This is a genomic window from Frateuria edaphi, from assembly GCF_021117405.1.
Taxonomy (GTDB): domain Bacteria; phylum Pseudomonadota; class Gammaproteobacteria; order Xanthomonadales; family Rhodanobacteraceae; genus Frateuria_A; species Frateuria_A edaphi.
Window position 1 is genome coordinate 3,141,119 of the sequence record NZ_CP088251.1, and the last position, 56,234, is coordinate 3,197,352.

The window sequence follows — 56,234 nt, forward strand, 5'->3', positions numbered from 1 at the left end:
GCTCGAAGCAGTGGCTCAGGATGCGCGCCACCTCCTGCTGCGCTGGTCGATGCCGCCCGGCTACTACCTTTACCGCGACCAGACCCGGCTGCAGCTGCGTGACGCCAAGGGCGTGGAGCTCACGCCGCAATGGCCGGCCGGCACGCGCAAGGATGATCCGCACTTCGGCAGCGTCACCGTCTACTTCAACGAACTGGACCTGCCGGTCACCGTCGCGGGTGACATCGGCGGCCGCACGCGCCTGGCGCTGGAAGCCAGCTTCCAGGGCTGCCAGGACGGCGGCCTGTGCTATCCGATGATGACGCGCGCGCTGGACGTCGAGCTCGGCGGCGCGCAACCCGCGACCGGCATGCCCACGGCCACCACGCCCGAGGCTCCGCCGGCCGCCGCCGGGCAAGGCCCGCTGCAAACCAGCCTGTGGCTAGCGCTGCTGCTTGCCCTTGGCGGCGGCCTGGTGCTCAACCTCATGCCGTGCGTGCTGCCGGTGCTGTCGATCAAGGCCGTCGGCCTGCTGGAGAGCGGCGAGAGCCCGGCCCGCGCGCGGGCCCATGCGATCGCCTACACCGCCGGCGTACTGGTGAGCTTCGTGGCACTGGGCCTGGGCATCCTCGCCCTGCGCTCGGCTGGCCATGCGTTGGGCTGGGGCACGCAGTTGCAGCAACCGCTGCTGGTCGGCGTGCTGGCGCTGGTCATGCTGGCGGTGGGCTTGTCGATGTCCGGGCTGGTGCAATTCGGCGCCTCGCTGGGCAATACCGGCGCCGGGCTCGCCTCGCGCGGCGGCATGGCCGGCGACTTCTTCACGGGCGTGCTGGCCGTGGTGGTGGCCAGTCCCTGCACGGCGCCGTTCATGGGCAGCGCACTGGCCTTTGCCTTCGCCGCGCCGGCCGCATACGCACTGCTGGTGTTCGTGGCGCTCGGTCTTGGCCTGGCGCTGCCGTTCCTGGCAGTCGGCTTCGTGCCCGCACTCGCGCGGCGGCTGCCACGGCCGGGTCGCTGGATGGAAACGCTCAAGCAGCTGCTCGCCTTCCCGATGTACCTCACGGCCGCCTGGCTGGCCTGGGTGCTCGCCAACCAGCGCGGCGCCGACGCGGTGGGCCTGCTGCTGGTCGCGGCAGTATTCCTGGCGCTAAGCCTGTGGTGGTTCGAGCGCAGCCGCGGTCGCGCCGGCCTGGTGCGCGCGCCGGTGCTGCTGGCGCTGCTGGCCACCGCGGTGCCGCTGTACGCGCTGGCCCGGCTGCCGCCGCCGGTGCGCGCGGCGCAGGCCGACACCGGCGTGGTTGCCTACAGTCCGCAAAAGCTCGCCGAGCTGCGCGCCGCGGGCACCCCGGTGTTCGTCGACATGACCGCCGACTGGTGTGTCACCTGCAAGGCCAACGAGCACACGGTGCTGGACACGGCCGCCTTCCGCGCGCTGCTGCAGCGCACCGGCGCGGTCTACATGAGGGGCGACTGGACCGACGTGAACCCCACCATTGCCGCCTTCCTGGAGCACTACCACTCGCCCGGCGTGCCGCTGTACGTGGTGTTCCCGCGCGGTGGCGGCGAAGGGCTCAAGCTGCCGACGGTGCTCACTTCCGGGCTGGTCGAACAAGCCCTGACCGAGGCGGCGCGCTGACATGATGACCCGCGCGAGCTGGCTGATCCTCGCCCTGGCGGTGCTCGCCGCCGCCGCCGGCGGCTGGCTGCAGCACGCTTCGCGCGAACGGCGCGGGGCGGACCTGGGCGGCCAGCCGGCCCCGGCCCTGCAACTGCCCGACCTGGACGGGCGCACGCATACCCTCGCCGACTTCACCGGTCGCCGCGTGCTGGTCAATTTCTGGGCCAGCTGGTGCGGCCCGTGCCTGAAAGAGATGCCGGCGCTGGCCGCGGCGCAGGCCCGCTTCGGCGGCGATCATCCGGTCGTGGTGGGCATCGCCATGGATACGCCGGAGAACGTGCGCGCCTACCTCGAGGCGTACCCGGTCAACTACCCGATCCTGATCGGCCGACTGGAGGACCCCGACAGCGCGCGCCAGCTGGGCGATCACGCCAGCGTGCTGCCTTACAGCGTGCTGCTCGATGCCGACGGCACGGTGCTGGCCAGCCATGCCGGCGTGCTGGATGCGGCGACGCTCGAGCGGTGGCTGGGCAAGCCAAACCCGTAGCAACGCGCGCTGTGCGCGACCGGGCGGTTCGATGCGTCAGGTAGCCGGCGGTCGCGCACAGGTGCGTTCCCGCAAAGGCTGGCGCACATACGGCCACGCACGGTTCGTGCGCCAGTTCTCCTTCAAACATCGCCGATCTGCGCCGAACTGGACAACATAAGTCGGGGCGCGCACACTTCGCTCCCTTGCCGGACCGCTCCGGCTGGCTGCCAAGGTGCCGCGTGGCGAAACTGCTGGTCCTGCACGGGCCCAACCTCAACCTGCTGGGCTCGCGCGAGCCGGAGGTCTACGGGCGTGACACGCTCGCGGACGTCGACGCGCGGCTCGCACAGCAGGCGCGGGTGGCCGGGCATGAACTGGAGAGTTACCAGTCCAACGCCGAGCACGCCCTGGTCGAGCGCGTGCAACAGGCGCGCTCGGAGGGAGTCGACTGGATCCTGATCAACCCGGCCGCGTTCACCCACACCAGCATCGCGCTGCGGGACGCCCTGGCGGCGGTGGCGATCCCGTTCATCGAGGTGCACCTGTCCAACGTGCACGCACGCGAACCGTTCCGCCGGCACTCCTACCTGTCGGACCTGGCGGTGGGCGTGATCTGCGGCTTCGGTGCGAACAGTTACTCGCTTGCGCTCGAGGCCGCCCTTCAGCGGCTCGCGCCGGCCTGATTTTTTTCTTTAAAGACCCGACCGGCCGCCCGCGCGGCCCCGAACAAGAAGGCACTCCCATGGATCTGCGCAAGATCAAGAAGCTGATCGACCTGCTCGAGGAATCCAACCTCGCGGAACTGGAAATCAAGGAAGGCGAGGAAGTCGTGCGCCTCTCGCGCGTGCCGACCGGCGGCATGGCCGTCGCCGCTCCGGTGGCACTGCAGGCGGCACCGGTCGCCGCTCCCGCGCCGGCCGCCGCACCCGTTGCCGCGGACGCCGCGCCCGCCGCCAACGCGCTGCCCGACGGCCACGTCGTGAAGGCGCCGATGGTAGGCACCTTCTATGCCTCGGCCACCCCGGGCGCGGCCGCCTTCGTCAAGGTCGGCCAGCAGGTCAAGGCTGGCGAGACGCTGGGCATCATCGAGGCGATGAAGATGTTCAACCAGATCGAGGCCGACGTCGCCGGCACCGTGCAGGCGATCCTCGTCGAGAACGGGCAGCCGGTCGAATTCGACCAGCCGATGTTCGTGATTGCCTGATCCGGCGGGACTTATCCGATGCTAGAAAAAGTCGTTATTGCCAACCGCGGCGAGATCGCGCTGCGCGTACTGCGCGCGTGCCACAGCCTCGGCATCAAGACGGTCGCGGTGCATTCCACCGCCGATCGCAACCTCAAGCACGTGGGCCTGGCGGACGAGGCGATCTGCATCGGCCCGGCGCCCTCGGTCGACAGCTACCTCAACATCCCGCGCATCATCGCGGCGGCCGAGATCACCGACGCGCAGGCGATCCATCCCGGTTACGGCTTCCTTTCCGAGCGTGCCGATTTCGCCGAACAGGTGGAGCAGTCCGGCTTCATCTTCATCGGCCCGACCGCCGACGTGATCCGCCTGATGGGCGACAAGGTCGAGGCGATCAAGGCGATGAAGGCCGCCGGCGTGCCGTGCGTGCCGGGCTCCGGTGGCCCGCTGGGCGACAACACCGACGAGAACATCCGCATCGCGCGCGAGATCGGTTACCCGGTGATCATCAAGGCCGCCGGCGGCGGCGGCGGCCGCGGCATGCGCGTGGTGCGCACCGAGGCGCACCTGGCCAACGCGATCACCATGACCAAGCAGGAGGCCAAGGCGGCCTTCGGCAACGACATGGTGTACATGGAAAAATTCCTGGAGAACCCGCGCCACGTGGAGATCCAGGTGCTGGCCGACGGCCAGGGCAACGCGATCCACCTGGGCGAGCGCGACTGCTCGATGCAGCGCCGCCACCAGAAGGTGGTCGAGGAAGCGCCGGCGCCGGGCATCACGCCGGAACTGCGTGCGCAGATCGGCAAGGTCTGCGTGGAAGCCTGCCTGCGCATCGGCTACCGCGGCGCCGGCACGTTCGAGTTCCTGTTCGAGAACGGCCGCTTCTACTTCATCGAAATGAATACCCGCATCCAGGTCGAACACCCGGTGACCGAGTTCATCACCGGCATCGACCTGGTGCGCGAGCAGTTGCTGATCGCCGGCGGCGAGAAGCTCTCGATCCGGCAGGAAGACGTGCAGATCCGCGGCCATGCCATCGAGTGCCGCATCAACGCCGAGGATCCGGACACGTTCATGCCCAGCCCCGGCACGGTCAAGCGCTTCGAGGCGCCCGGCGGCCCGGGCGTGCGCGTGGACACGCACCTGTACGACGGCTACCGCATCCCGCCCAACTACGATTCGATGATCGGCAAGCTGATCGTCTACGGCCCCGACCGCGACACCGCGATCTGCCGCATGCGCCTGGCCCTGGCCGAGACGGTGATCGAAGGCGTCAAGTGCAACGTCCCGCTGCAGCAGCGCATCATGGCCGACGCCGGCTTCCAGCACGGCGGCCAGAACATCCATTACCTGGAAAAGCGGATGGCCGAACAGAAGGAACCGAAGGCCAGCGGCGAGTAATCCACGCGAGCGTCACGGAACCAGCGACCTCGCAACCGCAGCGTCATTCCCGCGGAAGCGGGAATCCATTTCGACCCTTGCCACATCGAAGCAGGATGGATTCCCGCCTTTGCGGGAATGACGCCGTGGTGTGTTGAAGGTAACCAGCAAGAACACCCTCATGCCCTTCCTCGAACTCGCCCTCACCCTCCGCGCCGAGCAGCAGCCGCGCGTGGAGGAAGCCCTGGAAGACCTCGGCGCCCTGTCGATCACCCTGCGCGATGCCGATGCCGAAACGCCCGACGAGAAGGCGATCTTCGAGCCGGGCGTGGGCGAGCTGCCGTTGTGGCCCACGCTCACGCTGGACGCGCTGTTCGAGGCCGGCACCGACCGCCGCGGCCTGGTCGAGGCGCTGGGCGAACTGCTGCCGTGGCTCGAACCCGACCAGCTAGCCTTCCGCGACGTCGCGGACGAGGACTGGGAACGCGCATGGATGGACCAGTTCAAGCCGATGCCGTTCGGTCGGCGGCTGTGGATCTACCCGTGGAACATCGAGCCGCCCGCCGACCAGGACATCGTGGTCGTGCGTCTGGACCCCGGCCTGGCCTTCGGCAGTGGCACCCATCCGACCACCGCGCTGTGCCTGGAGTGGCTCGACCACCTCGATCTGGCCGGCAAGCAGGTCATCGACTACGGCTGCGGCTCGGGCATCCTCGCCATCGCCGCGCTCAAGCTCGGCGCTGCCGCCGCGACCGGCGTCGACAATGACCCGCAGGCGCTGACCGCCTCCAACGACAACGCCGAGCGTAATGGCGTGGCCGACCGGCTCGCCGTGTTCCTGCCCGGCGAGGAACCGAAGGCGCCGGCCGACGTCTTCGTCGCCAACATCCTGGCCGGCCCGCTCGCCGAGCTCGCCCCCACGTTCGCCGCCGCCTGCAAGAGCGGCGCGCCCTTCGCCATCTCCGGCATCCTGGCCGGCCAGCAGGACGAACTGCTGGCGCGCTACGCCGAATGGTTCGACGACCTGCGCGTGGACGCGCGCGAGGACTGGATCCGCATCAGCGGCCACCGCCGCTGAGCCGCAATCTCCTGTAGGAGCGCTGCAGCCCACGCGCAACGTGCGCCCACGCACACGCTCCACTCCGACAAACGCCGGCTTTCCCTTTACTCTTGCCGGCATGTACACCCAGTGCCCCGACTGCCGCACGGTCTTCTCGCTCGACGCGAGCGTGCTGGCGCATGCGCGCGGGGCGGTGATCTGCGGCAATTGCGAAACGCTGTTCGACGCACTGGACACGCTCGCCGACCAGTTGCCGCCCGAACCCTTCCGGCAGCTCCCGGGCACCACGCGCTCCGAAGAAGCGCCCAAGCTCGACGTGGCGATCTACCGTCCGCGCGAGGACGTGCCCGTGGCCGCCGTCGAACCGGCGCCGGCGGCGCCCGCGTTCACCCCGCGCTTCGTCAACGATCGGCGCGCCCCGCGCCAGCGCCCGCGACGCTGGCCGTGGCTGCTGACCTGCACGCTGCTGGCGCTGTTGCTGGCGGCGCAGGTGGCCTGGGCCAAGCGCGACGTGTTGATCGCAAACCCGTCCATCGGCGCGTGGTTGCGCCAGGCCTGCGCCTCGCTGGGCTGCCGGCTGCCGCTGGTTCGCGACGTGCATCGCCTGCACCTGGTCGCGCGCGACGTGCAGGCGCATCCCAGCGTGCCCGGCGCGTTGATGATCAGCGCCACCGTCCGCAACGACGCACCGTTCGCGCAGCCCTACCCGGTGGTTTCGCTCACGCTCTCCGACGCCGATGGCCACCGCGTGGCGATGCGCCGCCTGCACCCGTCCGAATACCTGGACGATGACGCGGTGCTGCGCGCAGGCCTGGCGCCTGGCGCCAGCGCTGCGCTGTTGATCGAGGTCGCCGACCCCGGCAATCGCGCGGTCGCATTCGAATTCGGTTTCGAATGAAACGAAAAGCCACGGGCGCCAGCACTTAATTTTATCGGCCGTCGCCGGTACACTCGCCCCTTCGCGCATGCGCTCATCGCATGCCAAGCGCGCCATGCCGGCGAGATCCACCACCACCCTTGCAGCGGCCCACGCAGCCGCCGCGTCGCTCGTGAGGTATTGCCTGTGAACGCCGTCCGATTGCCTGTCAACGAGGCCATCCGGGAGCCCCAGTCGTCGCAGAGCGCGCTGGGCGAGTGCGTCAGCCGTACCGTGCGCCGTTACCTGGCCGACATCGGCGATACCGAATGCGACGAAGGCCTGCACGCACTGGTGATCCGCGAAGTCGAAGGACCGCTGCTGCGCGAAGTGCTGGCGTTCCACGATGGCAACCAGAGCCGCGCCGCGGCCGTGCTGGGCATCAACCGCGCCACGCTGCGCAAGAAGCTGGCCGCGCACGGCCTGCTGTAGTTCCCTTGTTCCCTGTGGGAGCCCACATGTGGGGCGTCGCCGTGGGGGAATCGCGCAAAGGGTATCGCCCGCAAGTGGTCTTACACGAAGACCCGTTCGTGTGCTTTTGGACGTTTGGCCGTCCAAAACGACACGCCATCCCGGCCGCGTTATAATCGGCGGCTTCCCCTACCCTGGAAGCCGCCATGCCCGCCGTCACCCCGATCCGCCGCGCCCTGCTCAGCGTCTCCGACAAGACCGGGCTGATCGACCTCGGCCGGCGTCTCGCCGCGAAGGGCGTGCAACTGCTTTCCACCGGGGGCAGCGCCAAGGCGCTGCGGGACGCCGGCATCGCGGTGACCGATGTCAGCGAGCTGACCGGCTTCCCCGAGATCATGGACGGCCGCGTCAAGACGCTGCACCCGAAGGTGCATGGCGGCTTGCTCGGCCGGCGCGGCACCGACGACGCGGTGATGGCCGAACTCGGCATCGCGCCGATCGACCTGCTGGTGCTCAACCTCTATCCGTTCGAGCAGACCGTCGCCAAGCCCGGTTGCACGCTGGAACAGGCGATCGAGAACATCGACATCGGCGGGCCGGCGATGCTGCGCTCGGCGGCGAAGAACTGGGCCGACGTGGCCGTGCTGACCGCGCCGGAACAGTACGAGGACGCGCTCGCCGAGATCGAGCGCGACGGCGGCCTCTCACGCGCCAGCCGCTTCAAGCTGGCGGTGGCCGCGTTCAACCGCGTTTCCGACTACGACGGCGCGATCAGCGACTATCTCTCGGGCCTCAAGCTCAACGAGGCGCACGACGCCATTGCCGGTCATGAAACCTTCGGCGGCCAGGCCAACGGCCGCTTCGTCAAGCTCATGGACCTGCGCTATGGCGAGAATCCGCACCAGAGCGCCGCGTTCTACCGCGACCTGTATCCGGCACCGGGCACGCTCGCGACTTTCCGCCAGTTGCAGGGGAAGGAACTGTCGTTCAACAACATTGCCGACGCCGATGCTGCGTGGGAGTGCGTGCGCAGCTTCGTCAAGCCGGCCTGCGTGATCGTCAAGCACGCCAACCCGTGCGGCGTGGCGGTGAGCCTGGACGGCATCGGCAAGGCCTACGACCTTGCGTTCCAGACCGATCCCACTTCGGCCTTCGGCGGCATCATCGCGTTCAACCGCCCGGTCGACGGCGCCACCGCACGCGCCATCGTCGAGCGCCAGTTCGTTGAGGTGGTGCTGGCGCCGGGTTATGCCGAGGAGGCACTGAAGGCGTTCGCCAGGAAGGGCAACGTGCGCGTGCTGGAAATCCCGCCCCCCGCGGACGGCGACCTGCGCGCCCCGCACCCGGGCGTGAACGTCAAGCGCGTGGGCTCCGGCCTTCTGATCCAGACGGCCGACACCGGCATGATCGGCGCCGCCGACCTCAAGGTGGTCACGAAGCGTGCGCCCACGCCCGAGCAGATCGACGACCTGATCTTTGCGTGGAAGGTCGCCAAGTTCGTCAAGTCCAACGCCATCGTCTACGCGAAGCACCGCCAGACCATCGGCATCGGCGCCGGCCAGATGAGCCGCGTGTACAGCGCGAAGATCGCCGGCATCAAGGCGGCCGACGAGAAGCTCGAAGTGCGCGGATCGGTGATGGCGTCGGACGCCTTCTTCCCGTTCCGCGACGGCATCGACGCTGCGGCCGAGGCGGGCATCGCGGCGGTGATCCAGCCCGGCGGCTCGATGCGCGATGCCGAGGTCATCGCTGCGGCGGACGAGCACGACATGGCAATGGTGTTCACCGGCATGCGGCACTTCCGCCACTAAAGTCCGGAACCCTTTTCCCGCCAAAAAAAGTTTCTGGGTGGGGGTCCGGACGGAGCGCGTTCCGCGGCGAGATCGAACCCTCATCCCCTCGCTGCGCGCACTCCCCGCGCACGCGGAAGGGACTATACGAAGCGCCGCACCAGCCGTCGCCACTCCTGCTCGGGAGCATCGTTGCAGAACGGCAGCCCGGCCCGCCCGTACCAGTAGCGGGCATTGTCCAGGTCGCCTTCGAGCCGGTGCACGTGCGCGTGGATCGCGGCGGCGCCGGGGTCATCCAGCAACTGCACCAGATGGTGCGCACGCTCGGGCTCGCCGTGGCCCAGCCACCACAGCGCCTGCAGATGGTCGGACAGGCCGGCGGGCGGCATCCCGCCGGCAAGCGACGCTTCGAACCGGGCCTGATCCATACGGTCGCCGATTGTGCGCCCTCACGGCGCCTTGTGGTGTCGATTGCGAGGCTTGCCCGGTTACGCGGAGGCCAAGCCATGACCTACGAGCTTTACTACTGGACCGGCATCCAGGGGCGCGGCGAGTTCGTCCGCCTCGCGCTGGAAGATGCCGGTGCGGACTACATCGACGTCGCCCGCCATCGCGGCGATGCGGTGATGGATCCCTTCCTCAGCGGCGGGAGCACCGAAGATGCGCTGCCCTTCGCCCCACCCTTCCTGCGCGCCGGCCACCTGCTGATCGCGCAGACCGCCGCCATCCTGGGCTACCTGGGCCAGCACCTGCGGCTGGTGCCCGAGGGCGAGGCGCGGCGCATCTACGCCAACCAGCTGCAGCTGACCATCACCGACCTGGTGGCCGAGATCCACGACAGCCACCATCCCATCGCCGCCAGCCTCTATTACGAGGACCAGCGGCGCGAAGCCCAGCGCCGCGCCGCCGACCTGCGCAAGCACCGGCTGCCGAAGTACCTGGGCTATTTCGAGCAGGTGCTGGCGCGTTCGGATGGCCGCCACGCACTGGGTGAACATTCGTATGTCGACCTGTCGCTGTTCCAGCTGATCGCCGGTCTGGACTACGCATTCCCCAACGCCATGCGCGGCCTGCGCAAGGACCTGCCGCGCCTGTGCGCGCTGGCCCAAGAGATTGCGCAACGCCCGCGCATCGCCGCCTACCTTGCCTCGCCGCGACGCCCGCCGTTCAACGAGCAGGGCATCTTCCGCCACTATCCCGAGCTGGATGACCAAGCTTGAGGGCCTGGCGGGCTGAAGCCCGCCATCCTCAGAACAACGCGATGACGACTGCACCGGCGACGATCAGCCCGCCACCGACCAGCACCGGCAGGCTGGGTCTCTCGCCCAGGAACACCAGCCCCAGCACGATCACCATTGCCACGCTGAGCTTGTCGATCGGCGCGACCTTGCTCACCGGTCCGAGTTGCAGCGCGCGGTAGTAGCAAAGCCACGAAAGGCCGGTGGCCACGCCCGAGAGGACCAGGAACATCCAGCTGTGCCAGGGCAGTCCCGCCGGACGCGCCCACTCGCCGCGCAGGCTCAGGATGCCGGCGGTGACGGCGAGGATCACCAGCGTGCGGATGAAGGTGGCCAGGTTTGAGTTGATCCCGGCGACGCCGAGCTTGCCGAACAGCGCGGTGAGGGCGGCGAAGAACGCCGAGCCCAGCGCGAACAGCAGCCAGCTCTGGCGCAGGTCCATGGCCGGGTCAGTCGCCCGTGGAGGACGCCGGCGCGGGCTTGGACTTGCCCCACTCCAGGATCTTGTACATCACCGGGCGCGTGGGCTTCTGGCCGTGCTCGTCGACCAGCCGGCCGCTCGGGTCGACCATGTAGGTCTGCGCGATGCCGTTCGGCGGCGTGACCACCACCATGTAGAGCTGGCCGTTGCGACGGTACTCCTGCACCACGTTCTCGCCCTGCTGGTGCACGCTGACCTCGGGCATCGGCTCGCCGGACCGGATCGGCGCGGGCTTGCGCGGCAGCAGCGAGGTACTGCCCGGCGCCGGGGTCGCGGCCGGCTTCTGGGGCGGCGCCGGCACGGTCGCCTTGACGCCCGGATCGTTCATCCCCGGCGGCGGCGGCACGTTCACCGGCGGCGGCGTGGTCTGGGCAAAAGCAGGCGCGGCCAGGAGCGCGGGGACGAGGACGAGCGCGGCGGAAAGCTTCATGGCTTCGGGTCCGGGGAAATGTGCCGCGAGCATAGCAGCGGCCCTGGCGCGGCCCGGTGAACCGCGACCTCATGGCACGCATGCGAGAATGGGCGGATGGCACAGCTCATCCTGATCGACGGCTCCTCCTACCTCTACCGCGCCTTCCATGCGCTGCCGCCGCTGACCAACGCGCGCGGCGAAGCGACCGGCGCACTGTTCGGCGTGGTCAACATGCTGCGCGCGACGCTGAAAGCGCAGCCGGAGTACCTGGCCTTCGTCTGCGACGCGCCCGGGCGCACGTTCCGCGACGAGATCTATGCCGAATACAAGGCCAACCGCGCGGCGATGCCGGACGACCTGCGCGCGCAGGTCGAACCGATGATGGCGATCGTTGGCGCGCTGGGTTTCCCGATCCTGTGCGTCCCCGGCGTGGAGGCCGACGACGTGATCGGCACGCTGGCGCTGGCGGCCGCGGCGCAGGGCATCGACGTGACGATCTCCACCGGCGACAAGGACCTGGCCCAGCTGGTCGGCCCGCACGTGAAGCTGGTCAACACGATGACCAGCACCACGCTGGATATCGCCGGCGTCACCGACAAGTTCGGCGTGCCGCCGGAGCGCATCGTCGATTTCCTCAGCCTCACCGGCGACAGCATCGACAACGTGCCCGGCGTGACCAAGTGCGGCCCGAAGACCGCGGCCAAGTGGCTGGCCGAGTACGGCTCGCTGGACGGCGTGATCGCCAACGCCGACAAGATCGGGGGCAAGATCGGCGAGTACCTGCGCGAAGCGCTGCCCAAGCTGCCGCTGTCGCGTGAGCTGGTCACCATCCGCACCGATCTCGAACTCGAGCACGGCCCGACCGACCTCACCCTGCGCGATCGCGAAACGGCCACGTTGCGCGAGCTGTTCACCCGCTACGAATTCAAGGCCGCACTCAGGGAACTGGATGCCGAAACGCTCGGCGAACCGGGTCCCGCGCCCGCCCCGCAGGCCGCTCCCGCGCCGGCCACGCCGCCGCCGGCTGCCGCGAAACCCGGCGACTACGAGCTGGTCACCTCGCCCGAACGCTTCGAGCACTGGCTGCACAAGCTGCGCGAGGCGCCGCTGATCGCCTTCGACACCGAAACCAGCGACATCGACGCCATGCGTGCCGAGCTGATCGGCCTGTCCTTCGCGGTGGAGTCCGGCAAGGCCTGCTACATCCCGGTCGCGCACGACTATCCCGGCGCGCCCTGGCAACTGGATCGCGACCAGGTGCTGCATGCGGTCAAGCCGCTGTTCGAGGATCCGGCGCGGCCGAAGCTCGGCCAGCACGCGAAGTACGACATCAACGTGCTGTCGCACTACGGCATCGGCGTGCAGGGGCTGAAGCACGATTCGATGCTGGCCTCCTACATCTGGAACGCCACCGCCACGCGCCACGACATGGACTCGCTGGCCAGCCGCTACCTCCACTACCAGACGATCAAATACGAGGACGTCGCCGGCAAGGGCGCCAAGCAGATCCCGTTTTCGCAGGTCGACCTGGACACTGCCTGCCGCTACGCCGCCGAGGACGCCGACATCACCCTGCGGCTGCACGAGGCGCTGCAGCCGATGCTCGATACCGTGCCGGCGCTTAAGCGTGTCTACGAGGAAATCGAGGTGCCGCTGGCGCCGATCCTCGCCGGCATGGAACGCAAGGGCGTGCTGATCGACGTCGACGAACTGCGCAAGCAGAGCCAGGAACTGGGCAAGCGCATGCACGAGCTGCAGCAGCAGGCCTACGCGGAGGCCGGCTGCGCGTTCAGCCTGGACTCGCCCAAGCAGCTGCAGGCGATCCTGTTCGACCAGCTCGGCCTGCGCGCGAAGCTCAAGACCCCCAAGGGCCAGCCCTCGACCAACGAGGAGGCACTGGAGGCGATCGCCGACGACCATGCGCTGCCGCGGCTGATCCTCGATTACCGCGGCCTGGCCAAGCTGCGTTCGACCTATACCGACAAGCTGGCGCAGATGGTCAACCCACGCACCGGCCGCGTGCACACCTGCTACCACCAGGCCGCGGTGGCGACCGGGCGCATTTCCTCTTCCGATCCGAACCTGCAGAACATCCCGGTGCGTACCGACGAGGGCCGGCGCATCCGTGCCGCCTTCATCGCGCCGCCGGGCTGGCTGGTGATGGCGGCCGACTACTCCCAGATCGAGCTGCGCATCATGGCGCACCTGTCCGGCGACGAAGCGTTGCTGCGCGCCTTCAAGAGCGGCGGCGACGTGCACCGCGCCACCGCCGCCGAAGTGTTCGGTGTCGCACCGGAGGACATCACGCTCAACCAGCGTCGCGCGGCCAAGGCGATCAACTTCGGCCTGATGTACGGCATGAGCGCGTTCGGCCTGGCGCGGCAGCTGGGCATCGACCGCGGCGAGGCGAGCGACTACATGGCGCGCTACTTCTCGCGCTTCGCCGGCGTGCGCGCCTTCATGGACGCCACCCGCGAGCAGGCCCATCGCGACGGCTACGTGGAAACCATCTTCGGGCGGCGGCTGTACCTGGAAAACCTCAAGGCCCGCAACCAGGCGCTGCGTTCCGGCGCCGAGCGGGCCGCCGTGAACGCGCCGATGCAGGGGAGCGCGGCGGACATCATCAAGCGCGCGATGATCGCCATGGGTTCCTATCTCTGCGACCGCACCGATGCGCACATGCTGATGCAGGTGCACGACGAACTGGTGTTCGAGGTGCAGGAAGACGCCGTGGACACGATGCGCCAGGCCGTGATCGAGCACATGTCGGGCGCCGCCGAGCTGGCCGTGCCGCTGGTGGTGGACGTGGGCGTCGGGGCGAACTGGGAGCAGGCGCACTAGCGCACTGCTTTCGAACTCACCCCAGCCCTCTGTCCACACGGAAGCGGGAGCAGGATCTTGCGAATGAACGAACCCTGACCTGTTCCGGCTCTCGCGGGCGGGCTCCTTGAAACTTTCCTACCCCGGACGCATCCAATGTTCCGGATGCACGCAACGGCATCCGCCGGCCCGTCCACCTCCCTGAGCGGGCCACCAGGATGCGAACCTCTCCCCTGGGCTTCGCATCCATCCCCGGCCCCGAAGGTTCCCCCTAGCCTTCGGGGCTTTTTTTCGCCCGTTCACGGCCGCGCCCGCTAAGATCGGTCCGAACTCAACCGAGGAGGGCGGCTCATGCGTGCAGGACTCATCATCGTCGGCATCATCCTGTTGGTCGCGGGCATCTGGGTGACCTTGGGCAACGGCAGCTACTCGCAGACCGATACCGTGGCCCAGCTGGGGCCGGCCAAGATCTCGGCCACGCACGAGAAAGCGGTGCCGCAGTGGGTGGGCATCGCGGGCATCGTGGTCGGTGGCCTGCTCACCATCGGCGGTTTCGTCAAGAAAAGGTAAGGCCGTGGCGCGCCGCGTTCGCGCGGCGCGCCTGGCAGGCGCCGGTACAATGGGTCGATGGATGTTTCGTACCTGATCGACTCGTTGAACGACGCGCAGCGTGAAGCCGTCTGCGCCCCGCCCGGCCACTACCTGGTGCTGGCCGGCGCCGGCTCCGGCAAGACCCGCGTATTGACCCACCGCATCGGCTGGCTGACCCAGGTCGAGCGCGTGCCGCCGTGGGCCATCCTGGCCGTCACCTTCACCAACAAGGCCGCCGGCGAGATGCGCGCGCGGCTCGATTCGCTGATCCCCGGCGGCACCACCGGCCTCACCGTCGGCACCTTCCACGGCATCGCCCACCGCCTGCTGCGTCGGCACTGGCGCGAGGCCGGGCTGCCGGAAGGCTTCCAGATCCTCGACGCCGACGACCAGCAACGGCTGGTCAAGCGCGTCGTCGCGGGCCTGGGACTGGACGAGGCCAAGTTCCCGCCGCGCCAGGCGACCTGGCAGATCAATGGCTGGAAGGACGAGGGCAAGCGCCCGGACGCCATCGAGCACGGCAACCACCCGGTCACCCGCACGCTGGTGCAGATCTACCAGGCCTACGAAGAGGCCTGCCGTCGCGCCGGCCTGGTCGACTTCGCCGAACTGCTGCTGCGCGCGCACGAGCTGTGGCTGAAGAACCCCGCCGTGCTCGAGCATTACCAGCAGCGCTGGCGGCACCTGCTGATCGATGAATTCCAGGACACCAACGCGCTGCAGTACGCGTGGATCCGCGTGCTCGCGGGAAATGTCGGCAAGGTGTTCGCGGTGGGCGACGACGACCAGTCGATCTACGGCTGGCGCGGCGCCAAGGTGGAGAACATGCAGCAGTTCCTGCGTGACTTCCCCGGCGCGCGCACGATCAAGCTGGAGCAGAACTACCGCTCGACGGCCACGATCCTGAAAGCCGCCAACAGCGTGATCGCGCGCAATGGCGGGCGCCTGGGCAAGCAGTTGTGGACGGCGGGCGAGGACGGCGAGCGCATTGCGCTCTACGCCGCCTACAACGAACAGGACGAAGCGCGCTTCGTGATCGAGCGCATCCGCGAATACGTCAACGAGCACGGCAGCGCGAAGGACTGCGCGATCCTGTACCGCTCCAACGCGCAGTCACGCAACTTCGAGGAACAGCTCAGCCAGCGCAGCATTCCCTACCGGGTCTACGGCGGCCTGCGCTTCTTCGAGCGCGCAGAGATCAAGGACGCGCTCGCCTATCTGCGCCTGACCGCCAACCGCCACGACGACGCGGCCTTCGAGCGCGCGGTGAACACCCCGCCGCGCGGCATCGGCGACCGCACGCTGGACGTGCTGCGCAGGCGTGCGCGGGCCGAAGGCAGTTCGATGTGGGAGGCGGCGCTGGGCGAGTTGACCGATGGGCGCGAGCTGGCCGGCCGCGCGAAGAACGCGGTGAAAGCCTTCCTGGCGCTGATCGACCAGATGGCCAGGGACTTCGCTCCCTCTCCCGTGCGGGGAGATGGCTGGGGCGAGGGGTCGAGCTTGCCGGAAGCCCCCGCTCCGGACAGCCCCTCACCCAACCCTTTCCCCGGAGGGGACAGGGCTCAGGATCCCGCAGGCCTTACCCTCGCCGAGCAGATGGACCACGCCATCACCCACACCGGCCTGCGCGACCACTACGAAAAGGACAGCCGCGGCAACGGCGAAGCGCGCGTGGAAAACCTGGACGAGCTGGTCAACGTCGCCAGCCGCTTCGCGATGACGCCCGAGGACGTCGAGGCCGGCCTCACCGAACTGTCCGCCTTCCTCTCCCACGCCGCGCTCGAGGCCGGCGAGGGCCAGGGCGAGGCCTGGGACGACTGCGTGCAGCTGATGACGCTGCACTCGGCCAAGGGGCTGGAGTTCCCGCTGGTGTTCCTGGTCGGCATGGAAGAAGGCCTGTTTCCCAGCCAGCGTTCGACCGAGGACGAGAGCCGGCTGGAGGAGGAGCGCCGCCTGGCCTACGTCGGCATCACCCGCGCGCGCGAACGGCTGGTGGTCACCCACGCCGAATCGCGCCGCATGCATGGCACCGAGATGCTCGCCCGCCCCTCGCGCTTCCTGGCCGAGATGCCGCCCGAACTGGTCGACGAAGTGCGCCCGCGCGTGCAGGTCAGCCGGCCGATGTACGCCGGCCGCTACACCGAGACGACCTCGCTGCAGGAAGACCTGCCGGTCAAGCTCGGCCAGCGCGTCAGCCACCCGAGCTTTGGCGAGGGCGTGGTGGTCAGCGCCGAAGGCAGCGGCGCGCACACCCGGCTGCAGGTCAATTTTGCGGGCAGCGGCAGCAAGTGGCTGGTCGCTGCCTACGCCAACCTCACGCCGCTGTAGGCCGGATCGCGCCCTTGCCGGAGCGCACCTGGGCGCGACCGCCACGTCCGGGCCACGGGAAAACGCCGGCCGCTGCGCTACCCATTCGGGTCAACGCCGCAGGCGCGCGACGGCGGCGGCGGCGTCCACCTGCAATCCATCGGGCGTGTGCTTGCTGCTCTCCAGCAGGATCCGGTGCACCGCCTGCGCGCTCAGCCGTGGATCGAGCGAAAGCAGCAGCGCGACGATGCCGCTCACGTGCGCGGCGGCCATCGAGGAGCCCGAGCTGAAGTCGTAGCCCCCGCCCGGTTCGGTGCTGAGGATGTCGTGCCCGGGCGCACCGAGCACGCCGGCCGGCGCCGGCGTGTCGGCGGTGACGCGCACCACCAGTACGCCGGGCGTGTCGTCGGGGAAGCCGCCCAGGGTGCCGCTGGGCGGCAATGCCGCCACCACGATGCGACCCTCCTCCAGCAACTGCCCGAGCAGTTGCCCCAGCAAGGGATCGGCCGGGCCGCCCAGGCTCAGGTTGATGACGCGGGCATCGGTGTCGATGATCGCCGCCAGCGCCTTGGCCAGGGTGAACGAATTGCAGCGCGCGCCGCGGGCGTCCGCGCCGGCGTACCAACAGGCCTTGTAGACGCTGATCGCCGCGTCGGGCGCGATGCCGACGATGCCCTGGCGGTTGTTGGCGGTCGCCGCGATGATCCCGGCCACCTCGGTGCCGTGGCGATCCTGGCGGAAGGCCTGCGCGTCGTCGTTGACCAGGTTCTGCGTGGCGACCACGCGCCCCTCGAGATCCGGATGGGCTACGTCCACGCCGGTGTCGACCACGGCGACCCGCGTGTCTTGCCCCTGGCTCACGCTGTGCGCGAGCGCGGCGTCGGTCTCGACGAAGCCGCGCTGCAGGTCCGCGTAAGGATCGTTGTAGCGTTGCGGCTGCGCAGCCTGGTCCGCATAGGTGTCGTACTCGTGCAGCGGTTCGGCCAGCGCCACGCGCTCATCCTTCGCCAGCGACTGCAGCATCGCCTGGCGGCTGGTGCCCGGCGGCGGCTGCAGCACGATGCAATAGAGCTTGAGCGCCTTGATCGGCCAGCCGGCGACTTCGGTCCAGCCGTAACGCTGCTGGAGGTCGGTCAGCATGGCCGAGGCGCGCCGCCCGGCGCCGTAATGCGCCGGCGCGGCGTAGCCGAGCAGGCTCGAACCGGCATGCATCGGCGGGGGATCGAGCGGGTTGGCCACGGCCAGGACGATGTCGCGCCCGCTGTCCATCGAGGCGACGCCGGTGGTCGTCGCGACATCGCCCGGCGCGCGCGTTGCCGGTCGGGTCGACGCACAGCCGGCCAGGCCGATCGCGAGTGCGGCCAGCACGAACACACCGGCGTTGCGGCATGTCATGGCCGGGCGTCGGCAGGCTCGGCCAGGCGGATGCCCCGTGCGGCGCGCAGGCGCTTGAGCGTGTCCTGCGCCGAGCCCCGGGCCGCCACTAGCGTGTACGCGCCGACATCGTTGGGTCCGTCGACCACCTTCAGGTCCAGGCCGCGCAGCAGCGCGTCCCAGTCGGCCAGTTTCATGCCGGCATCGGGCACCACGTGGATCGAGCCCTGCATCACCGGCGCAGACTCCTGGCTCAGCGTGCGGTAGACCGGCGCGGGGTTTTCGGACCAGAGCTTCGCGCCGAGGATACCGATGCCGATCGCCTGCACCAGCACCGCCGCGACCAGCGCCCGGCTCAGCCATGGGCTGGCGCGCGCGGGCCGCGAAGCCTCCGCCGGTTCGGGCTGGTCCAGCCGCGCCATCAGGCGATCGAGTCCCGCGTTGGGGTCGAGCCCCACGTCGGCCGGCAGCGTCAGCGCCAGCCGCAGCCGGCTCTGCTGTTCGAATTCGGTGCGGCAGGCCTCGCAGTGTGCGAGGTGCTCGCTCAGCCATTCGTTGTCTTGCGGTGTCGCGGTGCCCTGCAAGACCCAGGGCATGGCCTCCCAGGCACGGGCGCACCTGTTCGGAAATGTCATGGCACGTTCTCTTGATGCGTGATCGACTCGCCCGCCAGCGCCGGCAGCACGTTGCGCAGTTTCACCCGCGCATAGAAAAGACGCGCCTTCACCGTCCCCACCGGGCATTGCATGATGACCGCCACGTCGTCGAGGCTGTGGCCCACGCCGTAGACCAGCTCGACCACCACGCGCTGGTCGACCGACAGCCGTTCCAGGCCCTTGGCCAGCCAATCGCGCAGCTCGCGGTCCTCGCCCGGGTCGTGCGCGGAGGCGCGCTCGTCACGCACCGGGTCGTCCTCGATCGGCTCGTCGCCGTGTTGGCGCAGGGCCTTGAGCCCGCAGCGGTAGGCGATGCCCATGATCCAGGTCGATACGCGCGAGTCACCGCGGAAGCCGCTGGCCTTCTGCCAGGCGATCCAGAAGCAGTCGTTGATGACTTCCTCGATCACGTCCGGCCGTCGGGTCAGCCGTGACAGGAAGCGGCACAGCCGGCCGTGGTAACTGCGATAGAGCACCGCCAGCGCGCCGCGATCGCCCGCGGCCATGCGCTGGAGCAGCATGCGGTCGGTGTCGTCGTCGTGGGTGTCGGTGTCGTTCATGGGACGGCTCAGGCTCCGGTGCGAAGGCGGCCATTTGCCCGGTAGGTGCCCATGCGGGCGGAAAAGGTTGGCTCCAGGCGTCAGAAGGACCAGGACACCGAGGCCATCCAGGGCGACAGGCCGCCGGTGCCGCGCCGGGCGCGGGGTGCACCGTCGGTCGCGATGCGGTCGAGCTCGACGCGCCAGCGGTCCCCGCTCCACGCCAGTCCGACCTGGCCGTAACGGTAATACGCCGAGCCTTCGCCGTAGTAGCGGTAATAGCCGTAGCCCCGCTGGAACCGCGCCACGCCGGCTCCCGCCAGCAGCGAAAAATGGCGCGTCAGTGGCCAGCGCAGGTTGGCCTCGGCCAGCGGGTTGGTGCGTGCGTCGGCGCTGCCGACCGGGCGCCGCGCGGCCAGGTTGAGGGTGAGGATGTCGCGGTAGATCCAGGCCAGGTCGGCCTCCACCCGCTGATAGCCGCGCGCGCGTTCGCGCCGGGGCGCGTCGTAGTAGAGGGCGCTCGCCTGCATCTGCCAGTTGGTCGACACGGGCCAGGAATACGCCACGTGCAGCAGGCCCTCGGCCAGCCGCGTCGAACGCAGTTCGCTGGCCGCCGCCACGCCGAAGGACCAGCCGCTCGGCGCGTCCCAGCGCAGCTCACCCTGCAGGACCGGTCGGGTGGAGGTGAGCGGCAGGCCGCGATCGACCAGTTGCGAGGTCAACGCCACCGTGCCGCCGAACGGCGCGGCCTGGGCGTGCAGCGGCGCACGCGGGAGGGCCAGCGCGAGCGCGGCAAGACCGATCGGCAACGCCCGGCCCGGCCGCGAAAACGGGACGAGCCGGCCCCGGACCCGGTCAGTGCACCGTGCCCAGGAAGCGGATGAGATCGTCACGCTGCTCGGCGTCATCCAGGCCATCGTATTTCATTTTCGTGCCCGGATTGGCCTGCCTCGCGGGCTGCGAGAGGTACCACTGCAGCTTGTCCGGCGTCCATGTCCAGTCGGCGCGTTGTAGCGCGTCCGAATAGTGATAGTCCGGCAGCGCACCGGCACGGCGCCCCACAATGCCGGACAGGCTGGGTCCCTTCTTGTTGCGCCCGGCGCGGATGCTGTGGCATTCGCTGCATTCGGAACGGAACACGTCCTTGCCCGCGTCGACGTCGCCGGCGAGCGCCGGCCGCGGGCCCGCGAGCGTGCCCAGCAGCAGCCAACCCACGGCGATGAGCGGCAGGCGGCGCCGCTGGAACAGCTTGATCACGTTGCACTCCTGATGTCTCGCTTGGGCTCGCTCGCGGCGTACGCGCTAGAACATGACGCTGGCGGAAACGAAGAAGGCGTCGAGGTCCGACGCATCCGTACCCGGCACACCCGGCGGCGCGCCGAAGATGTTGGAACGGCGGCCATTGAACCGGGTGAAGCGGAACCAGCTGACCGCGAGCTTGAGGTTGGCGGCGGTCGTCCACGCGTCCTCCTTGCCCCACGGCGTCCAGTACAGGCTGAACAGGTTGCTGGTCGTGGCCGGGTCGCCCGGCGGTCCATAGCGCACCGGATCGCGCGAGCCGGTGCTCATCAGATGGGTGGCGCTGATGCCATAGCTCTGCCGGAAGGTGTACGTGGCGGTCACCACCTGGTCGTGCACCGTGGCATGCGTGGGCGCGGCCAGGCCCGGAACCGCCAGCGTGCTGCCGTAGCGGCGCCGCTCCATGATGTTCGCGTAGTTCAACTGGACGATGTGCTCGCGGTTGCCCAGGTACTGCCAGGTGAGGTCGTAGCCGAGGTCGGTGATGTCATCGGCCGATGCGCTGCGCGGCAGGCGTCGCTGGGTGGTCAACGCCACCACGCCGGCGGAGAAGAACTGGCGCTTGAGGTCTTTCATCCACGCCAGCCGGAAATAACCGGTGCCGCTCAACCGGCCGGGGTCGCCCGAACGGGAGTAGCCCAGGTCGTCCTGCTGCGAAACCGCCAGCGAGCGGTAGCTGCCGATCTCGGCATACCACTGCGCATCGTAGAAACCGTAGATGCCTCCGCCGATCACGCGATGGGCAAGCGAACCGGGGCTGGACGGATTGAGCAGCGTCCCAGTTACGCCGGGCGGACCCAGGTAGGCCGGCGCCGGCAGTGCGCCGACCGGATCGTCGAAGCCCGGGTTGTTGTTCACGCTCACGCCCACGACCAGGTCGCGCCCGTCCAGTTCGAGGTCGTGCGCCACGTAGCGAAGGTCGACGTTGCTCAGCCTGGTCGCGTAGCCGCCATCACCCTTGTGGTCGGCCTCGATCTTGACGAAACCGCCCACGTGCTCGGTCAGCCGGCCGGCGAGATAGAGGTCTGCCTCGGTGAGGTTGGTCGAGCTGTCGCCGCGCTTGGGGTCGCTGTACTGGGCGATCAGCTGTCCGGCCAGCGGCAGCTTGGTGCCCTCGCCGTCGGTCTCGGTGAAGCCGTTGATCTTGAAGCGCATGCCGTAGGGCGTGAGCGCCGGGCCGTAGGCGGCCGCATGGCAGTCCGCGCAGGCCGAGCCGGTTTGCCGCGCGAACGCCGCGGTCGCCTGCACCGACGTGCTGGCCGCAAGCAGCAACAGCACCACGAGCCAACCCGCGAGAGCCGGTGCGCGCCGCTGTGTCGGTCGATCGGAATGGAACGGCATGGGTTCTCCTCGAGGTTTCCGGAACAGGCGAAAGATGTGCTGCCGATCAACGGCGCTTCGGCCACATGCCGCGAAGCACCGCATCGCGCAGCACAAAGTGGTGCCAGAGCGCGGCCGACACATGCAGCAGGGCCAACGCGAGCAGGACCCAGGCCGCGTCCTGGTGCCACGCCAGCAACTGGTCGGCCAGGTCGAAATCCGGCGCCACCAGGCGCGGCAGCAGAAGTCCGGCGAAATGCACCCGCTTGCCCTGCGCGTCGCTGAGCAGCCAGCCGAGCAGCGGCAGGACCAGCATCGCGGCATACAGCGCGGCGTGGCTGAGCCCGGCCGCGGCGCGCATCGGCCGGCTGGATCGGGCGAGCTCCGGCAACGGACCCAACCAGAAGCGCAGCACGATGCGCACGGCGAAAAGGCCGAGCACGCACAGGCCCAGGTGGCGATGGACGTCCAGCAGTCCATTGCGCAAGGGGCGGGCGTCGATCAGGGTGCGGGCCAGGATTACGGCCGCCGCCAGCACGAGGCACAGCACGGTGAGCCAGTGCAGTCCCACCAGTGCGCGCGGCCGGGCCATCGTCGGCGCTGCCGTGTCGAGCCGGAACGGGATCAGGCCCGCGATGCCCCCACCGTCGATGCCGGCCTTGTCGTCTGCCGCTGCCATGAGCCCCTGTTTCGTATTGCGTTGGTCGTGAACCGCCGGTCGCGGCAGCGCCGGGAGGCGGGAGGTTTCAGGCGAATGAGTGCGCGGCCATCCGCGAAAGGTTGCCGCGCTCGCTTTTTTCCGACGGGGAGAGCCTCGAGAGCGCGAAGTCCTCGAAATCGCCGACCGCCGCTCTCCCTCTCCCACCGGGGAGATGGCTCAGAGCGATGCGAGGCACGCTCAATCGCCGACTGCTTTTCCTCCCTCTCTCCCGGGAGAGGGCTCGAAGGCGCCCGCATCCACCCACTCGAACCCAACCTTCCGCCAACCGCCCGGCACTTAAGCGAGGTGAGTCGTCCACGACGCATCCGTTGGCCGAAGGACATGGACATCAAGCGCATCCAGTTGCAGTCGCACGGGGACCACCGGGGCATGCTCATTGCCCTGGAGCCGGAGCGGAACGTGCCGTTCCCGATCCGCCGCGTGTACTACCTGTTCGCGACCCGCGAGAACGTGCACCGCGGGCGCCACGCACACCGCCACCTCAACCAGCTGGCGATCACCGTGCGCGGCTCGGTGAAATTCATGCTCGACGACGGCAGCGGCCCGACCGAGGTGGTGCTGGACGATCCCTCGCAGGGGCTTCTGCTCGGGCGCATGGTCTGGCGCGAGCTGTACGACTTCAGCGACGACTGCGTGCTGATGGTGCTGGCCGACCAGCCCTACGACCCGGACGACTACATCACCGACTACGACCTCTTCCTCAAGGAGGTCAACGCCGAGCTCTACCCGGCGGAGCTGGTGGCATGTCTCGACCGCTAGTCCTCGTCGGCGCCGGCGAGTTCGCGCAGATCGCCTGCGAATACTTCCAGCACGACAGCGACTATGACGTGCTCGCCTTCAGCGTGGAGCGCGATTACCTCGTGCAGCCGCAACTGGCCGACCGCCCGGTACTGCCCTGGGAAACGCTGGAGGAGCACTACCCTCCCGGCGAGGTGGAGCTGTTCGTGGCGATCCCCGCCAGCCAGCTCAACCGCTTGCGCCGGCGCTTCTACCTGGAAGCGAAGCATCGCGGCTACAAGCTCGCGACCTACGTCAGCTCGCATGCCTTCGTCTGGCGCAACGCCGAGATCGGCGAGAACTGCTTCATCTTCGAGAACAACGTGATCCAGCCGTTCGTGCGCGTGGGCGACGATTGCGTGCTGTGGAGCGGCAACCACGTGGGCCACCGCACGGTGATCGAGGACCACGTGTTCGTGTCCTCCCACGCGGTGATCTCCGGCTACTGCCGCATCGGCGAAGGCAGCTTCATTGGCGTCAACGCGACCTTCAACGACGGCGTGAAGGTCGCGCCCTACAACGTCATCGGCGCGGGCGCGCTGGTCACCCGCGATACCGAGCCGGGGCGTGTCTACGTCGGCTCGCCGGCGAAGGCGATGCCCAACCGCGCCAGCTTCGGCGTGAGCCTGTAACCATGTTCGCCTGGCAGAAGAAGGGCCTGGTGTTCGACACCGCGCGGCGCAGCGTGGGCGCGTGGATGCGCCACTCCGCGCTGACGCCGACGCCCGTGGCGCTCGATGACGAACGCATCCGCGTCTACGCCGGCTTCCGCGACCTCGAGGGCGTCAGCCGCATCGGCTACGTCGACCTGCGCGCGGACGATCCGACCGTGGTGATCGGCGTCAGCCGCGAGCCGGTGCTGGACGTCGGCCGCGGCGGCTGCTTCGACGACAACGGCATGATCCTGGGCGACGTCGTCCGCGCCCCCGGCGGGCTGCACCTGTTCTACGTCGGCTTCCAGCGCGTGGCGCGCGCCAAGTTCCTGGCCTTCACCGGACTTGCGGTGTCCCGCGACGGCGGCGAGCACTTCCGCCGCGTGCAGGAGACGCCGATCCTCGACCGCGCGCCCGGCCGAAGCACGATAGCCGCCGTGCACTCGGCGCACTACGAACAAGGCCGCTGGCGGCTCTGGTACGCCGTCGGCGACGACTGGGAGCAGATCGACGGCAGGCCCTTCCCGCGCTACCACATCCGCCACGCGGAAGCGGTCAGCCTCGATGCGATCCCGCGCGCCGACCACGTGTGCCTGCTGCCGCGCGGCAGCGAGTACCGCATCGGCCGGCCGCGGGTGCATCGGCTGGACGGCCGCTACGTCATGTACTTCACCCGCGGCAACCGCACCGGCGAGTACTTCCCCGGCGTCGCGATGAGCGAGGACGGCCTCGCGTGGGAGCGGCGCGACGAGAGCCTTGGGCTCTGGTTGTCCGGGAGCGGCTGGGATTCGCGCACGATCTGCTACCCGGCACTGCTGCCCCAGCGCGACCGGCTGCTGATGTTCTACAACGGCAACGACATGGGCGTGGACGGCTTCGGCGTGGCCGAGGCGCGCCTGCATGTGCGCGCAGGTGCCGCCCATGCTCAGGCTTAGGCCCTACGCGCCAGCCGATGCGGTGGCCTGGGACGCGCTGGTGGCGCGCTCGCGCACCGGCAACCTGCTGCATCGGCGCGGCTACATGGACTACCACGCGGAGCGCTTCACCGACTGCTCGCTCATCGTCGAGCGCGACGGCGAACCGGTCGCCGCATTTCCCGCCAGCCGCGATGGCCGCGTGGTCACCAGCCACGGCGGCCTCACCTACGCCGGCCTGCTGTCGACCGCCGCGCTACGCGCCGAGACGACGCTGGCGGTATTCACGCAGATGGCCGCGCACTACCGCGCCGCCGGCATGCGCCGCGTGCTCTACAAGGCGGTGCCGTCGGTCTTCCACGCCTACCCCGCCGAGGAGGACCTGTACGCGCTGCATCGCCTGGGCGCCCATCTGGTGCGTCGCGACCTCTCTTCCGTGGTCGCGCTGCGCGAGGGCTACCGCTTCTCCGCCGAGCGCCGGCGCGACATCCGCCACGCGCGCGAGGCAGGCGTGCGCATCGAAACCGGCGGCGACCTGGCCGCTTTCCACGCCTTGCTCAGCGAAGTGCTCAAGCGCCACGAGGCGACCCCCACGCACAGCCTGGACGAACTGCGCCTGCTGCAGTCGCGCTTCCCGCGGCAGATCCTGCTGTACACCGCGCTCGTCGGCAGCGAGTTGCAGGCCGGCGCGCTGGTCTACGACTTCGGCCGCGTGGTGCACACGCAGTACCTGGCCACCTCCGAGGAAGGCCGGCGCACCTGCGCGCTCAGCCTGCTGCTGGGCGAACTGATCGGCAGCGTCTATGCCGACCGCCACTACTTCAGCTTCGGCGTCTCCACCGAGCAGGACGGCCGCGTGCTCAACGGCGGCCTGGTGACGCAGAAGGAACGGTTCGGCGCGCGCGCCGTGGTGCACGACTTCTACGAGTGGCCGCTGTGATGGAAATGCCACGCATCGACGTGCCGTTCCTGAGCCTCGAGGCGGTCAACGCCCGCCACGCCGACGAGCTCAAGGCCGCGGCCGCGCGCGTGATCGACTCGGGCTGGTACGTGCTGGGCGAGGAACTGGCCGCGTTCGAAAGCGAGTTCGCCGGCTGGTGCGGCGTGCGCCACGCGATCGGCGTCGGCAACGGACTGGATGCGCTGGCACTGCTGCTGCGCGGCTACATCGAGCTGGGCCGGCTGGCCGAAGGCGACGAGGTGATCGTGCCCGGCAACACCTTCATCGCCAGTTTCCTGGCGATCACCGGCAACCGGCTGGTGGCGGTCCCGGTGGAACCGGACCCGGCCAGCTTCAATCTCGATCCGGCGTGCGTGGAAGCGGCGATCGGTCCGCGCACGCGGGCGATCATGGCGGTGCACCTGTACGGCCAACTCGCCGAGATGCCAGCGCTGCGCTCGCTCGCCGGGCGGCACGGCCTGCTGCTGGTCGAGGACGCCGCGCAGGCGCATGGCGCTGCGTTCGACGGCCGCCGCGCCGGTGCCTTCGGCGATGCGGCCGGCTTCAGTTTCTTCCCCACCAAGAACCTCGGCGCGCTGGGCGACGCCGGCGCCGTCACCACCGATGACGACGCCCTCGCCCACTGCATCCGGGCGCTGCGCAACTACGGCTCCGAGGTGAAGTACCAGCACCGCCTGCGCGGCAGCAATTCGCGGCTGGACGAACTGCAGGCCGCGCTGCTGCGGGTGAAGCTCCGCTACGTCGACGAAGACACCCGCCTGCGCCGGCAGGTCGCGCGGCGCTACCTCGACGGCATCCGCCATCCCGACATCGTCCTGCCGTTCGTGGCGCGCGAGGACGCCCACGCCTGGCACCTGTTCGTGCTGCGCTGCCGCCACCGCGACGCGCTGCAGCGCCACCTGCTCGCCTGCGGCATCCAGGCCCAGGTGCACTACCCGGTGCCGCCGCATCGGCAGCCGGCCTACGCCGGACTGCTCGACGTGCACCTGCCGCTGACCGAGCGCCTGCACGAAGAAGTGCTCAGCCTGCCGCTCGGTCCGACGCTGGCCGACGCCGACGCCGGACGCGTGATCGCCGCGGTCAATGCATTCCGGAGCCCGGCATGAACATCGCCCGCGCCAGCCTCTACTCCACCGCCGCCACCGCGGCGCGGCTGCTCGCGGCGCTGGTGGTGGTCAAGCTGGTGGCTTCCTTCGCCGGGCCCGAGGGCATCGGCAAGCTCGGCCAGTTCATGAGCCTGATGTCGCTGCTGGCGGTGCTCGCCGGCGGCGGCATCAGCGCCGGGCTGGTGAAATACGTGGCCGAGTACCGCGAGGACCCGGCGAGGCTTTCGCGCCTGCTCGCCTCGGCGCTGTGGTATGCGCTGTGCGCCTCCTGCCTGATCGGCTGCCTGGCCCTGCTGTGCAGCCGGCCGCTGGCGCTGTGGCTGCTGGACGACGCGCGCTACCAGGGCCTGATCCGCACGCTGGCCGTGGCGCAGCTCGGCATCGCGCTGGTCAACTACCTGCTCTCGGTGATCAACGGCTTCATGGACGTGCAGCGCCTGGCGCTGGTGCAGGTCACGGGTTCGGCGATCAGCATCACCGTGGCGCTGGTGCTGTCGGCGTGGCTGCATCTGTATGGCGCGCTGCTGGCGCTGATCCTGGGCCAGGTGCTGTGGCTGGCGATCGGGTTGCCGGCGTTCCGGCGCAGCCCTTACTTCCGCCCCGGCATGTGGAAGGCGCGCTTCGATCGCGAGATGACCACGCGGCTGGCGGCGTTCTCGATCATGACGCTGAGCTCGGCGGTGCTCTCGCCGTTGGTGAACATCGCCGTACGCCAGCACCTTGCCGCGCAGTTCGGCTGGACCGAGGTCGGCTACTGGCAGGCGGTGACGCGGGTGTCCGACGCCTACCTGCTGTTCCTCACCGCGGCGATCAACATCTACTACCTGCCCAAGCTCGCCGCCACGCACGAGCGCGACGCGCTGGCGCACGAGCTGTTCCAGGGCTGGCGATTCCTGATGCCGGTCGTGGTCGCACTGGCGCTGGCGGTCTGGCTTGGGCGCGGCTGGATCACCCGCTTCCTGTTCACCAGCGACTTCGCGCTGGCCAACACGCTGTACGGGCCGCAGCTGATCGGCGACGTGATCAAGATCGCCTCGTTCGTGCCCTCCTACGTGATGCTGGCCAAGGCGATGACGCGGCTGTTCGTCGCCTCCGAATGCGTGTTCGCGCTGAGCTACCTGGTACTGGTGCACCTGCTCACCGCGCGCTTCGGGCTGGTCGGCGCGGTGTATGCCTTCAGCGCCAACTACGCGCTGTACCTGGGCTTCACCCTGGTGGTGGCGCGACGCTACCTGGAGCGGCTATGAGCGCGCCGCTGGTCTCGGTCCTGATCCCCGCGTTCAACCACGAGCGCTTCGTGCAGCGCTGCCTGGACAGCGTGCTGGAAGACCCGTGGCCGACGAAGGAGCTGGTGATCATCGACGACGGCTCGACCGACGGCACCGGCGAGCGCATCGCGGCCTGGGTCGCGCGGCATGCGCGCGAGATTCCCGTGCGCTTCCTGCGCCGCCCCAACAAGGGCGTTGCCGCCACGCTCAACGAACTGGCCGCGCTGGCGCGGGGCGAGTTCCTGCGGCTGGGCGCCAGCGACGACTATTTCCTGCCCGGCGGGCTCGAAGCGCAGGTGCGCTACCTGCAGGCCCACCCAGGCAAGCAGGCGGTGGTCGGCGATTCGATCGTCATCGACCAGCACGACCGATGCCTACACGAGAGCGGCATGTGCGGACTGCACCGTGCCGACAAGCGGCTCTATCGCACCGACGCCGGCATCCGTCGCGCGGTGATCGGCCAATGGGCGGTCGGCGGCGCGGTGGTGCTGCTGCGTCGCGACGCGCTGCAACGCGTCGGCGGCTGGACCGAGGGCCTGCGCATCGACGACTGGGATTTCTTCCTGCGCCTGGCCGCGCGCGACGCGCTGGGCTTCATCGACGTGCGCGTGTGCGCCTACCGCGTCCACGAGGCCAACCTGAGCAAGACCCGGCACGTCGCCACGCGCGTGTCGAACCTGGTCGAATCGCGCCACGTCGCCCTGCGCCACGCGCGTCTGTTCGAGGGCACGGACCGCATCCTGCTCAAGGCACAGGCGCACTACATCGGCGCCAAGATCGCCTTCCTGCGGCGCCAGCCCATCGCACTGTCCTGGCACATGGCCGCCTACCTCGCCCTGGCCGCGCTCGCCCGTACCGGCCTGGCGGCGCCGCCGACCCTCGCGAGGCACGCATGACGCTGCTGCGTTTTCCTTCCCTCTGGCTCGCGTTGCCGCTGCTGTTCGCCTGCGCGGTGACGCTGCTCACCTACGACCTGCCCGAAGGGTACGGCGAGGGCATCACGCTGCTGGCCAGCTGTGCCGGCGCGGTGCTGCTGCTCGATCTGGTGACGGGCAACCGGTTGCCACCGCTGGCGCGCTTTCGCCTGCGCGAGTACGCCGGCACGCGCGAGGGGTTTGTCGCGCTGGCCTTCGCGCTCGCCGTGCTGGCTTTCTGCCTGCTGGACCTACTGCTGTTCCCGGTCGCGCTGGTGGACGATCCACGCGCCTACGCCACGATGGAGGGCGGACGCGAGCACATCCGGCACATCTCGGACATGTGCTGGGTGCTGCCGCCGGTGGGGCTCCTGTGCACGCGCAAGCGCTGGCTGCGCCGGTCGCTGGTGGTCGCGGGCCTTTTGTTCCCGATCCTGGTGATCGACCGCAACCGCCTGCTCAACGGCCTGTTCGCGCTGGCGCTGGTGATCGTGCTGCGGCGGGACGAACACGCGCCGTTGCCGTGGAAGCGCATCGTGCTGATCGCGCTGGCAGGCGCCACCGTGTTCTCGGTGCTGGGCATGCTCCGTTCCGGTCCGCTGGAGGGCCTGACGCTGCCTTTCGGCGGCCTGTATCGCGCCTCGCCGCAGGGCATCAAGTGGCTGCTGCTCTACATCAGCGCCGGGCCGTACAACTTCGGCGCGATCGAGGCGAAGCATTACCTGGACGCCAGCTTCCTGATCCACCAGACGGTGCCGCTGAGCGGCTCGGTGGCGACCGCCGGCACGTCCATTCCACTGGATTCGCCGACGGTCAACGTGGGCACGGAGTTCTTCCCTTTCCTGATGGCCTGGGGCCCGGCGGGCGCGGCGGCGGCGGTGTTCGCGCTGTACCTGTGGCTGCAGTGGAGCGTGCGCCGGCTGTGGCCGAACGTGTCGCTGTTCGGGCTGCTGGTCTTCCTGCGCATGGCCTACGTCTGCCTGATGGCGCCGTTCGCGCCGCAGGCTTTCATCTGGACCAACGTCGACTTCATCGCGCTTTGCCTGCTGCTGCAGTTGTTCGCCGCGTGGCTGCCTGCGCGCGCCCCCACGCTTTCGATCCACCCGACCTGAGTGCATGCCCATGGAACATGACGAGATCTACCTGATCGACCTGTGGCGGATCCTGCGCCGCGAATGGCGCTGGTTCGTCGCCGTGGCGGTGGTGGTGGTGGCGGCCGCGGTGTTCTTCGCACAGACGGCGCGCCCGCGCTGGGAGGCGACCGCCTGGATCCGGCCCGGCCAGCTTTCGCCGGTCCCGCCCGGCCTGGACCCTCGGATCGAGCCGTTCCAGCGGGTCATCGAGCGCATGGAGACGCACGAGTTCCAGGACGCGGTGCTGCACGACCTGGGCCTGTCGCCGCGTTCGGCCGAGGCCCACCTGTACCGGGGCAGCTTCGATCTCGACCCCTCGCCCTACGCCGGCCTGCTCAAGCTGACCCTGCGCGGGTACTCGCGACAGCAGGCGCAGCGCTTCGTGGAAGTCACCTTCGAGCACCTGCAACGGCTGCACGAAGGTCTGATGGCCGAACCGCTGGAGCTGGCCCAGGCACGGCTTAAACAGGCCGAGGCACAACTGCGCGATGCGACCGCCGAGCGCGACCGGCTGCGGCGGGCCCTCGAAGAATCGCACGAGCGCCAAGACCTGATGCTCGCCAGCATGGTGTTGAGCAGCAGCAACCAGGAGGTGCGCCAGCTGCAGCAGACCGTCAGCGACCTGAAGGCGCGGTTGACCGCCAGCTACTCCTACCAGACCACGCTCGCCTGGCCGATCTACGTGCCCGACCATCCGGTCTATCCCAACCGCGTGCTGATCTGGGGCGCCGGACTGGTGCTCGGGTTGGGCCTGGGGCTGGTGGCGGCGGTGGCGCGCAACGCAGCGCGGCGGGCGGGGACGCTGGTCGCGAGCGTCCCTTCGACGCCGGCGCTGGGCGCCTACGCCCAAGGCGAACGGGGAGTTGGGCAACGCTAGCAAGCGCTTGCCCTCGAATCCAACGTTCGACGTTCCCTTTGCCCCGGGACCGGACGGGTGAGGTTTCGGGCGAAGCGCGGCATCCGGTAGAGCCCTCTGTCCATCCGCTCTCCCGGGGGAGAGGGCTCGGCTACAACTTCAACCACACCCCGCACACCAGGCACTCACATCAGCCATGGAACGCCGGCCGCATCCGCATGGCGCCACGCGAGGACAGCATGAACCACCCACTCCCGCTCGCTCCGCCCGACGCATCGCACGGTGCGATCAGCGAAGCGCAGTTGCTCGACACCCAGCGTGCCTTCGACAGCGTGGCGCCCGACTACGACGGTCCGCGCGGCAACAACGAGCTGATCCAGCGCATGCGCGCGCAATTGTGGGACACCGTGCAGCGTGAACTGCCCGCCGGCTCGCGCCTGCTCGACCTCGGCTGCGGCACTGGCCTGGACGCGATCGAATTCGCCCGCCGCGGTTACGGCGTGCTGGCCACCGACTGGTCGCCGCAGATGGTCGAACGCACCCGCGCGCGCGCCGCCGCCAGCGCCCTGGCCAGCCAGGTCGCCACCGCCCACCTCGGCGTGCAACAGCTCGACCGCCTGAGCGGCGAGTTCGACGGCATCTACTCCAACTTCGGTCCGCTCAACTGCGCTCCCGACCTCGCCACCGTCGCCAGAGAATGCGCCCGCCTGCTGCGCCCGGGCGGCAAGCTGGTGTTCTCCGTGATCGGCCGGCTCTGCCCCTGGGAGCTGGGCCACTACGCGATGCGCGGCCGCTTCCGCCGCGCCGCCGTGCGCTGGGCGCGCAAGCCGATGGCGGTGGGCATGAACCGCCACGTGATCTGGACCCGCTATTACCTGCCGCGCGAGTTCCACGGCGCCTTCGCCGCGCACTTTGCGCTCGCCTCCTACCGCGCGCTCAGCCTGTTCCTGCCGCCGCCCTACCTGGTCGAGTTCTACCGTCGCCACGAGAGGTATTGCGAACGGCTCGGCCGACTCGACGACCGCCTCGGCGGCTGGCCGTTCCTGCGCGACATGGGCGATCACTTCCTGATCGTGATGCAGCGTCGCTGAGACCATGGACATGCACGCCCGCCCTGACACGCTCCTGCTCGCCGCCGGCTGGTGGAGCGGCAGCGGCGTGGCGCGCGGCGCGCTGGCGATCCACCGCGACAGGATGGCCCCGGCCGCGTGGACGACCGCGCTACGCATCGACCTGCGCGATCACCTGGTCTTTCCCGCCCTGGTCAACGCGCACGACCACCTGCACGTCAACGCCGTGCCGCCCCTGCGCACCGGCGCGCCCTTCCCCAACAGCTACGCATGGATCGACGCCTTCCAGGCGCACTTCGCCGAGCCGTCGGTGGTCGCCGCGCTGGCGCAGCCCAAGGCCCTGCGCCTGCGCCACGGCGCACTGAAGAACCTGCTCGCCGGCACGACCTGCGTGGTCCACCACGACCCCTGGCACCCGTCGCTCGACGAATCGGACTTCCCGGTCGCCCTGCTGCGCGACTTCGAATGGAGCTACGCGCTCGCCGGCCCCAACTACGGCCCGCCGGTGCGCGCGAGTTTCGCCGCCACGCCGCCGCAGCGGCCCTGGATGATCCACCTGGCCGAAGGCACCGACGCCACCGCCCGCGCGGAACTGGCCGAACTGGACCGCCTCGGCTGCCTGGCCGCCAACAGCGTGCTGGTGCATGGCGTGGGCCTGGCTCCGCGTGATGTCGAGCGCGTCATCGCCGCAGGCGCCGCGGTGGTGTGGTGTCCCGGCAGCAACCGCGCCCTGCTCGGGCGCACGCTCGATCCGCGCCGCCTATGCCACGCCGGACGCCTGCTGCTGGGGAGCGATTCGCGCCTGAGCGGCGAGCGCGACCTGCTGGAAGAACTGCGCCTGGCGCTCGACCGCTATGGCCTCACGCCCACGCAGCTGCTCGGCCTGGTCACCCGCGACGCCGCGCGCATCCTCAGGCTCGCCGGCCGGGGTCGCCTGTCCCCCGGCGCGCATGCGGACCTGCTCGTGGTCGAGGACCGCGGCGGCGACCCGGTGCGCAGCCTGCTCGGCCTCGCCCGCAGCGACATCCGCGCCGTCGTGCGAGACGGCCTTCCGCGCATCGCCGATCCGGACTTCGCCGACTGGTTCGCCGCCTTCGGCATCGACACCGTGCCGGTCACGCTGGACGGCCGCCCCAAGCTCATCGACCGCCGCCTGGCCGACGACGCGCTGCTCGCGCTCGAACCGGGCCTGGCCGCCGACGCCATGGCCGGCGCGCGGGTGCTCGCCGCGGCGGGAGCGCACGGATGACCCTGCCCCCCGTGCTCGATCCGCTGGCCGCCTACGACCTGTGGGCGCCCGACTATCCCGCCCACGCGCACAACCCGGTGATGCAGGCCGAAGAGCGCGCGATGCTCGAACTGTTGCCGGCCGACCTCACCGGCCTCACCGTGCTCGACGCCGGTTGCGGCAGCGGCCGCTACATGCGCCACGCGCTGCGCCGCGGCGCCGCCCGCGTGACCGGCGTCGATCTCTCGCCGGCGATGCTGCACCGCGCCGCCGCGGCACCGTATGGCGGCGCTGCGTTGCCGGTGGCCCAGGCCCGCCTCACCGCCCTGCCGCTGCCCGACGCGATGGCGGATATCACCATCTGCGGCCTGGTCATCGGCCATCTCGAAGCCCTCGGCCCCGCGTTGGCCGAACTGCGCCGCGTGACCCGTCCCGGCGGCGCGCTGCTGATCAGCGACATCCACCCGATCGGCCCCGCGCTCGGCTGGCTGCGCGACTTCAAGGCCGGCGGACAACGCTACGCCGTGCGCCACACGCAACACCTCTACAGCCACTGGCACGCCGCCTGCGCCGCGCTGGACCTGGCCATCGAGGAAGTGCGCGAACCCATGCTCGATCCCACGCTCATTCCCGACGGCGCGCACTTCGACCGCGTCGCGCTCGAGGTGCCGGTGGCGCTGGTGTTCCGGCTGCGCCGCCGCCCCGCCTCTTGAACGGTAACCGTGCCATGACTCGCCGACCCCACACGCTGCTGATCAATCCCACCATCGCCTCGCGCCACAGCGCGCGCTTCCCGCTCGCGCTGCTGAACCTGGCCGCGGCGCTCGACCGCCACGGCGAGAGCCGGATCATCGACGGCAACATCGACCGCGACACCGTGGCCGAAGTGCTGCGCGTGCTCGACCACGAATCCTTCGACGCGGTCGGCATGACGGTGATGGGCGGTCCGCACGTGCCCGAGGCGATCCGTTTGTCCAGGGCGATCCGCGAGCACTCGCCCGGCCTGCCGATCGTCTGGGGCAGCTACTTCCCCACGCTGTTCACCGACGCGGCGCTCAACGCGCCCTACGTCGACTACGCCGTGCGCGGCCAGGGCGAGGACACGCTCGTCGAACTGGTCTCCGCGCTGACCGGCGAAGGCCCGCCGCTGTCCGCGATCGCCGGCCTTTCGTGGAAGGACGGCGATCGCATCGTGCACAACCCGGCGCGTCCGTTCTCGCGCGGCAACCCGCCACCGCTGCTGCCCTACGAAAAGCTCGGCGATCCCCGCAAGTACCTCTCCCGCACCTTCCTCGGCCACCGTACCGTCGCGCACCAGGCCGCGCTCGGCTGCCGCTACCACTGCACCTTCTGCGGCGTGGCGGCGATGTTCGGCGGCGCCACGGCGTTGCCCACCGCGGCACGGCTGGAGCGTGAGCTCGGCTATCTCAAATACGACGTTGGCGCCGACTCGGTGCAGTTCTTCGACCACAACTTCTTCGACCGCGAGGCGGAGATGGTGCCGCTGCTCGAAGTGCTGGCGCGGCTGGAACTGCCCTGGTGGTGCTTCGCCCGCGCCGACGCGCTGATCAACCTGTCCGAGGAAAGCTGGAAGCTGGTGCGCAGGAGCCGCCTGCGCATGGCCTACATCGGCGCCGAGTCGCCCGACGGGCAGATGCTCAAGGAAATCCGCAAGGGCACGCGTCCCGACCAGACGCTCGAAGTGGCGGAGGTCTGCCGCCGCCACGGCGTGATCCCCGAGTTCTCCTTCATGGTCGCGCCGCCCACGCACACCGAGGAGGAGACCGAACAGACCTTCGACTTCATCCGCCAGTTGAAGCGCGTGAACCCGGCCTGCGAGATCGTCATCTACATCTACACGCCGCTGCCGGAAAGTTCGATGCACGCGAAGGACCGCGGCCGCCATCGTGCAACGCCGCTGTTCGACCTGGACGGGCTCCCGGTGGTGTTCCCCGCCACGCCTGACGAATGGGCACAGCCGCAATGGGTGAACTACGCGTGCCACGCCGATGCGCCGTGGCTGGACGAGCGCCTGCGCCGGCGCATCGACGACTTCGTGACCGTGCTGCGCTGCCGCTACCCCACCGTGCAGGACATGCGCGCGCCGCATTGGGCCAAGCGCACGTTGAGCGCGATGGCCGCCTGGCGCTATCGCATCGGCCACTACGACCGCCCGTGGGAGCTGCGTCTGGCCAACCGCTTCGTGCAGTTGCGCCTGCCGCAGGTGCAGGGACTCTAGCGATGAATCCGCACGTGGCGCAGGTCAGTTTCCTGCCCGCGCCGGCGGGACTCACCGGCGCGCAGGTGCTGGAGCGCTGGCCATCGCTGGCCGACATCGCCGAAGCGGCGGCCAGCGCCGGCACGCGCATCTGCGTGGTGCAGGCGGCCGCGCACGCGGAACGACTGAGCCGGCATGGTGTGGACTACCACTTCGTCGACGTGCGCGGCACGCGCCGGCGCGAGCGCGGCCGGCGCGTGGCGACCCTGCTCGCCGCGCTCGGCGTGGAACTCGCGCACGTGCACAGCTTTGGCTTCCCGGAAGAGTCCCACGCGCTGGCGCAACATCTGCCGCGCGTGCCGCTGCTGTTCCAGGACCACGCCGACCGCGCGCCGCGGCGCTGGTGGCGCCGCTGGCAGTGGCGCCAGCGCTACCGCGCGATGGCGGGCGTGGCGTTCACCGCGCCGGAACTGGCCTGGCCGTTCGCCGCCGCCGGCGTGCTACAGCCGTCCACGCGGCTGTTCGCGATCCCCGAATCCAGCTGCCGCTTCCAGCCCGGCGACCGCGAGCGCGCGCGCACCGAAACGGGCCTGTACGGTCATCCGGCGGTGCTGTGGGTGGGGCATCTTCAGCCCGGCAAGGATCCGCTCACCGCCCTCGATGGTGTCGCGCTCGCCGCGCAGAAACTGCCGGGCCTGCAGCTCTGGTGCGCTTACGGCCACGCGCCGCTGATCGGAAAGCTCCAGGCGCGCATCGAACGCGACCCGTGGCTCGCCGGCCGCGTGCACCTGCTGGGCAAGGTCCCGCACGCGCGGATCGAGACCCTGATGCAAGCCGCCGACCTGTTCCTCTCCGCCAGCCATGCCGAGAGCTGCGGCTTTGCCGCGCTGGAAGCGATGGCCTGCGGCACCGCACCGGTACTCAGCGACATCCCCTCCTTCCGCGCGCTCACCGGCGACGGCAAGGTCGGCCGGCTGTGGCGTTGCGGCGATGCGCGCGCGCTGTCCCGGGCGCTGGTCGCCGCCGCACTCGAGCGCATGCCGCCCGAACAGATACGCGCCCACTTCGATGCCACGCTCTCCTTCGCCGCGGTCGGCCAACGCTGGCGCGACGCTTACCTGCAGTTGCTGCAGAGCCGCCGCGACGCCTACGCCCTGGAGAACCGGCCCGGGAGCCTCGCGTGAAACTCGCCCTCGTCGTCCCCGGCGGCGTCGACCGCAGCGGCGAAAACCGCGTCATCCCCGCCCTGCTGGCCCTCATCAAGCGGCTGGCGCAGGCGCACGAGGTGCACGTCTTCGCGCTGCGCCAGGAAGCGGCCCCCGCGACGTGGCCACTGGCCGGCGCGACCGTCCACAACATCGGCGACGGCTGGCAACGCTGGCGCGCCTTCCGCGCGATCGCCGCCGAACACCGCCGCGCCCCGTTCGACCGCATCCACGCCATCTTCTCCGGCCGCTGCGGCCAGGTCGCCGCCGCCGCTGGCCTGTGGCTGCACTGCCCCACCCTGGTCCACGTCGCCGGCGGCGAACTCGTCGCCCTGCGCGACATCCACTACGGCGGCCGCCTTAACTGGCGCGGCCGCCTGAGCGAAGCCATCGTCCTGCGCTGCGCCGACCAGGTCACCGCCGCCAGCACCCCGATCATCGACGCACTCCGCGCCCTCGGCATCCGGGCCCAGCGCGTCCCCTTGGGCGTCGACCTCACCGCCTGGCCCCCGCAATCCCCCCGCCGCCGTGGCCCCGGCCCCGCTCGCCTGCTCCACGTCGCCAGCCTCAACCGGGTGAAGGACCAACCTACCCTGCTGCGCGCACTGGCCGAACTGGTCAAACGCGGAACCGACTTCCGCATGGACATCGTCGGCGTCGATACGCTCGATGGCGAAATGCAGCGCCTCGCCACCCAACTGGGCCTGGACGAGCACGTCCGCTTCCTCGGTTTCCGCACCCAGCGCGAACTGCACCCGCTCATGAGGGCCGCGCATCTGCTCGTCATGTCTTCGCGCCACGAAACCGGACCGCTCGTGCTGCTGGAAGCTGCCGTCGCCGGCATACCAACCGCCGGTACGCACGTCGGCCACCTCGGCGAATGGTTCCCAGCCGCCGCTCTCGCCGTCCCGACCGGCGACGGCACCGCCCTCGCCGATGCGATCGAACGCCTGTTGGACGACGAAGACCTCCGCCTGCAACTCGCCTGGTCCGCGCAACGCCGCGCCATGCGCGACGATGCCGATCACACGGCGAGGGCGTTCGAAGCGTTGTATCTGTCGTTACACGAGACACCTCCAACGCAAGCCCGGTTGCGGTGACCGCCAGCGACGCGCAACCTCCACGCCGCCGCGCGTTTCATACGGTTTCTTCCTCCACATCCCTAGTTATACGGAATAAACGTCCGTTAGCGTTGATATGCACGCCGTCCGTACTAACGCGACGCCTCGGGGTTTCTGCTAAAGACCTCAACCGGAGGCAATTTGCGTCGGCTTGACCGAGCGTCTTTAGCAGGGGAGGATCGGAGCATATGCCCCGATCCGGGACCCACTAAGCGTTATAGCCCATATGCCCCTCTCAGCTTCTGAGTTTCGCCGAATCGTCACTGAGGTACTCGATGGGCAGGTCTCCGAGCAGCCTTGGTTCTACCTCCTACTTGCCGCTGCCACGTTCATTGGTGGCGCCTGCGGCGCGTTCCTATCCGCCTATTTCAAGAAGCGCGGCGAGACCCTCGCCACTAAAGCGGATTTCAACGGACTTTTAGCTCAACTACGGCAGAGCACACACTTGGCGGAAGAAATCAAGGCCGATATTCAAACGAAGTACGGAGAGCAGTCGACGCTTCGCGCGCTTTTACGCGAACGCACCGAGTCAATAGTTATGGCCACCTTCGAACTAGAAAGCTGGCTTGGAGAGGCAAGAGCCCGTGCATTCCAAGGCGAATCTTTTGAATCGGACAGCAGCCCAATGTCAAAAATCTCCGCGCTCAGGGACATATACTTCCCCGATATCGGCATCGAGTTTACGGAGCTAAGGCTGCGTTATATCGAGTACATTCAATGGCTACTTGGCCTTCAGGGAGCGCGCCTTACCTCTGGCGGCAACGTTGAGATGATGCAGCCACACATCGTCACCTTTAACAACGTCTATCAACCTTTTTCGGCGGCCTTAGCGCCCTTCCGCGCAAAGGTCATCGCTTCGGCGAGAGCGCGTGGTGGGCTATAAGAATTCATGCGAGCCGGCGCCCGATTCGCGCCGCGGGCTTGATTCAAGCGTTAGCGCGCAGGGACAGCTAAGGGGTACTCGATGCTAGACCTCGTAACGACTTCGTTCTACATAAAAGCTCCGCTGTTCAAAAAAGAAGCCTTCGAAAGATATTCAACTGAACTATTTGACGAGTGGGACCGGCACGTCGAAAAGCATCTTGCGTTATCTGACTACGCTGTCACACTCGTCGTCGAAGAAGGATCGATCAAAGGCGTCGCAAGGGTCGGTGCAGCGGTGGGCGCGCTTTACCTTGCCATCGGCAACTACGGAAGCTTTATCTCGGGAATGCAAATTATTCGAGAACAGGCTGCCTACGTAAGTAACACGCTCTTTGATGAGGCAAAGCACAGGTTTGGTTGCAAGGGCACGCGTGGCAACTCTAAGCAAACTGGCGGAGAGGTCTACTACCTCAAGAACCTTTTCGAACGAGTGCAGCGCGGTCAAGTCACTCCAAACCAAGCAGTGGCCGAAGTACAAGATCGGTGGGGACACGAAGCATCCAATTCACCACAGTTCATGCAAGAGTTAGCTCAAAGCCTCGCACGCGCGCCGCGGCATCCTGAGCAACTCCCGATGGCGGATGAGTTTTGGGAACCCTGCGGCGAGCCAGAAGCGCCGCCTTTCGCGCCAAAGCTGCGTCGTCCCGCGCCTCCCGGGAAGCCCGTCCCACAACAATACAGAATAGAAATATTTCGCCCTAAGAAAGGCGGCCTCAAGAAGGTCAAGCTCACAAAATTGTAAACCGAGCCTTGCGCGCCAACTACCCACTCACTCTGGCGCGTGCCGCTTAACTCAATCGTTAGGCACTCAGATGGAGCTCATGGCTATTCCAGACTGCACAACTTGGGAATGCGTGAACAGCTTTAGCGAATGGCTATCTGCTTTCGGGACAATTGCAGCTGTAGCAGTCGCTCTCTGGTTGGCCCTAAGAGATCACATGCTGCACATGCGAGCGACTTTCAATACTGCCGTCACCACACTTACTCGTACTGACACGCTAGACAATCATGGTTTCATGCTTGAATTCACAAACATCGGCGCCCGTCCCATCACTGTGACTGGGCACGAGTGGCAATTGCCCTTTCAGAAGCATCGCCTGCTCTTTATGCCTCACATGGATGTTCGCTCCGCCGCCATCACTACTCGGCTACCGTGCGAACTGACTGACGGCAAGTCCGGGCACGTGTTTTACCCCGATGACTTCTTTTTAGAGCTCGAAGACCGAGAAAAGGCATTGTTTCATCCCAACCGGCTCATTGCCTACCTGAGGATTCGATTCTTCAAAATCCTTATTGGAACCTCAGTGGGCAAGAAGGTTCACGTTGCCATTAGGCGCCCCGCCAGGGATGCACTTTGGGCGCAGTATGTGGAGTCCCGGCACGATGGCTAACAATCCGAAACCGATCCAAACCGGGGTCGGAGTGCACCTTTGCTACTGCGGACACAAAAAAACAGATGACCACGTTTAGGTTCGCCCCCCTGCTCTTCCTGCTCGCGCTTGTGTGCATCGGCGCGCAAGCGCGATCCGCCGTCTGGCAACCCTCTCCCGGTCACGTGCAGGTGCCGATCTGGCCTAGCGCGGTACCGGATGCGCTGCGGCACCCGAAGCCGGAGGCGGTGGCCGCGGACTGGGCCAAGGTCACCAACGTCAGCCGCCCGACGATGACCGTGTATGCGCCCAAGGGCCACAACACCGGCGTGGCGGTGGTGGTGTTTCCCGGTGGCGGTTACCAGATGCTGGCGATGGATCTGGAGGGGACGGAGATATGCGATTGGTTGACGTCGCGCGGGATCACCTGCGTGCTGTTGAAGTATCGCGTGCCCGATTCGGGGCCGACCTGGAAGGACGGGCATCGCTACTACCCGAAGGTGCAGACGGCGCTGCAGGACGCGCAACGCACGCTGGGGCTGGTGCGCCAGCACGCGGCGCAGTGGCATGTCGATCCGCACAAGGTGGGCGTGATCGGCTTTTCCGCCGGCGGGCATCTGGTGGCCGCGGTCAGCACGCATTTCGACCGGCGCACGTATCCGCCGGTGGATGCCGCCGACCGGCTGAACTCCCGTCCGGACTTCGCCATCGCGCTCTACCCCGGCCACCTGTGGGTACACGAGGACGAGGACGACGCCACGCGCGACGAGACGGACCTGAAACTGCGTCCGGACATCCACGTCACCGCCGACGTGCCGCCGACCTTCCTGCTGCAGGCCGAGGACGACCATGTGGACGGCGTGGAGCAGTCGCTGGCCTATTACGTCGCGCTGCAGAAGGCTGGCGTGCCCACGGAGTTGCACCTCTACGCGCAGGGCGGCCACGCTTTCGGCCTGCGCCCCAGCAAGTTGCCGATCCGCCATTGGCCCGAGCTGGTGGAGCAGTGGCTGCATACGATCGGCATGCTCGGCACCGGCACGGCGGCTCAGAGATAGAGAGGCGGATTTCGGCTTTCCTGCGCCAACTTACCCAGGCACTGGCTCTCATGAATTCACCCGAATTCGCGGAAACCTACAGTCGTGGCGAGCGTATCCGCTTCGCCCTGATCGGCATCGTCGTGGGCGCGCTCGCGCTTGGCGTGTGGAAGCTATGGGCGCTCCCGGGAATCGCCGGATTCGCGGACACGGCACCGTGCCGTACCGTCTTCGGCATCAACGGTGCCATCGTGTTGTGGTTCGGCCTGTTCGTCGGGCTGCCGATGCTGTTCGCCATCGTCCTGGCTATCGAGCCTGGTCGCCATGGCTTGGCGATCCTGCGCGATGGCCAGTACCCGCCGCGCGGCGCGAAGGTCCTCCGGCCTGTCCGCATCCGACGCGGCACGAGCGCGCGATGGATCGGCTACCTGCACCTCCTGGCGTTTACGCCGCTTGTCGCGGTGGGCATCTGGGGATACGGGAAGGCCGTTGCCTTGTCCCACATGAGCGGGATGGCCCACTGTCACGGCCAACCGGAAGGACGTCACGCCCACATGCGGGATCGATAGTGCGGGGTCGCCAGAGCGTCCTGCGGAAATGTCGCTTCGAGCGCACTTGCCGATGACCGTGATCCAGATACGCACAGCCCGTCCCGACGACGCCCGTCAGCTCGCGGATCTCGCGGAAGCCACCTTCCGGGACACGTTCGGCGCCGTCAATACGGCCCAGGACATGGACCTCCATTGCCGGGCGAGCTATAGCGAGGCCATCCAGGCGGCCGAGATCGCCAGGCCGGACATGCTGACGTTGCTGGGCGAGGAGGCCGGACTACTGACCGGGTTCGCGCAGCTTCGCTGGGCCGATGCGCCGGCGTGCGTGGCGGGCGCGGCGGCGGGCGAGATCCAGCGGCTGTATGTCGCCCGCGAATGGCACGGCAAGGGCGTCGCGCAGGCGCTGATGCACGCGTGCCTGGAGGCGATGCGGGCGCGCAGTTCGGAGGTGGTCTGGCTGGGCGTGTGGGAGCGCAATCCGCGGGCGATCGCGTTCTACCGGAAGTTCGGCTTCGCCGAGGTGGGCGAGCATGTGTTTGCGGTGGGGAGCGATCCGCAGCGGGATATTGTGATGGCGAGGCCGGTATCGGCCTCGCCGTGAGAGGCAGTGAGCTTTAACCCTACGGATCAGTGGGGCGCGCGCTCCGATCCGCCTGTGACATGCCCAAGCGGACAGCTGGGTGATGCGCTGGCGTGCCAGCGCGCGAACCGCCACGGAACCAGCATGGGTACGTCGCGCTGGTAGCTACGGTAGGTGTCGCCGTACTGGGCGATCAGGTCGCGCTCTTCGAGGAACTTCACCGCCACCAGGATGTAGCCGGTGGTCATCAGGGCGAACAGCAGGCGGCCGGCGCTCATGTCCGGCGTGGACCAGAACGCGATCAGGAAACCCAGCATCAAAGGGTGGCGCACGATGCGGTAGAACGCGCGGGTGACGAAGGGCGTGTCGCGGTCCGGATGCCGGCGGCGCGCGAAGTGCCAGACCTGGCGCAGGCCGAACAGGTCGAAGTGGTTGATGACGAACGTGCTCGAGAGCACCAGCAGCCAGCCGATCGCGGCCAGGGCGTAGAGCACCCAGCGGGCCGGCTCGTTGTCCATCTGCCAGATCACGAACGGCAGCGTGCGCCACTGCCAGAACAAGAGGACCAGCACCAGGCTGCTGGCAAGCACGTAGGTGCTGCGCTCGATCGGCGCCGGGACGTAGCGGGTCCACCACCGCTTGAACGCCGGGCGGGCCATGCCGCTGTGCTGCACGGCGAACAGGCCAAGCAGGAGCAGGTCGATCACGAGCGCCACGGCCGGCGGACCGGTGAGGCCGTCGTCGATGGTGCGCGGCACGCCCAAGCCGCTGACGAAGCCGATGGCGTAGAGGAAGCTGAGCAGGAACACCGTGTAGGCGAAAGCGCCGTAGAGCAGGGCGAGCAGGCGGGACATGGGGTGGAACCTCATTGGCTGGAGCAACGATGCCGGCGGCTCAAAGCGCCGACAGGAACGCCACGAGATCGCGCTTCTGCTGCGCGCTCATGTGGATCTTGAAGCGGGTGTCGTAGAAGTCGACGACGTCGCCGAGGGTGGCGGCCGAGCCGTTGTGGAAGTACGGCGCGCGTGCGGCCAGGCCGCGCAGGATCGGGCCCTTGAACTTGCCGATGTCGGCCCATTTGCCGGTGATCATGGCCAGGCCCGGGTCGGTGGTCTGCACGCTCTTGCCGGTGGCCAGGTTGGTGAGCGTGTACAGCGGCAGGTCGGGCGTGCGCCGGCTGGCGTCGGCGACGCCGATGTTCACCGGCAGCGCGACCGAGTGGTTGCCGATGTTCGGCGCGTTGTGGCAACTGCTGCAGCTGCCGCGGATGACGGACTTGCCGGTGACGTCGTTCAATCCGGCCACGCCGCTGATGTTGATGCGCATCGAGTTGAACAGCTTCTCGCCACGGGCGATGGCGGCGCGGGCGCGGCCGCGGCGGTCGCGGTTGAACTGCCCGGGATCGTCCCAGCTGTCGAACAAGCGCATGGCGTTCTCGTCGAACGCATCGCCAGTCGGGTCGTTGCCGAGCGTGTCGTTGATGCCGATCCAGAAGCGCTGCAGCGCGAGGATGGCGGGGCCGCCCAGCGCATCGGATTCGTTGAGGCGGCCGGCGGCGTTGTCGTCCACCTGCGCGGTGACCAGGTGCAGTTCGAACTCGACGATGCTGTCGATGATCGCGTCGGTGGGCGCGCGCGCTGCCTGCTCGTGGCCGAGGATGGCGTTGCGTGCCTGCTGGGCCAGGCTGCTGCGCAGGTCCTGCACGTCGATGCCCGCGTCCATCGGCGGGTTGAACGGGGTGAAGGTTTCGCGCGCGTCCCACATCACGGCCGTCAGCCAGATCAGATTGGTCGAGGGCAGCGGGCGGCGGAACAGCGACAGCTCGTGCGCGCTGGCGTAACCGTAGGGATCGTCCACCGCGCTGAGGCGGAACTGGGCGTTGTCCGGGATCGGCCTGCCAACGCGGATCAGCCCGCGGTTGAGCAGCATGGCGTAGGCGCTGCGGCGCGCTTCCACCGATGAGACGTCGGCCAGCGGCGATACCGCACCGTCGACCAGCGCGAAGATCGGATCCATGCCGCTGGTGCGTGCGAAGCGCTGGCGCAGTTCCTGCGGCGTGATCGACCAGCCTTGCGCCTGGCGGTGGCAGGAATCGCAGCTGCGGCCGTTGCTGCCGAAGCCCTGGAAGAACGCGTTGTCGTGGTCGATGCGGCCGGTGGGCGTGGTGGTCTGCACCGAGCCGGAAGCATCGGATGTCACCAGCGGATTGCCGCGGGAGGCGTCGACCTGCTGGGCGTGGGTGGCGCCGGTGCCGAGCAGGAACGCGGCGAGCGTGGTGGCCAGTCGCCGGACGGCGGCGGCGCGGAAAGTGCGGTGATCGGACATGCGGGGTTCCCCATGGCAGCGGTGCGTCCTTCGGACTTCGGCTTCGACCGGCAAGGTCGTGGCACGACGGGGAACACTGGTCGTGGGCGAAGTGCGACATGGGGCTCGGCGCGGCGATCGGCCGCGACGCGCCGCAAGGGTCAGTTCGACAGCGCGTTGCAGGAACCGATCGGGCGGCGCAGCAGCGCCTCGCCCTCGGCCAGCTCGGGATGCGCGGCCAGGCCATTGGCTTCGATGAGCGCCTGCGCCCCACGCGCCTGCAACGCGGCATCCTTGCAGTCGCCGCCGCGCGCCGCGGCGACGGCGAGCCACAGCTGCGCGGCAAGCCGGCGCGGATGGGCCGGCGGCAGTTCATGGCTGGCGCGCGGGATCGCCGCCGCCAACCGCGCTTTCGCCTTGTCCGGCTCGCCCCTCGCGAGCTCCACCTGCGCCCGCAGAGTCTGCACCCACAGCAGCTGCGGATCGGGGCGGGAGGCGACCGCGGCGAGGTCGCGGTCGACCGTCGCCTGCAGCGTGTCCGTGCACTGCGGGCCGGGCGATTGGTGGCAGGCCAGCAACAGGCGCGCCTCGGCGATCAGCGGCGGCACCCGGTACTTGCGCGTGCGCAGGCCTGCGATGGCCGCGGGCAACCGTTCGCGCGCCCGCGCAGGTTGGCCCTCGAGCAGATCGATGCCCGCCAGTTCGCTGTCCACGCGGCCGATCCGCATGCGGTTGGCCGGGTCGTTGCCGTACAGGCGGCGCGCTTCGTCGAAGAGTTTGCGCGCGCCGGCGAGATCGCCCGCTTCCACGGTGCCGAAGGCGGTGGCTTCCAGCGAATCGCCGTGCAACGCGCTCTGCGCACCGAAACCGCCGGCCGACCATGCCTGTGCCTGCCGGCAGCGCGACTGCGCGCTGGTGCGATCTCCCCGCAGCCCTTCCAGCACGCAGGCTTTCTGCGCGGCATAGACCTGGGTGAGCTGCGGCTTGACGCCGTTGCGCGCATACATCGCCAACGCCTGGTCGAACAACGCGTGCGCCTGCGTCCAGTGGCCGGCGCGATACGCGGACGAGGCCAGGCCCGCCAGCGCCAGGGTGGTTTCGTTGCTGGACGGGCCGAAATGCGCCAGCTCGAACTGCCAGGTCTTGCGCCACATCGCCATCGCCTCGTCGTAGCGCTCCAGCCCTTCCAGCGCGGAGGCGACGTCGTTGTAGCCGATGCCGACGCGCGCGTCGTCCGGTCCCCACGTGGCGATCCGTTCGGCCAGTGCTTCGCGGGCGAGGGCCAGCGAGGTCTCGCCGTGCCCTTCGCTGTTTTCGACCGCGCCCAGCGGGCCGAGCAGGTCGATCAGCGCCTCGCCGTGGATGCCCTGGGCGAGCATGCGCTGGTGGGCCAGCCGCAGGTCGGCCCCGCCGGCCGCGAAGTCTTCCATGCGCACCTCGGCGTAACCGCGTGCGGTGAGCGCATGGATGGCCTCGATGTCGGACGGCGCCAGCATCCGCTCGGACAGCGCGACGGCCCGGTTCGCGAGCTGGCGCGATTGCGCCGCGTTGCCCAGGTTCTCGTACAGGCGCGAGAACATCGCGAGCAGATCCACGCGGCCGCCGTCGTCCATCTGGGGCGAGTTGTCCAGTTTCGCCACGCCATGCGCCACCAGTTCGTCCAGGCTGGGTTGCCGGGAGGCGGCGACGCCGTAGCGGATCGGCGCGAACAGGCTTTCGACGAACGCCCGCACCATGTTGGCGCGCTCGGCCTGGCGTCGCGCGACCTGCGCCTGCCACAGGGCCAGCGACAACGACACCAGGATGGCGAGCACGAACGTCGCGGTGATCACCACGCCACCGCGATGCCGCGCCGCGAACTTGCCCGCACGGTACCAGCGCGAAGGCGGGTGCGCCTGCACCGGCTCGCTGTCGAGGTGTCGCTCGATGTCTTCGGCCAGCGCGCCAGCGGAGGCGTAGCGCCGCTCCGGCTCCGGGCAGGCGGCCTTCAGCACGATGTTGTCGAGGTCGCCGCGCAGCTTGCGCCGGATGGGCGCGACCGCGCCCGCTGACGGCGCCAGGCCGTAGGCGGTGGCGAGGGTCGGCGTGGTGGTGTGCGAGGGTGGCGTGGTGGCATCGCCGGTGGCGCGCCGGTGGCCGCTGATCAGTTCCTCCAGCAGGATGCCCAGCGCATAGACGTCGGTGGCGGTGGTGATCGGCTGCTGGGCGAACTGTTCCGGCGCGGCGTAGGCCGGGGTGAGCGCGCGGTGCTGGGTGCGCGTGGCGCTGTCGATGTCCTCGTCGAGCAGCCTGGCGATGCCGAAGTCCAGCAGCTTCACGTCGCCCTCGGGGGTGACCAGCACGTTGGAAGGCTTGAGGTCGCGATGCACGATCAGCGCGCGGTGGGCGGTCTCGACCGCGCGGCAGACCATCAGGAACAGCACCAGCCGCTGGCGCAGCGCGAGCCCGCGCTCGCGCGCGTAGTCGGTGATCGGCTGGCCGTCGACCAGTTCCAGCGCGATGTAGGCCTGGCCGCTCTCCGTCACGCCGCCCTCGATCAGCCGCGCGATACCCGGATGGCGCAGGCGCGCCAGCGCCTCGCGCTCGCGGCGGAACTGGCGCTGCGCCTCCGTGGTGTAGAGCCCGCGCGCGAGCAGCTTGACCGCCACTTCCTGGCGCACGCCCTCGCTGTCGCGGAAGGCACGGAACACGGTGGAGGAGCCGCCTTCGCCGAGCACCTCGACCAGTTCGAACGGCCCGATCGTGCTGCCGGCGGGAAGCGCATCGCTGACGCTGGCTTCGCCGATCGCCTGCGCGGCGCGGGCGGCGTCGCCGGTGGCGAGCAGCTCGCCTTCGGTGGCGTCGGCGGCGAGCATGCGTTCGATCTGCGCGCGCAGGTCCAGGTCGGGGCAGCGCTCGGTGAGCAGGCGTGCGCGCGCGGGCGCCGGCAGCGGGAGGGCCGCCTCGAACAGCTCGCGCAACGACGGTATGGATGCCATGACGCCTCTCCTCGCCCTGCCTCTTCCATAAACCCCGGATGGGTGCGGTTTGCGACCATGTTCCCCGGGTGATGCGCGGACTGCGGCAGGACCCGGTACTCGTGCTTGCGCGCTAGTCCATGCGTGCCTTGATGAAGGCGCGCGCGAAGCGCCAGTCGCGGTCGATGGTGCGCCGGCACAGGCCCAGCGTTTCGCCCACCTGTTCCAGGCTGAGGCCGGCGAAGAAGCGCAGTTCGACCACCTGCGCGGCGCGCGCGTCGGCCAGTTCGAGTTCGTCCAGCGCGGCGTCCAGCGCGAGTGCCTGTTCGGCGGTGTCGAGCGCGAGTTTCAGCGACTGGTCGTCCAGCGTCACGCGCTGCCACTGCCCGCCGGCGCACAGGCGCAGGCGGTCGCGGGCGCGGTTGATCAGCAGGTGCCGCATGGCGCGCGCGGCGTAGCTGAAGAACTGCGCCGGATGGTCGAACTGCAGGCCTTCGCGCTGGCCCATGCGCAGGTACAGCTCGTGCACCAGCTCGGTGGTGTCCAGCGTGGCGTTGCGACGACTGGCCAGCTGTTTGGCGGCCATGGCCTTGAGGCGCGCGTAGACCGTGACGAACAACGCCTCGGCCGACTGGTCGAGCGGCATGGGTCGCGATTCGGACATCCGAAGCACCCCGCTGGGGCAGGCCTCAACGGGGGGATGGTACGCCTGCGGACGATGGGTGGAACGGATCGGGCGATCTGCCGGGTAGTTGCCCCCTCTCCGCGGAAAGGGCTGGGGTGAGGGGCCACTCTTGCGAAAGGCCACCTGAAGGGGCGGTCGCTCTGGTTACTCCCCGCAAGCGCCGACCCCTCACCCAAACCCTCTCCTTCACAGGAGGGAGGTCTTCAGTTTTCGGCCAGACGCGACTCCAGCGCCGCCCTCACCACGTACAACGTATCCATCCGCGGCACCGGGCGGGTCAGCCAGGCAAGGATGCGCCGGCGTTGCGACGAAACGACCCAGCTCTGCCCCTGCAGCCACAGCTGCGTGCGGACCATGTCCGCCCGCTCGCGCCGGGCCTCGTCGGTCGGCCTGAGCCGGTTGTGCAGGTAGCGCGCGACCTCGCCGGGCGAGCGGCACCATTCCATGCCGGCCAGGCCGTGCAGCCACAGGTCCGAGCAGGACACCGCGCTCAGTGTCCAGCGGCTGGAGACCGCGCGCAGCAGCGGCGGGCAGTCGCGTTCGAGCCGTTCGAGCACGGTGCCGGGCACGGCGTGGCGGTAATAGCGCGCCACCAGGCGCAGCGGCGGCAGCGCCCACCACGGCGGCTCGTGCGCCTGCCACAGCACGTCCCAGTCGCGCGGGGTCATGCGCGTGGCCAGCAGCGAGATGTCGTTGAGGTGCAGCAGGCGCAGGCTGCGGCCGCAGAGGTTGCCGGCCGCGTGCAGCAGCAGGTGGCCCATCAGCGCCGCCTGCGAGGGGTAGGCGTTGAGGCCGGGTTGCGCCTCGTGCGGATACACCGTGGCGGTGAGGTCGACGGTGGCCAGCGGCAGGCGCTCGTGGATGTGCGTGTGCAGCTCGATGTTCACCGGGGTGTCGCGGTGCTCGCCCAACGCGTTCACCGGCGTCTCTGCAACCGGCTTGAACACCTGGTGCTTCCACTGGGTGAAGGAGCTCTCGTAGCCGAGTTCCTGGAGCAGGCCGGCCGCGCGTTGCGCGTCGCCCGGATGCACGAGCAGGTCGATGTCGGCCATCGGCCGTTCGCCCGCCGCGTACAGGCCCAGCGCGTGAAGCGCCGCGCCCTTCAGCGGCACCAGCGGCACGCCGGCGGCGCGGGCGGCGGCGTCCAGCCGGTGCAGCAGATCGACGATGCGCCGGTGGCGCAGCTCCACGTGTTCGTGCTGGTCGGCGAGAAAGCGCTTCCACGGCGCGTGCTGCCAGCTGGGGCGGCGGTCAAGCAGCGGCGAGACGCCGTGCGCGGCGGCCGCGGCCATGGCCAGGCGCCATTCCAGCGGCGTCCAGTCGGGCGTGCCGCCGCCGGGCAACGCCAGTTCGGCGGCAAGCGCTTCGGTGGCGCGGCGCAGGCCGGCGCGGATGGTGCGTAGCGGCGGCAGGTGGTCAGGCATGGCTGAGCGTCGCCGTGGCCGCCGGGCAGGCCTGTTCGGTGCGGTGCGCCTGCTCGCTGGCGATCAGCGCGTTCCAGCGCGCATCGAGCGCGGCGCGGGCCAGCGCGTGGTGCTCGGTGGACTGCTGTGACGCCGACTGCTGCAGCTCCACTTGCGCGTGCAGCAGGTCGCGCACGTGCCGGTAGAAGTCCGAATCGTAGGCGCCGCGGAACATCATCGCCAGGTCGTTGCTTTCCTCCCAGTGCGTCTTGCGGCCGAGCTGGGCCTTGACCTTCTCGTAGAACTTGGTGCCGGGCAATGGATAGGAGACGCTGACGCCGATGTCGTCCGGTGCGGCGCGTGCGATCAGTTCCCGCGTGGCCAGCAAGTCTTCCAGTTCCTCGCCGAGATAGCCCAGCTGGACGAAGAAGCCGACGCGGATGCCGTGGCGGCCGAGCCGCTCGCGGGCGCCGATCAAATCGGCCACGTGGGTGCCCTTGCTCATGGCGTCGAGCACACGCTGGCTGCCGCTTTCGGCGCCGATCCAGACCTCGACGCAGCCGGCCCGGGCAAGCGCGTCGACCATCGCCTCGCTGCACAGGTCGGCGCGCGCCTGGATGGTGAACGGCACCGAGCCGGCGCTCGCGTGCAGGTGCTCGGCGAAGGTCTGCACCCAGTCCACGTAGAAGCCGAAGATGTCGTCGGCCATCCAGATGTGGTCGGGCGCGAACGTGTGCTTGAGGTGCGCCATTTCGGCGGCGACGTCCAGTGCGCCGCGCTGGCGGTAGTGGTTGCCCCAGATCGGCTTGGCGCACCAGTTGCAGCGGAACGGGCAGCCGCGCGAGGCGGCCATGTTGAGGCTGAAGTAGCCGTGCCGGCCGGTCCAGAACGCGCGGTAGCGCTCGATGTCGATCAGGTCCCACGCCGGGTGGCCGACCAGCCGCGCGTCCGGTGGCTGGATGCCGATGCGCTGCAGTTGCGTCTGGCCGTCCGTGCGGAAGGCGACGCCGGCGAGGCCGGCGGTCCAGTCTTGGTTGTCGATGGCGCGATCGCGGTCGAACCGTTCGACCAGCGCCGACAGGGCGCCGACGCCCTCGCCCAGCAGCACCACGTCGGCGCCGGCGGCGAGGAAGGCATCGGGCTGGTCGGAGGCATCGGAGCCGGCCACGATCACGCGCGCGCCGCTGGCATGTGCCTCGCCGATCATCCGGCAGGCCGCCTCGCGCATGCGGCTGAGGCACATCTTGGTGAGGAAGTTGAAGTTGTCCTCGTACAGCACCACCAGCGTGGGCGCGGCAGCATGCAGGGATGCGGCGTAGGCCTCCACGCCGTCGGCCAGCATGGTGTCGAACAGCGTGACCTCGTGCCCGTGCTGGCGCAGGAACGCGGCGACCTGGATCGTCGCCAGCGGGGGATAGGGCTTGCCGCGCTCCCACTGCTTGCGGTCGTACTGCAGGTAGTAGGAGTGGCTGACCTGGATCTTGAGCATGGGTGTCGGCCCGGCCGTTGGCGAAGGAGGCCGCGCGGGGCGGCCGTCGGCGTGCATGCGGGTAAGTGCCGGGCGGGGGGATCGAGGTTGCGTTGCCTGGAAGGCGTCTCCGGGTCAAGAAGAGGACGTGCGTGGCGTTGGGCACCTGACGAAATGGCAGGCGCGCGCAATCTGAAGCTTTCTCCCCGTCGGGGAGAGGGAGCCAATCCGCGGCGAGCAAAACCTCGGCTTCCCGCAGGCGCACTCACGCAGGCATGACCCTGCCCTCCTCCCCCGCCACCGTCGCCGATCCGTTCGGCGAGCACACCGCCTGCGGCTTCGGGCTGCAGCGGAAAGTGTTGGGTGGGCGCTTCCACTTCGCCAGCGACAACGAGGCGTTGCTACAGCTGGTCGAGGTCGCCTATGGCGGGCTTCCCGCGTACGAGCTGCCGCGCGCGGAGGACTTCCACGTCGAGCTGCGCCTGCGGCCCGCCCGCACCAGGTACCGCCGCGAGCCGCCCCCGGTACGGCACCAGGCGGGCGCGGGGCTGCTATGCGGCGTGGTGGACGAGCACAACTACGCCGTGCTCGACCCACGTGGTCGTCGCGCGCTGGTGGTCGCTTCGCAGGCGATGCTCAGGCGGCCCTATCACCTGCGGTACGAGCTCATCGAGTTCGCCGTGTTCACCCTGGCCACGCGCGGCATGGGCCTGGTGCCACTGCATGGCGCGTGCGTGGGACATGGCGGGCGCGGCGTGCTGTTGCTGGGCCACAGCGGCGCGGGCAAGTCCACGCTGGCTCTGCACAGCCTGCTGCACGGGCTGGACTTCCTCGCCGAGGACGCAGTGTTCGTGCAGCCGCACACCCTGCTCGCGACCGGCGTGCCCAATTTCCTGCATCTGCGGCCGGATGCGCTCGGGTTGCTGCCCGATGGCGCCACGCGCGATTGGCTGCAGCGCTCGCCACGGATCCGGCGGCGCAGCGGCGTGGAGAAGATCGAGGCCGATCTTCGCCAGGGCGCGGGCCGGCTCGCGGGCAGACCGCTCGAACTGGTCGGCGCGGTGATGGTGACCGGGGAGCGGGCCGACGGCGAGTTGCTGTCGCCCGTGGACACCGACACCGCCGCGACGTGGCTGGCGGCCAACCAGCCCTACGCGGCGGGCCAGCCGGGCTGGCAGGCGTTCGCGCAGGCGCTGGCGGGTCGAGGCGTGTACCGGTTACGGCGCGGAGGCGATCCGCGGGCCTCGGTCGAGGTCCTGCGGCGGCTGCTTGATGCCGACGCACACCCCATTTCGCGGCGCGAAGCGCGATCGAGCGGGCCAACTTTTCCCGAAGCCGCCTGCACTCAGGAAAGATGAGCACGATCCCCGGCAAAGACGCGACCCTGGACCGCCGCGACGGCCTGGCGCCCTGGTACCAGCGCGCCACGACGACGCTGCTCCGGGCGCTGCCGGCCTCGCGTTTCTGGCGCGCCTTCGCGCTCACGCTCGGCCGCCGGGATGCGCTGCAGATCGCAACCTATGTGGCGCTGTCGCTCGGCGCGGCGCTGGCCGGCAGCATCGCGGCGATCTGCCTGGTGCCGCTGGTACAGCCGGGTTCGTCGTCCACCTTCGCGGCCTACGGCAGCGTGCCAATGCAGGCGCTCGCCTTTGCGGTGGCCACCGGCAGCTTCGCGCTGATGCGCTGGCAGGTGGCGCGGCTGGGCGCCGACCTGGTCAGCCGCTGCGGCATGAACCTGCGACGGATGGTGCACGCGCGCCTGGTCGATGCGCCGTTGGGCGAGTTGGCCGACGCGAGTTCGGCCGAGATCGCCAACGTGCTGACCTACAACATCGAGATCCTCGTGCAGGGGTTCAGCGCGCTGCTGCAATTGGCGGTGATCGGCCTCACCACCGCGGTGAGCCTGGCGTTCGTGTTCTGGGTATCGCCGGCGCTGCTGTTGATCACGCCGGTGCTGGTCGCGCTCGGGCTGTTCGCCGCGCGCGCCTACGGCCGCGAACAGTCGGCGGTAAGCCGGCAGTACGTGGCCGACATGACGCGGCTGTTCTGGCTCAGCGAGGATTTTCCAAGGCGCCTGCGCTACGTGCGCTCATTCGAGCGGCAGAGCGCGGAGAAGGCCGGCTACGGTGCGATCTCCGCGCGACTGGGCCTGGGCTACCGGCGCCAGATGGAGCTGGTCGCCGCCGGTCGCCTGATGCTGGAACTGGCCGCCGCCGCGGGCATCGCCGGCATGTTCGTGCTCGCCCATCGCTGGCATGGCATCGACAGTGCGTCGCTGATCGCGGTGAGCCTGCTGCTCGGGCGCCTGCTGCCGTACCTGGTGTCGACCCGGCAAAGTTGCCAGCAATTGCGTTCGGCCTCGCCGGCGCTGGAACTGTGGCAGCGCCACATGCGGCACCGCCATGACGCGTTGCCCGCCGTGCCGGCGCGTGCGCTGGCGGTCGGCGACGTGCTGGCGATCGACCAGCTGCGGTTGCGTGCACCGCTGGAGGCGCTGTGCGTGCGCCACCTGGTATTGGCGCCTGGCGAACTGACGCTGGTCTCGGGCGACTCGGGTATCGGCAAGAGCAGCCTGGTCGACGTGCTCGCCGGCATGACCCTTCCGGCGGACTTCAGCGCCTCGATCGGCGACCACGCGATCGACTTCGACGGCTACCGCGCGCTGGTGCGCAATGGCGCCTACGTCAGCCAGAGCGTGCGCCCCTGGCAGCACACGGTGCGCGACTGCCTGGCCTGGGCGGCGCCGGCGGCGAGCGACGGCACCATGCTCGCCGTGCTGGAGGACGTCGGCCTCGGCCGCTGGCTGGCGGCATCGCGCGAGGGTCTGGACGCGCCGCTCTACGGCAGCTCCAGCCGTCTCTCCGGCGGCGAACTGCAGCGGCTGATGCTCGCCCAGGTGATCCTGCGCCAGCCGCTGCTGGCCGTGCTGGACGAGGCTACCGGTGCGCTCGATGCCGCGTCGGAACTGGCCGTCCTGGCCACGCTCAAGCGGCAATTGCCGCGCTCGATCCTGGTGGTGGTTTCCCATCGCGCCAGCGTGTCGTCCATGGCCGAGCAGCACCTGCAGATCGACCGGGACCTGGCCGTCACGATCGTGCGCAACACGCCTGGCGGTCGATCCGCGCCCGGTGACGCCGCGTTCGGTTGATCGCGAACCCGCCAGGCCGCGCGAGGTCTAGAGTCCGGCTACCACAGGTCGGACCGGACCCATGAACAAGACACCGCGCCGCAGGGCACTGGACCAGGACATCTGCGTGCACATCTTCAGCGCCTCCGCCGCCATGGTCGGCGTCTGCATCATGGTCATCGGCATCCTGCGCGTGGTCATCACGATCCGTCGAACCGACCTCGTCGGCGACGACCTGCTCGCGCTCAATGCCATGCTGTACCTGATCACGTGCCTGCTTTCCTACTGGGCGTTGCGCACCCGCAACGTGCAACGCAACCACACGCTGGAACGCGTTTCCGACACGCTGTTCCTGGTCGCGCTGACGCTTACCACGCTCAACGCGGGCTTCATCACCTGGGCCATGTCGGTCGATTGAAGGGCTGGTCGGGCGACGGGCCATCACGGGATTTTCAGTCCCGGTGGACGTGCCGATCGTGTTTCCTCGCGAGCGGGGACCTCACTCGAACCTTCCGGACGAGGCTCATACACGATTGCTTGTCTCGACCGGCTCGCAACGCGGCGGCCACGCAGCTCGCCGATCCGGCGCAGGTCAGTTCCGCAGCCGCGGCACGCCGTGCTCGTCGCGCTCCTCGACCGCCAGCGAGCGCGTGTCCGGGTGCGACAGACGGCTGTCGCGCGGCAGGTCGAGGGTGGCCTCGCCGCGGATGAGGGCCAGCGCGTTGCGGTAGCAGCGCTGGGCGAGCGGGACATCGCCCTGGCCGATGCAGGCGTCGCCCATCGATTCCCAGGCGCCGGGGCTGGGTGCGATGGCGAGCGAGCGTTCCAGATAGGTGCGCGCCGTGCCCCATAGTTGCTGGCGCACGCACATGCGGCCGAGCGCGAGCAGCAGGCCGGGGTCGTTGGGATGGGCATCGAGCCAGCTTTCGGCGCGGCGCAGTCGCGCGTCCAGGTCGTCGCCGTCGAGCGTGCCCCAGGTTTCGGCCAGCTGCGGCGACCACTCGCGGCGCAAGGCGGACTCCAGCTCGTCCATCGCCGGCAGCGCCAGCCCGAAGGCGGCGGCGCGGCGGGCGTAGGCGTCGATCACCGCGGGCGCGCGGCGCTGGCCCTTGGGCAGTTGCGACCACAGCGCATTGAGCGCCTGGCCGTCGGGCGTGGCGAGGATGGCGGCAACCAGCACCTGCGTTTCCAGCGCGGTATAGCGCGGCGTGCCGAGCGCGCCGCTTTTCTGCAACGGTTCCAGCGCAGCCAGCGCGCGGCGCGGTTCGCCGGCGGCGAGCGCGGCGAGGGCGAGTTCGTGCCAGCCACCGGGGGTGAGGCTGCCACTGTCGGCCTCGGGATTGAGCAGGGCGAGGGCTTCGGCCGGCTTGCCGTCGCGGCGCAGTACGCGAGCGCGCACCACGCGCGCCGCCTGCGGCGCGGCCTGGCCGGCGCGATTGAGGGCTTCCAGTGCGCGCGCGGCCTCGCCGCGGCGCGAGGCGGCTTCGGCGGAGGCGAGCAGGGCCGGACCGCGCAGCGCGTCCAGTCGCGCGGCTCGCTCCAGGTCGCGTTCGGCCTCGCCGTGGCGACCTTCCATCAGCGCGACCAGGCCGCTGCCCAGCCGCTGTCGGCTCACCCGGCGATGCCGCCGTGACATCGCGCCGAACGGCCAGCGCGCCAGCCGCCACAGCCCGGCAAGAATGGCCCAGGCCAACAGCACGATGACCAGCGCGGCCACCACGGTGGTTTCCACACGCCAGCCGCGCAGGCGTACGAGCACGTAGCCGGGATCCTCGGC

The 56,234-nt window shown here is 69.3% G+C and carries 54 protein-coding genes (2 of these 54 running past the window's edge); 37 read left to right on the plus strand and 17 right to left on the minus strand.

What is annotated here, in order from left to right; translation table 11 throughout:
• The 9 genes from LQ772_RS14655 to purH form a co-directional block, all read left to right on the plus strand.
• A protein-coding gene (locus tag LQ772_RS14655) for a protein-disulfide reductase DsbD family protein (protein WP_231321794.1) crosses the window boundary here: on the plus strand, nt 1-1,615 show its 3' portion. The gene continues 572 nt to the left of window position 1, outside the view; the window shows 1,615 of its 2,187 coding nt (coding positions 573-2,187); the start codon falls outside the window, past its left edge; the stop codon is at nt 1,613-1,615.
• Nucleotide 1,616: 1 nt separating this feature from the next.
• Nucleotides 1,617-2,144 (plus strand): TlpA family protein disulfide reductase, encoded by a 528-nt coding sequence (locus LQ772_RS14660; RefSeq protein ID WP_231321795.1) that lies wholly within the window; start codon nt 1,617-1,619, stop codon nt 2,142-2,144.
• Nucleotides 2,145-2,365: 221 nt separating this feature from the next.
• On the plus strand, nt 2,366-2,809 hold the full coding sequence (gene aroQ / locus LQ772_RS14665) for a type II 3-dehydroquinate dehydratase (protein ID WP_231321796.1): 444 nt from the start codon (nt 2,366-2,368) through the stop codon (nt 2,807-2,809).
• 59 nt (nt 2,810-2,868) lie between these two features.
• A complete protein-coding gene (accB, locus tag LQ772_RS14670) occupies nt 2,869-3,330 on the plus strand; it encodes an acetyl-CoA carboxylase biotin carboxyl carrier protein (protein WP_231321797.1) in 462 nt (153 codons plus the stop codon).
• A gap of 18 nt (nt 3,331-3,348) precedes the next feature.
• Entirely contained in the window at nt 3,349-4,716 is a 1,368-nt protein-coding gene (gene accC, locus LQ772_RS14675; protein WP_231321798.1) for an acetyl-CoA carboxylase biotin carboxylase subunit, read from the plus strand.
• Between the two features lie 160 nt (nt 4,717-4,876).
• Nucleotides 4,877-5,773, plus strand: a complete 897-nt coding sequence (gene prmA, locus LQ772_RS14680; RefSeq protein WP_231321799.1) for a 50S ribosomal protein L11 methyltransferase — start codon at nt 4,877-4,879, stop codon at nt 5,771-5,773.
• A gap of 100 nt (nt 5,774-5,873) precedes the next feature.
• Nucleotides 5,874-6,653 (plus strand): zinc-ribbon and DUF3426 domain-containing protein, encoded by a 780-nt coding sequence (locus LQ772_RS14685; protein WP_231321800.1) that lies wholly within the window; start codon nt 5,874-5,876, stop codon nt 6,651-6,653.
• A gap of 159 nt (nt 6,654-6,812) precedes the next feature.
• A complete protein-coding gene (locus tag LQ772_RS14690; protein ID WP_231321802.1) occupies nt 6,813-7,103 on the plus strand; it encodes a helix-turn-helix domain-containing protein in 291 nt (96 codons plus the stop codon).
• Between the two features lie 185 nt (nt 7,104-7,288).
• Nucleotides 7,289-8,893: a bifunctional phosphoribosylaminoimidazolecarboxamide formyltransferase/IMP cyclohydrolase gene (purH, locus tag LQ772_RS14695; RefSeq protein WP_231321803.1), complete on the plus strand. Its 1,605-nt coding sequence runs from the start codon at nt 7,289-7,291 to the stop codon at nt 8,891-8,893.
• Between the two features lie 122 nt (nt 8,894-9,015).
• Here purH and LQ772_RS14700 read toward each other — a convergent pair whose 3' ends face one another.
• Entirely contained in the window at nt 9,016-9,300 is a 285-nt protein-coding gene (locus LQ772_RS14700) for a hypothetical protein (RefSeq protein WP_231321804.1), read from the minus strand.
• Nucleotides 9,301-9,378: 78 nt separating this feature from the next.
• Here LQ772_RS14700 and LQ772_RS14705 point away from each other — a divergent pair, with 78 nt between their 5' ends.
• On the plus strand, nt 9,379-10,092 hold the full coding sequence (locus LQ772_RS14705; protein ID WP_231321805.1) for a glutathione S-transferase: 714 nt from the start codon (nt 9,379-9,381) through the stop codon (nt 10,090-10,092).
• Nucleotides 10,093-10,120: 28 nt separating this feature from the next.
• Here the strand turns inward: LQ772_RS14705 and LQ772_RS14710 are convergent, their stop codons facing one another.
• Both LQ772_RS14710 and LQ772_RS14715 read right to left on the minus strand, forming a co-directional pair.
• Entirely contained in the window at nt 10,121-10,552 is a 432-nt protein-coding gene (locus LQ772_RS14710; RefSeq protein WP_231321806.1) for an EamA family transporter, read from the minus strand.
• A 7-nt stretch (nt 10,553-10,559) separates the two neighbouring features.
• Entirely contained in the window at nt 10,560-11,021 is a 462-nt protein-coding gene (locus LQ772_RS14715; protein ID WP_231321807.1) for a DUF2782 domain-containing protein, read from the minus strand.
• Between the two features lie 96 nt (nt 11,022-11,117).
• Between LQ772_RS14715 and polA the strand changes: the two genes are divergently transcribed.
• From polA to LQ772_RS14730, 3 genes are all read left to right on the plus strand, one after another.
• Nucleotides 11,118-13,844 carry a DNA polymerase I gene (polA, locus tag LQ772_RS14720; RefSeq protein ID WP_231321808.1) on the plus strand — a complete coding sequence of 909 codons (2,727 nt, stop codon included), beginning with the start codon at nt 11,118-11,120 and terminating at the stop codon, nt 13,842-13,844.
• 330 nt (nt 13,845-14,174) lie between these two features.
• On the plus strand, nt 14,175-14,393 hold the full coding sequence (locus LQ772_RS14725) for a hypothetical protein (protein ID WP_231321809.1): 219 nt from the start codon (nt 14,175-14,177) through the stop codon (nt 14,391-14,393).
• A gap of 57 nt (nt 14,394-14,450) precedes the next feature.
• A complete protein-coding gene (locus LQ772_RS14730; protein WP_231321810.1) occupies nt 14,451-16,742 on the plus strand; it encodes a DNA helicase II in 2,292 nt (763 codons plus the stop codon).
• Nucleotides 16,743-16,832: 90 nt separating this feature from the next.
• Here the strand turns inward: LQ772_RS14730 and LQ772_RS14735 are convergent, their stop codons facing one another.
• The 7 genes from LQ772_RS14735 to LQ772_RS14765 form a co-directional block, all read right to left on the minus strand.
• The gene (locus LQ772_RS14735) at nt 16,833-18,116 is read right to left on the minus strand and encodes a S8 family serine peptidase (protein WP_231321811.1); all 1,284 of its coding nucleotides are present in this window, start codon (nt 18,114-18,116) and stop codon (nt 16,833-16,835) included.
• Nucleotides 18,113-18,691 carry an anti-sigma factor family protein gene (locus LQ772_RS14740; RefSeq protein ID WP_425600801.1) on the minus strand — a complete coding sequence of 193 codons (579 nt, stop codon included), beginning with the start codon at nt 18,689-18,691 and terminating at the stop codon, nt 18,113-18,115. Before LQ772_RS14740 ends, LQ772_RS14735 begins: the two co-directional genes overlap by 4 nt.
• Before the next feature lie 35 nt (nt 18,692-18,726).
• The gene (locus LQ772_RS14745) at nt 18,727-19,311 is read right to left on the minus strand and encodes an RNA polymerase sigma factor (protein WP_231321814.1); all 585 of its coding nucleotides are present in this window, start codon (nt 19,309-19,311) and stop codon (nt 18,727-18,729) included.
• An 80-nt stretch (nt 19,312-19,391) separates the two neighbouring features.
• Nucleotides 19,392-20,099 carry a TorF family putative porin gene (locus tag LQ772_RS14750; RefSeq protein WP_231321815.1) on the minus strand — a complete coding sequence of 236 codons (708 nt, stop codon included), beginning with the start codon at nt 20,097-20,099 and terminating at the stop codon, nt 19,392-19,394.
• 46 nt (nt 20,100-20,145) lie between these two features.
• Nucleotides 20,146-20,538 (minus strand): c-type cytochrome, encoded by a 393-nt coding sequence (locus LQ772_RS14755; RefSeq protein ID WP_425600852.1) that lies wholly within the window; start codon nt 20,536-20,538, stop codon nt 20,146-20,148.
• Between the two features lie 54 nt (nt 20,539-20,592).
• The gene (locus LQ772_RS14760) at nt 20,593-21,930 is read right to left on the minus strand and encodes a cytochrome C (RefSeq protein WP_231321816.1); all 1,338 of its coding nucleotides are present in this window, start codon (nt 21,928-21,930) and stop codon (nt 20,593-20,595) included.
• A gap of 46 nt (nt 21,931-21,976) precedes the next feature.
• A complete protein-coding gene (locus LQ772_RS14765; RefSeq protein ID WP_425600853.1) occupies nt 21,977-22,501 on the minus strand; it encodes a cytochrome b in 525 nt (174 codons plus the stop codon).
• 450 nt (nt 22,502-22,951) lie between these two features.
• Here LQ772_RS14765 and LQ772_RS14770 point away from each other — a divergent pair, with 450 nt between their 5' ends.
• The 21 genes from LQ772_RS14770 to LQ772_RS14870 all read left to right on the plus strand — a co-directional run bounded on the left by LQ772_RS14770 (nt 22,952) and on the right by LQ772_RS14870 (nt 42,534).
• Nucleotides 22,952-23,389, plus strand: a complete 438-nt coding sequence (locus LQ772_RS14770) for a sugar 3,4-ketoisomerase (RefSeq protein ID WP_231321818.1) — start codon at nt 22,952-22,954, stop codon at nt 23,387-23,389.
• Entirely contained in the window at nt 23,374-24,039 is a 666-nt protein-coding gene (locus tag LQ772_RS14775; RefSeq protein ID WP_231321819.1) for an acetyltransferase, read from the plus strand. Before LQ772_RS14770 ends, LQ772_RS14775 begins: the two co-directional genes overlap by 16 nt.
• A gap of 2 nt (nt 24,040-24,041) precedes the next feature.
• Complete coding sequence (locus LQ772_RS14780) at nt 24,042-24,995, plus strand: glycoside hydrolase family protein (protein ID WP_231321821.1); 954 nt, start codon at nt 24,042-24,044, stop codon at nt 24,993-24,995.
• The gene (locus LQ772_RS14785; RefSeq protein WP_231321822.1) at nt 24,982-25,914 is read left to right on the plus strand and encodes a GNAT family N-acetyltransferase; all 933 of its coding nucleotides are present in this window, start codon (nt 24,982-24,984) and stop codon (nt 25,912-25,914) included. The genes LQ772_RS14780 and LQ772_RS14785 overlap by 14 nt, the downstream gene beginning before the upstream one ends.
• 14 nt (nt 25,915-25,928) lie before the next feature.
• Nucleotides 25,929-27,041: a DegT/DnrJ/EryC1/StrS family aminotransferase gene (locus LQ772_RS14790; protein ID WP_275045776.1), complete on the plus strand. Its 1,113-nt coding sequence runs from the start codon at nt 25,929-25,931 to the stop codon at nt 27,039-27,041.
• The gene (locus tag LQ772_RS14795) at nt 27,038-28,288 is read left to right on the plus strand and encodes an O-antigen translocase (protein ID WP_231321825.1); all 1,251 of its coding nucleotides are present in this window, start codon (nt 27,038-27,040) and stop codon (nt 28,286-28,288) included. Before LQ772_RS14790 ends, LQ772_RS14795 begins: the two co-directional genes overlap by 4 nt.
• On the plus strand, nt 28,285-29,205 hold the full coding sequence (locus LQ772_RS14800; protein ID WP_231321827.1) for a glycosyltransferase family 2 protein: 921 nt from the start codon (nt 28,285-28,287) through the stop codon (nt 29,203-29,205). Before LQ772_RS14795 ends, LQ772_RS14800 begins: the two co-directional genes overlap by 4 nt.
• Nucleotides 29,202-30,335 (plus strand): hypothetical protein, encoded by a 1,134-nt coding sequence (locus LQ772_RS14805; RefSeq protein WP_231321830.1) that lies wholly within the window; start codon nt 29,202-29,204, stop codon nt 30,333-30,335. Before LQ772_RS14800 ends, LQ772_RS14805 begins: the two co-directional genes overlap by 4 nt.
• A gap of 4 nt (nt 30,336-30,339) precedes the next feature.
• On the plus strand, nt 30,340-31,233 hold the full coding sequence (locus LQ772_RS14810; protein WP_231321833.1) for a Wzz/FepE/Etk N-terminal domain-containing protein: 894 nt from the start codon (nt 30,340-30,342) through the stop codon (nt 31,231-31,233).
• A 218-nt stretch (nt 31,234-31,451) separates the two neighbouring features.
• Nucleotides 31,452-32,303 carry a class I SAM-dependent methyltransferase gene (locus LQ772_RS14815; protein ID WP_231321835.1) on the plus strand — a complete coding sequence of 284 codons (852 nt, stop codon included), beginning with the start codon at nt 31,452-31,454 and terminating at the stop codon, nt 32,301-32,303.
• 4 nt (nt 32,304-32,307) lie between these two features.
• On the plus strand, nt 32,308-33,531 hold the full coding sequence (locus LQ772_RS14820) for an amidohydrolase family protein (RefSeq protein WP_425600802.1): 1,224 nt from the start codon (nt 32,308-32,310) through the stop codon (nt 33,529-33,531).
• Nucleotides 33,528-34,223: a class I SAM-dependent methyltransferase gene (locus LQ772_RS14825; RefSeq protein WP_231321837.1), complete on the plus strand. Its 696-nt coding sequence runs from the start codon at nt 33,528-33,530 to the stop codon at nt 34,221-34,223. Before LQ772_RS14820 ends, LQ772_RS14825 begins: the two co-directional genes overlap by 4 nt.
• A gap of 14 nt (nt 34,224-34,237) precedes the next feature.
• Nucleotides 34,238-35,749, plus strand: a complete 1,512-nt coding sequence (locus tag LQ772_RS14830; protein ID WP_231321839.1) for a B12-binding domain-containing radical SAM protein — start codon at nt 34,238-34,240, stop codon at nt 35,747-35,749.
• A gap of 2 nt (nt 35,750-35,751) precedes the next feature.
• Nucleotides 35,752-36,912 (plus strand): glycosyltransferase family 4 protein, encoded by a 1,161-nt coding sequence (locus LQ772_RS14835; RefSeq protein WP_231321841.1) that lies wholly within the window; start codon nt 35,752-35,754, stop codon nt 36,910-36,912.
• On the plus strand, nt 36,909-38,033 hold the full coding sequence (locus LQ772_RS14840) for a glycosyltransferase family 4 protein (RefSeq protein WP_231321843.1): 1,125 nt from the start codon (nt 36,909-36,911) through the stop codon (nt 38,031-38,033). Before LQ772_RS14835 ends, LQ772_RS14840 begins: the two co-directional genes overlap by 4 nt.
• Nucleotides 38,034-38,280: 247 nt before the next feature.
• Nucleotides 38,281-38,937: a hypothetical protein gene (locus tag LQ772_RS14845; protein WP_231321844.1), complete on the plus strand. Its 657-nt coding sequence runs from the start codon at nt 38,281-38,283 to the stop codon at nt 38,935-38,937.
• 81 nt (nt 38,938-39,018) lie between these two features.
• The gene (locus LQ772_RS14850) at nt 39,019-39,720 is read left to right on the plus strand and encodes a hypothetical protein (RefSeq protein WP_231321846.1); all 702 of its coding nucleotides are present in this window, start codon (nt 39,019-39,021) and stop codon (nt 39,718-39,720) included.
• A gap of 79 nt (nt 39,721-39,799) precedes the next feature.
• Nucleotides 39,800-40,369 (plus strand): hypothetical protein, encoded by a 570-nt coding sequence (locus tag LQ772_RS14855; protein ID WP_231321848.1) that lies wholly within the window; start codon nt 39,800-39,802, stop codon nt 40,367-40,369.
• A 65-nt stretch (nt 40,370-40,434) separates the two neighbouring features.
• Nucleotides 40,435-41,403, plus strand: coding sequence for an alpha/beta hydrolase (locus LQ772_RS14860; RefSeq protein ID WP_231321850.1), 969 nt, complete (start codon nt 40,435-40,437; stop codon nt 41,401-41,403).
• Nucleotides 41,404-41,453: 50 nt separating this feature from the next.
• On the plus strand, nt 41,454-41,951 hold the full coding sequence (locus tag LQ772_RS14865) for a DUF4407 domain-containing protein (RefSeq protein ID WP_231321853.1): 498 nt from the start codon (nt 41,454-41,456) through the stop codon (nt 41,949-41,951).
• Between the two features lie 52 nt (nt 41,952-42,003).
• Nucleotides 42,004-42,534, plus strand: coding sequence for a GNAT family N-acetyltransferase (locus LQ772_RS14870; RefSeq protein ID WP_231321855.1), 531 nt, complete (start codon nt 42,004-42,006; stop codon nt 42,532-42,534).
• A gap of 26 nt (nt 42,535-42,560) precedes the next feature.
• Here the strand turns inward: LQ772_RS14870 and mddA are convergent, their stop codons facing one another.
• From mddA to LQ772_RS14900, 6 genes are all read right to left on the minus strand, one after another.
• Nucleotides 42,561-43,367, minus strand: a complete 807-nt coding sequence (gene mddA, locus LQ772_RS14875; RefSeq protein WP_231321856.1) for a methanethiol S-methyltransferase — start codon at nt 43,365-43,367, stop codon at nt 42,561-42,563.
• Between the two features lie 40 nt (nt 43,368-43,407).
• A complete protein-coding gene (locus LQ772_RS14880) occupies nt 43,408-44,838 on the minus strand; it encodes a hypothetical protein (RefSeq protein WP_231321857.1) in 1,431 nt (476 codons plus the stop codon).
• A 140-nt stretch (nt 44,839-44,978) separates the two neighbouring features.
• Nucleotides 44,979-47,795: a serine/threonine-protein kinase gene (locus LQ772_RS14885; RefSeq protein ID WP_231321858.1), complete on the minus strand. Its 2,817-nt coding sequence runs from the start codon at nt 47,793-47,795 to the stop codon at nt 44,979-44,981.
• Between the two features lie 112 nt (nt 47,796-47,907).
• A complete protein-coding gene (locus LQ772_RS14890; RefSeq protein WP_231321859.1) occupies nt 47,908-48,438 on the minus strand; it encodes an ECF-type sigma factor in 531 nt (176 codons plus the stop codon).
• A gap of 224 nt (nt 48,439-48,662) precedes the next feature.
• Nucleotides 48,663-49,883 (minus strand): nucleotidyltransferase family protein, encoded by a 1,221-nt coding sequence (locus tag LQ772_RS14895; RefSeq protein ID WP_231321860.1) that lies wholly within the window; start codon nt 49,881-49,883, stop codon nt 48,663-48,665.
• Nucleotides 49,876-51,351 carry a B12-binding domain-containing radical SAM protein gene (locus LQ772_RS14900; protein WP_231321861.1) on the minus strand — a complete coding sequence of 492 codons (1,476 nt, stop codon included), beginning with the start codon at nt 51,349-51,351 and terminating at the stop codon, nt 49,876-49,878. The genes LQ772_RS14895 and LQ772_RS14900 overlap by 8 nt, the downstream gene beginning before the upstream one ends.
• A 254-nt stretch (nt 51,352-51,605) precedes the next feature.
• On the opposite strand from LQ772_RS14900, the gene LQ772_RS14905 reads away from it, so the two are divergent.
• From LQ772_RS14905 to LQ772_RS14915, 3 genes are all read left to right on the plus strand, one after another.
• Entirely contained in the window at nt 51,606-52,688 is a 1,083-nt protein-coding gene (locus LQ772_RS14905; RefSeq protein WP_231321862.1) for a phosphoenolpyruvate carboxykinase (ATP), read from the plus strand.
• Nucleotides 52,685-54,478, plus strand: a complete 1,794-nt coding sequence (locus tag LQ772_RS14910; RefSeq protein ID WP_231321864.1) for an ATP-binding cassette domain-containing protein — start codon at nt 52,685-52,687, stop codon at nt 54,476-54,478. Before LQ772_RS14905 ends, LQ772_RS14910 begins: the two co-directional genes overlap by 4 nt.
• Nucleotides 54,479-54,539: 61 nt before the next feature.
• Nucleotides 54,540-54,875: a hypothetical protein gene (locus LQ772_RS14915; protein ID WP_231321866.1), complete on the plus strand. Its 336-nt coding sequence runs from the start codon at nt 54,540-54,542 to the stop codon at nt 54,873-54,875.
• A gap of 174 nt (nt 54,876-55,049) precedes the next feature.
• Here LQ772_RS14915 and LQ772_RS14920 read toward each other — a convergent pair whose 3' ends face one another.
• Nucleotides 55,050-56,234, minus strand: the 3' portion of a protein-coding gene (locus LQ772_RS14920; RefSeq protein WP_231321868.1) for a heme biosynthesis HemY N-terminal domain-containing protein. Its footprint extends 72 nt past the window's final position; only the last 1,185 of its 1,257 coding nucleotides appear in the window; its start codon lies off the right edge, out of view — the gene reads right to left on this strand; it ends in the stop codon at nt 55,050-55,052.

Coding starts and splice junctions, on each gene's coding strand:
- LQ772_RS14660 (WP_231321795.1), top strand. CDS start 1,617: ATGATGACCCGCGCGAGCTGGCTGATCCTCGCCCTGGCGGTGCTCGCC.
- accB (WP_231321797.1), top strand. CDS start 2,869: ATGGATCTGCGCAAGATCAAGAAGCTGATCGACCTGCTCGAGGAATCC.
- accC (WP_231321798.1), top strand. CDS start 3,349: ATGCTAGAAAAAGTCGTTATTGCCAACCGCGGCGAGATCGCGCTGCGC.
- prmA (WP_231321799.1), top strand. CDS start 4,877: ATGCCCTTCCTCGAACTCGCCCTCACCCTCCGCGCCGAGCAGCAGCCG.
- LQ772_RS14685 (WP_231321800.1), top strand. CDS start 5,874: ATGTACACCCAGTGCCCCGACTGCCGCACGGTCTTCTCGCTCGACGCG.
- purH (WP_231321803.1), top strand. CDS start 7,289: ATGCCCGCCGTCACCCCGATCCGCCGCGCCCTGCTCAGCGTCTCCGAC.
- LQ772_RS14700 (WP_231321804.1), bottom strand. CDS start 9,300: ATGGATCAGGCCCGGTTCGAAGCGTCGCTTGCCGGCGGGATGCCGCCC.
- LQ772_RS14705 (WP_231321805.1), top strand. CDS start 9,379: ATGACCTACGAGCTTTACTACTGGACCGGCATCCAGGGGCGCGGCGAG.
- LQ772_RS14710 (WP_231321806.1), bottom strand. CDS start 10,552: ATGGACCTGCGCCAGAGCTGGCTGCTGTTCGCGCTGGGCTCGGCGTTC.
- LQ772_RS14715 (WP_231321807.1), bottom strand. CDS start 11,021: ATGAAGCTTTCCGCCGCGCTCGTCCTCGTCCCCGCGCTCCTGGCCGCG.
- polA (WP_231321808.1), top strand. CDS start 11,118: ATGGCACAGCTCATCCTGATCGACGGCTCCTCCTACCTCTACCGCGCC.
- LQ772_RS14725 (WP_231321809.1), top strand. CDS start 14,175: ATGCGTGCAGGACTCATCATCGTCGGCATCATCCTGTTGGTCGCGGGC.
- LQ772_RS14730 (WP_231321810.1), top strand. CDS start 14,451: ATGGATGTTTCGTACCTGATCGACTCGTTGAACGACGCGCAGCGTGAA.
- LQ772_RS14735 (WP_231321811.1), bottom strand. CDS start 18,116: ATGACATGCCGCAACGCCGGTGTGTTCGTGCTGGCCGCACTCGCGATC.
- LQ772_RS14740 (WP_425600801.1), bottom strand. CDS start 18,691: ATGCCCTGGGTCTTGCAGGGCACCGCGACACCGCAAGACAACGAATGG.
- LQ772_RS14745 (WP_231321814.1), bottom strand. CDS start 19,311: ATGAACGACACCGACACCCACGACGACGACACCGACCGCATGCTGCTC.
- LQ772_RS14760 (WP_231321816.1), bottom strand. CDS start 21,930: ATGCCGTTCCATTCCGATCGACCGACACAGCGGCGCGCACCGGCTCTC.
- LQ772_RS14765 (WP_425600853.1), bottom strand. CDS start 22,501: ATGGCCCGGCCGCGCGCACTGGTGGGACTGCACTGGCTCACCGTGCTG.
- LQ772_RS14770 (WP_231321818.1), top strand. CDS start 22,952: ATGGACATCAAGCGCATCCAGTTGCAGTCGCACGGGGACCACCGGGGC.
- LQ772_RS14775 (WP_231321819.1), top strand. CDS start 23,374: ATGTCTCGACCGCTAGTCCTCGTCGGCGCCGGCGAGTTCGCGCAGATC.
- LQ772_RS14780 (WP_231321821.1), top strand. CDS start 24,042: ATGTTCGCCTGGCAGAAGAAGGGCCTGGTGTTCGACACCGCGCGGCGC.
- LQ772_RS14785 (WP_231321822.1), top strand. CDS start 24,982: ATGCTCAGGCTTAGGCCCTACGCGCCAGCCGATGCGGTGGCCTGGGAC.
- LQ772_RS14795 (WP_231321825.1), top strand. CDS start 27,038: ATGAACATCGCCCGCGCCAGCCTCTACTCCACCGCCGCCACCGCGGCG.
- LQ772_RS14800 (WP_231321827.1), top strand. CDS start 28,285: ATGAGCGCGCCGCTGGTCTCGGTCCTGATCCCCGCGTTCAACCACGAG.
- LQ772_RS14805 (WP_231321830.1), top strand. CDS start 29,202: ATGACGCTGCTGCGTTTTCCTTCCCTCTGGCTCGCGTTGCCGCTGCTG.
- LQ772_RS14810 (WP_231321833.1), top strand. CDS start 30,340: ATGCCCATGGAACATGACGAGATCTACCTGATCGACCTGTGGCGGATC.
- LQ772_RS14815 (WP_231321835.1), top strand. CDS start 31,452: ATGAACCACCCACTCCCGCTCGCTCCGCCCGACGCATCGCACGGTGCG.
- LQ772_RS14820 (WP_425600802.1), top strand. CDS start 32,308: ATGGACATGCACGCCCGCCCTGACACGCTCCTGCTCGCCGCCGGCTGG.
- LQ772_RS14825 (WP_231321837.1), top strand. CDS start 33,528: ATGACCCTGCCCCCCGTGCTCGATCCGCTGGCCGCCTACGACCTGTGG.
- LQ772_RS14830 (WP_231321839.1), top strand. CDS start 34,238: ATGACTCGCCGACCCCACACGCTGCTGATCAATCCCACCATCGCCTCG.
- LQ772_RS14835 (WP_231321841.1), top strand. CDS start 35,752: ATGAATCCGCACGTGGCGCAGGTCAGTTTCCTGCCCGCGCCGGCGGGA.
- LQ772_RS14845 (WP_231321844.1), top strand. CDS start 38,281: ATGCCCCTCTCAGCTTCTGAGTTTCGCCGAATCGTCACTGAGGTACTC.
- LQ772_RS14850 (WP_231321846.1), top strand. CDS start 39,019: ATGCTAGACCTCGTAACGACTTCGTTCTACATAAAAGCTCCGCTGTTC.
- LQ772_RS14855 (WP_231321848.1), top strand. CDS start 39,800: ATGGCTATTCCAGACTGCACAACTTGGGAATGCGTGAACAGCTTTAGC.
- LQ772_RS14860 (WP_231321850.1), top strand. CDS start 40,435: ATGACCACGTTTAGGTTCGCCCCCCTGCTCTTCCTGCTCGCGCTTGTG.
- LQ772_RS14865 (WP_231321853.1), top strand. CDS start 41,454: ATGAATTCACCCGAATTCGCGGAAACCTACAGTCGTGGCGAGCGTATC.
- LQ772_RS14870 (WP_231321855.1), top strand. CDS start 42,004: ATGACCGTGATCCAGATACGCACAGCCCGTCCCGACGACGCCCGTCAG.
- mddA (WP_231321856.1), bottom strand. CDS start 43,367: ATGTCCCGCCTGCTCGCCCTGCTCTACGGCGCTTTCGCCTACACGGTG.
- LQ772_RS14880 (WP_231321857.1), bottom strand. CDS start 44,838: ATGTCCGATCACCGCACTTTCCGCGCCGCCGCCGTCCGGCGACTGGCC.
- LQ772_RS14885 (WP_231321858.1), bottom strand. CDS start 47,795: ATGGCATCCATACCGTCGTTGCGCGAGCTGTTCGAGGCGGCCCTCCCG.
- LQ772_RS14890 (WP_231321859.1), bottom strand. CDS start 48,438: ATGTCCGAATCGCGACCCATGCCGCTCGACCAGTCGGCCGAGGCGTTG.
- LQ772_RS14895 (WP_231321860.1), bottom strand. CDS start 49,883: ATGCCTGACCACCTGCCGCCGCTACGCACCATCCGCGCCGGCCTGCGC.
- LQ772_RS14900 (WP_231321861.1), bottom strand. CDS start 51,351: ATGCTCAAGATCCAGGTCAGCCACTCCTACTACCTGCAGTACGACCGC.
- LQ772_RS14905 (WP_231321862.1), top strand. CDS start 51,606: ATGACCCTGCCCTCCTCCCCCGCCACCGTCGCCGATCCGTTCGGCGAG.
- LQ772_RS14910 (WP_231321864.1), top strand. CDS start 52,685: ATGAGCACGATCCCCGGCAAAGACGCGACCCTGGACCGCCGCGACGGC.
- LQ772_RS14915 (WP_231321866.1), top strand. CDS start 54,540: ATGAACAAGACACCGCGCCGCAGGGCACTGGACCAGGACATCTGCGTG.